The sequence below is a fragment of the Streptomyces sp. NBC_01508 genome, assembly GCF_045040315.1.
In the GTDB taxonomy this organism is placed as follows: Bacteria; Actinomycetota; Actinomycetes; order Streptomycetales; family Streptomycetaceae; genus Streptomyces.
Genome location: NZ_CP109419.1, coordinates 7,828,482 through 7,884,327, shown reverse-complemented (window position 1 = coordinate 7,884,327; position 55,846 = coordinate 7,828,482). Strand labels below are relative to the sequence as shown.

Genomic DNA, 55,846 nt, shown 5'->3' with positions numbered 1-55,846 from the left:
GGATGCCGGGGAACGGCTCGGCCGGGACGAGCTCCAAGCCTTGCAGCTCACGCGGTTGCGGGCGACGCTGCGGCACGCGTACGACAACGTGCCGTTCTACCGCGAGTCGTTCGACGCCGCCGGGCTGCGCCCGGACGACTGCCACTCGCTCGCCGATCTGGCCCGCTTCCCCCTCACCGCCAAGTCCGATCTGCGGGACAACTATCCCTTCGGGATGTTCGCCGTCGACCAGGCGGACGTGCGGCGTATCCACGCGTCCAGCGGCACCACGGGCCGCCCGACCGTCGTCGGCTACACGCAGGGGGATCTGGACACCTGGGCCGACGTCGTGGCCCGCTCGATCCGGGCGGCCGGCGGCCGGCCCGGCCACAAGGTCCATGTGGCCTACGGATACGGCCTGTTCACCGGAGGTCTGGGCGCGCACTACGGCGCCGAACGGCTGGGCTGCACCGTCATCCCGGCGTCCGGCGGCATGACCGCGCGGCAGATCCAGCTGATCACGGACTTCCGGCCCGAGATCATCATGGTGACGCCCTCGTACATGCTGACGCTGCTGGACGAGTTCGAGCGCCAGGGCATCGACCCCCGGACGACCGCCCTGAAGGTCGGCATCTTCGGGGCCGAACCGTGGACACGGGAGATGCGGCGGGAGATCGAGGAGCGGTTCGCGATCGACGCCGTCGACATCTACGGCCTCTCCGAGGTCATGGGCCCCGGTGTGGCGCAGGAGTGCGTCGAGACGAAGGACGGGCTGCACATCTGGGAGGACCACTTCTATCCCGAGATCGTCGACCCGTTCACCGGCGAGGTGCTGCCCGAGGGCGCGGAGGGCGAGCTGGTCTTCACCTCCCTCACCAAGGAGGCGATGCCGGTGATCCGCTACCGCACGCGCGACCTGACGCGGCTGCTGCCGGGCACGGCGCGGGTGTTCCGGCGGATGGAGAAGGTCACCGGGCGCAGCGACGACTTGGTGATCCTGCGCGGGGTGAACCTCTTCCCGACGCAGATCGAGGAGATCGTGCTGCGTACGGCGGGGGTCGCCCCGCACTTCCAGTTGCGGCTCACCCGCGAAGGCCGGATGGACGCGCTGACCGTACGGGCCGAGGCGCGGGAGGGGGCGACACCGGAGCAGCGCGTGGCGGCCGCGCGGGCGATCGAGACGGCCGTGAAGGACGGGATCGGGGTCTCGGTGGCGGTCGAGGTGGTGGATCCGGAGACGCTGGAGCGGTCCGTGGGCAAGATCAAGCGGATCGTGGACCTCAGGACGCCGTGACCGCACGTGTGTTGAATCGCCGGGCGCGCCACTCGCGGTCCGTCCTGCGATCGAGGACGGACCGACCACCGGGCGGCCCGGTCGACACCCCCCGGCCACGGCACGCGGGTGCCCGCGGCTCTCACCCCGCGAACCGGTCCCGCAGCTCGCGCTTGAGGATCTTGCCGCTCGCGTTGCGCGGCAGCGCCGACACGAACAGCACCTTCTTCGGCGCCTTGAAGTGCGCGAGCTTCTCCCGCGCGTGGTCCAGGAGTTCGGTCTCGGTGACCTCGCCGCGCGGCACGACGACGGCGGTGACCGCCTCGATCCACCGGTCGTCCGGCAGACCGATCACCGCCGTCTCGGCGACGCCCGGGTGCGTGTACAGCGCGTCCTCGACCTGGCGTGAGGCGACCAGCACACCACCGGAGTTGATGACGTCCTTGACCCGGTCGACCACCGTGTAGAAGCCGTCGGCGTCGCGTACGGCGAGATCGCCGGAGTGGAACCAGCCGTCACGGAAGGCGTCCGCCGTCTCCTCGGGCTTGCGCCAGTAGCCGGCGCAGAGCTGCGGGGAGCGGTAGACGACCTCACCCGCCGTCCCGTCGGGAACCTCCTGCCCGTCCTCGTCCACGACCCGCGCCTGGACGAAGCGCACCGGCCGCCCGCAGGAGTCCATCCGGCCCTCGTGCTCCTCGGGGCCGAGTACGGTGGCGAGCGGGCCGATCTCGCTCTGCCCGAAACAGTTGTAGAAGGCGAGCGACGGAAGCCGTTCACGCAGCCGCTCCAGCACGGGCACCGGCATGATCGAGGCGCCGTAGTACGCCTTGCGCAGTCCGCCCAGTTCGCGGGTCGCGAAGTCCGGATGGTTGGACAGGCCGATCCACACGGTGGGCGGTGCGAAGAGACTGTCCGCGCGTCCCGCCTCCACCAGGTCGAAGACGGCCGCCGGGTCGGGCCCGTCGAGAATGACGTTCTCCGCGCCCACGGCCAGGTACGGCAGCAGGAACACATGCGTCTGCGCCGAGTGGTACAGCGGCAGCGAGTGGATGGGCCGGTCGCTCTCCCGCAGGTCCAGCGCGTCGATGGCGCTGGCGTACTCGTGCACGAGCGCCCGGTGCGTCATCATCGCGCCCTTGGGGAGAGCGGTGGTGCCCGAGGTGTAGAGCAGTTGCGCCAGGTCGTCGGAGTCCCGGTCGGGGTCGTACGGCTCCGGGGTGGCCAGCGCGGCGAGCAGCGAGTCGTCGGTACCGCGCAGCGCGCGGACGGCCGTGCCCGGCGGGACCCGGTCGGCGAGCGCCGGGTCGGTGAGCACGAGGGCGCTCTCGGACTGCTCCAGGATGTACGCGAGGTCGTCGCCGGTGAGGTGCTGGTTGACCGGCACGTGGACGAGCCCGGCGCGGGCGCAGGCGAGGAAGGCGATCAGGTAGGCGTCCGAGTTGTGGCCGTAGGTCGCGACGCGGTCGCCGTCCTGGAGTCCGTGTCCGCGCAGGGCCGCGGCGGCCGTCGAGACGGCGGTGTCGAGTTCGGCGTAGGTCCAGCTCCGGTCCGCGTATCTGACCGCGATGCGGTCGGGGACCCGTCGGGCGCTGCGGCGCACGACGCCGTCGACGGTGCTGTGGAGCAGTTCCCTGACGGCGCGTTCCTCGGCGTTCATGGCGTGATACTCCGTGCCGTCGCGGGGCTGGTCAAGCCCCTGCGCCGGGTGAACGGGACGTACGCGTGGTGCGGTGACCTGTCGGCTTCACCGGGGCTAGGGTCTTTCGTTTGGATCAGCCCGGGGCGTCCGGTGCGGTGCGTCGCAAGGCGCAGGATCGTGCTCGCACTGGACGTACTCGGATGCCTTCGAAAACGCCGACAACGAAGCGAGGCGCCGTGCCAGGCGACCCGGACCCCCGAAGACCCGCCGGACAGGGCCTAAGGGCTGACCGCGAGGAAGACGAACGCCGCGAAGATCGCCATGTGGACGCCGCCCTGGAGCAGGGTCGCCCGCCCCGGCACGACCGTCAGCGCGCCCACGACGACGGTGAGCGCGAGCAGGACCATGTGGGTGGCGCTCAGCCCGAGGACCAGCGGGCCTTCGAGCCAGATGGTGGCGAGCGCGATCGCGGGGATCGTCAGTCCGATGCTGGCCATGGCCGAGCCGAGCGCGAGGTTGAGGCTGGTCTGCACCCGCTCGCGGCGCGCCGCCCGGACGGCGGCCAGGGTCTCCGGCGCGAGGACGAGCAGGGCGATGATGACGCCGACCACGGCGTGCGGCATCCCGGCCGACTCGACACCCGACTCGATGGTCGGCGACACCGCCTTCGCGTCTCCCACGACCGCGACCAGCGCGACGACGAGCATGACGGCGCTCAGTGTCGTCGCGCGCCGGGTGGGCAGCGGCGCGTGTTCGTCCACCTCCTTGATCTCGCCCTCCTGGGTGACGGGCAGGAAGTACTCGCGGTGACGCACCGTCTGCATGGCGACGAACAGCCCGTAGAGCGCGAGGGAGGCGATCGCGGCGAACGTGAGCTGATCCGTGGAGAACTCGGGTCCCGGCCTGCTCGTGGTGAAGGTCGGAAAGACCAGGCTGAGTGTGGCGAGCGTGGCGACCGTGGCCAGCGCGCCGCCGGAGCCCTCGGCGTTGAAGACGGTGACCCGGCTGCGGAGGGCACCGACGATCAGGGAGATGCCGATGATGCCGTTGCAGGTGATCATGACGGCGGCGAAGACGGTGTCCCTGGCGAGGGTGGCGCTCTTGGCACCGCCGTCGACCATCAGGGTGACGATGAGCGCCACTTCGATGACGGTGACGGCGACGGCGAGCACGAGCGAGCCGTACGGTTCGCCGACCCGGTGCGCGACGACCTCGGCGTGGTGGACGGCGGCGAGTACGGCGCCCGCGAGGAGCAGGGCCACCAGGCCGACCGCGTAGCCCGGCAGGTCGCGGCCCCAGCTGAGCACCAGCGCCACCAGGGCGAGCAGCGGCACGACCACGGTCCAGCGGGACAACAGCGAACGGATCCCGGTGCGCGTCGTCATACGCCTCACGCTGCCAGAGGTGCCCGGCGCCCGCCCGGTGAGCCGCGGCGTCATGGGCCGTACGGAGCCGGGGCAGTAGCCTCGGGCGCCGGACGGTTTCGGACGGGGCGTCAGAGGTCAGAGGGGTGTGCGGGATGCGCGGGGACGCGACGGGCGGCGGGATCAGCCGGCGGGGACGGGGCGGGGGCATGACGGCGCTGGGTGGTGCGCTCGCCCTGGCGCCGATCCCGTTCGCCGACGCCGCCACGGGGCCGGGTTCGGGGCCGGGGCCTTCGGGGTCCGCGGGCTCGGGGCGGCCGGCCCTGACGCTGCGGCGTGGCTCCCCCGCCCGCGCCGGGCTGCTGCCGGGTCCGCTGGAGCGGCTGGTCACCGACGCCGAGCGGTTCCTGGCGCCCTCGCCGGAGCACCCCTGGTACGCGGGCGCCGTCCTGCTCGCCGGGCGCGGCGGCACGGTCGCCCTGCACCGGCCCATCGGCAAGGCCGTGCGCTACTCGGCGTACGACGAGGCGACCGACACCGGTGTCGAGTTCCCCGCCGACCAGCAGATCCCGATGGCCGAGGACACCGTCTTCGACCTGGCGTCCGTCTCGAAGCTCTTCACGTCGATCCTCGCCGTGCGGCAGATCGAGCGCGGGGCGCTGGGCCTGGAGGAGCGCGTCGTGTCGTACCTCCCCGGCTTCGGCGGCGCGGGCAAGCGGGACATCACCGTCCGCCAGTTGCTCACGCACACCTCGGGCCTCGCCGCCTGGATCCCGCTCTACCGGGAGCCGACGCGGGAGGGGAAGCTCCGGATGCTGTGGGACGAGGCGCCGACCGCCCCGCCGGGCAGTGTCTACCGGTACTCCGACCTCAATCTGATCTCCCTTCAGCTCGTCCTGGAGAAGATCACCGGGCGCGCGCTGGACGTGCTGGTGCGCGAGGAGATCACCGTGCCGCTCGGCATGCACCGCACCCGCTTCAACCCGCCCGCGTCCTGGAAGCCGGGGATCGCGGCCACGGAGGACTGCCGGCAGCCGTGGTCGGGGCTCGACCGCGGTCTCGTGTGGGGTGAGGTGCACGACGAGAACGCGTTCGGCTTCGGCGGGGTCGCCGGGCACGCCGGGCTCTTCTCGTCCGCGTGGGACCTGGCGGTCCTGGGCCGTACGCTCCTCAACGGCGGCGCGTACGGCGGGGCGAGGATCCTGCGGCCGGCGTCGGTGGAGCTGATGTTCACCGATTTCACCACCGACTTCCCCGGTGACGGGCACGGCCTGGGCTTCGAGCTCTACCAGCACTGGTACATGGGGGCGATGGCCACACCGCGTACGGCGGGTCACACCGGCTTCACCGGGACCAGTCTCGTTCTCGATCCGACGACCGACTCGTTTCTCGTCGTGCTCGGCAACTCCGTTCATCCGGCGCGTGGTTGGCGGTCGGGCAGCGCGCCGCGGGTCGCCGCGGCGGACCATATGGCGCGCGCCGTGCCCGTCGCCCCCGGGAAGGGCCGGACCGCGTGGTTCTCGGGCATGACCGCCGGCGCCACGGCCACGCTCACACTGCCCGCGCTGCGCTGCGCCACCGGGCGGGGGCGGTTGCGCTGCTCGCTGTGGTGGGACACGGAGCCCGGGACTGACGAGCTGGTCCTGGAGGCGTCGATCGACGGCGGACCCGACGGCGTGGGGGGCGAGTGGCGGCCGGTTCCCTTCACGACGACGCCGTCCGGTCAGGAGACGAGCACACCGCGCCCGACAGGCGCCGTGTCGGGCTGGTCGGGGCGGGTCTGGCACCGGCTGCACGCCGACCTCGCGGGCTGGCGCGGGCGGCCGGTGCGGCTGCGCTGGCGCTACGCGACCGGCGGCCCGTACATCGGCCGAGGAGCGTATGTGGACGAGGTGCGGGTCGAGGACGGCGGCCGTACGGTGTTCGACGGCTCGCGGCGCGGGGACGCCGCCCGCGTCGAGCTGGACGGCTGGAGCGTGTCGGCGGACTGAGCCGCACGCCCCGTACCCGTCCCCGTACCCGTCCCCGTCCCACTCCCCGTCCCCGTCCCCGCCCCCCGCTCCCCGCTCCCCGCTCCCCCGCGACCGTCCGTCCCATCCCGGTGTGGGTCCCGTCGTACCCCGCGCCGTCGTACCCGAGTACGAGGGGCGGGCCGCCGCGCACTAGGGTTTTCCGGATGACCGCGACCACCACCTTCAGTGATGCCTTCCTCCGGACGACCGAGCGGCATGCCGCCTGGGGCGCGCAACAGCTCGAAGCGTTCACCGAGTTCATGCCGACCGGGCCGTGGACGGCCGATCTCGACCAGCGCCTCTACCGCCAGGCGGGTCGCGATCTGCGTGTCTCGGTACTGGGCAGCTTCGACACGACCGAGGGGTCGTGGCTGTGGGGCTGGGCGAACCCCGGTTTCGGGGGAACTCCCGTCGTCGGCGCGGCGGACGAGATACGGCGGCTGGGTGAGGCCCACGGCGTCCCCGAGTTCAGGGACGATCTTGTCGACCTGTCGGGGTTCGACGACCCCCGGTTCGCGGTGGAGACCCTCGCGTTCGGGGCGATGGGCGCGCTCGGCGCCGCCGGCTACCTCGGCGTCCAGGCGTCCCCCGAAGGGCGGCTGTACATGGTGCCGGACGATCCGCAGGTGCCGCGTGCCGTGCCCGACGCCCTCACGTTGCCGCGGGTGCTGCTGACGGGCACGGGCCTGCTCGGCGGGAGTTCGGCCCGCGCGGTGGTGGCCGGGTACTTCGGTCACCACGGCCTGACACACCGCAAGGAGGCGGACCGGATCAGCGCCGACCTGTCCGGCGGTGCCACGGTCGACGTGCTGTTCGACAGCGCCGACCGTGTCGCGTCCGTCGAGATGAAGAACGTCTCCCCGTAACCGTACGACGCCCCCTCAGCCGGCCACTCAGCCGGCCGCCGGAATCCGGCCCGACTCCAGCACCGCCATCGCCGCGTTGTGTCCGGGGACGCCGCTGACGCCGCCGCCGCGCACGGCGCCCGCGCCGCACAGCAGCACGTTCGCGTGGGCCGTCTCCACACCCCACCGGCCGGTGTCGGCCGTGGCGTACGGGAAGGCGAGATCGCGGTGGAAGATGTGGCCGCCGGGGAGCCGCAGTTCACGTTCGAGGTCGAGGGGCGTCTTCGCCTCGATGCAGGGCCGGCCCTCGGCGTCCACGGCGAGACAGTCGGCGATCGGTTCGGCCAGATGCGTGTCGAGCTGATCCAGGGTCGCCTTGAGCAGTTCGTCGCGTACGGCGTCGTTGTCCTCGGCGAACAGCCGCGCGGGCGTGTGCAGTCCGAAGAGGGTGAGGGTCTGGTAGCCCCGCGCCGCCGGCTCGGGGCCCAGGATCGACGGGTCGGTCAGCGAGTGGCAGTAGATCTCGGACGGCGGAGCCGACGGCAGCCTGCCGCCCGCCGCCTCCTCGTACGCCGTCCCCAACTGCCCGTAACCCTCGGCGATGTGGAACGTCCCGGCGAAGGCGTCGCGCGGGTCGACGCCGCTGTCGCGCAGCCGCGGCAGCCGGCGCAGCAGCATGTTGACCTTCAGCTGGGCGCCCTCGGCGGGGGCGGGCGGCGCCTCGTCGAGCAGGGCGGCGAGCGCCTGCGGGGAGGCGTTCACGAGGACGTGGCGCGCGATGACGCTCCCGGTGTCGCCCGCCTCCGTACGGAAGGTGATCCCGGCGCGGCTGCCGTCCGTCTCGACGCGGGTCGCCTCGTGCCCGGTGACGATCTCCGCGCCCGCCGCCCGTGCCGCGTCCGCGAGCGCGTCGGTGAGCGCGCCCATGCCACCGACCGGCACGTCCCAGTCGCCGGTGCCGCCGCCCACTACGTGGTAGAGGAAGCAGCGGTTCTGCAGGAGGGTCGGGTCGTGGGCGTCGGCGAAGGTGCCGATCAGCGCGTCCGTCAGAACGACGCCCCGTACGAGATCGTCGGCGAACCGCTCCTCGATCGCGACGCCGATCGGTTCCTCGAAGAGCATGCGCCAGGCGGCCTCGTCGTCGATGCGGGCGCGCAACTCGGCGCGCTCGGGCAGCGGTTCGGTGAGGGTCGGGAAGACGCGCTCGGCGACGCGGAGGGTCGAGGCGTAGAACGACCGCCAGGCCGCGTACTCGGCGCCGCCGCCGGTCAGCGCGGTGAACGACGCCCTCGTACGGTCGGCGCCGCCGCCCACGAACAGTCCGGTCGCCCTGCCGCCGCGCTCGGTCGGCGTGTACGAGGAGACGGTGCGCTTGCGTACGGCGAACCGCAGCCCCAGCTCGTCCACGATCTTCCGCGGGAGCAGCGACACCAGGTACGAGTAGCGCGAGAGCCGCGCGTCGACACCGGCGAAGGGGCGGGTGGAGACGGCGGCTCCGCCGGTGTGGCCGAGGCGTTCCAGCACCAGTACGGTGCGACCGGCCCTGGCGAGATAGGCGGCGGCGACCAGTCCGTTGTGGCCGCCTCCGACGATCACGGCGTCGTACGAGGCGTGGGCGGGAGAGGCGGGCGAAGCGGGAGAAGCGAGTGCGGGCATGGCTCTTGGTAACACGTCCGCCGCCCGCACGGGACCCCGCCCCCTGGCCCGTTCGCCGGTCAGGGCGCCGACGGACCGTCGCCGGTGCGCGCGAGCGCCGTGTTGTACTCCGTGTCGTCACCGGTGACCGCGCGGCTGGTCTCCCCCGACACGGCGGTCGGCGCGTCCCCCACGAGGGTGATCCGCTGCACGCGGCGCGGCAGGTCGCCGTAGTCGGCGACCGCGTAGTGCTGCGTGGCGCGGTTGTCCCAGAACGCCACGTCGCCGTCCCGCCAGTGCCAGCGGACCGTGTTCTCCAGGCGGGTGACATGGCGCTGGAGGATGCCGAGCAGATCGCGGGAGTCCTCGGCGTTCCAGCCGACGAAGCGGCGTACGAACCCGCCGAGGGTCAGCGAACGCTCACCCGTCTCCGGGTGGACGCGGACGACCGGGTGCTCGGTGACGTACTCGGTGGAGGTGAAGACCTCGCGCTGCGCGCGTGCGGCGTCGGAGTCGTCGCCCGGCCGGTAGGTGGCGTAGTCGTACGCGTTGGAGTGCACGGCCCACAACCGGTCGGCCAGCGCGCGCAGTTCGTCGGGCAGGGTCTGGTACGCGTGCGCGGTGTTGGCCCAGACGGTGTCCCCTCCGTAAGGAGGGATGGTGACGGCGCGCAGGACGGAGCCGAGCGGCGGGTGCTGGACGAAGGTCACGTCGGTGTGCCAGTGGTTGGCGCGGCCCGCCGTGCGGCTGTAGTCGAGGTCGAGGACGGCGGGGGTGTCCGCCAGGGACGGGATGGTCGGGTGGGCGGCTGTCGGGGTGCCGAAGCGGCGGGCGAAGGTCTCCTGCGAGGCTGCGTCGAGCCGCTGGTCGCGGAAGAAGACGACCTTGTGGGCGAGGAGGGCGGCACGGATCTCGGCGATCACGGCGTCGTCGAGGTCGGCGGAGAGGTCGACGCCCTCGATCCGGGCGCCGATGTGGCCGCCGATCCTCTGTACGGAGATGACGGTCTCGGGTGCGGTCATGGCTGGACTCCTTGTCCGGAGGTGAGCGCGGGAGGGGAGACGGCGCGGGAGGCCACGGGCCCGGGGTCAACGCGTGCGGGGCACGCGGACGTTGGGCACGGACGCTCAGTGCGGGTGTTTGAGTTCGGGTGATGCGCGCGGACGTTCAGCGCGTGCGGTCGGCGGGCCGACAGCGCAGTGCGGTGAAGTGGTGGGCGCGGAAGGCGTTGACGCGCTCCCGTCCGGCGGCGCGGCGCGTCGCCGCGATGTTCCGCGTACGGGTGGCGGTAACCCTCGCGGCGGGCGCCCCGACGTACCTCGTGCCGACCGCGCCGGCCGCGCCGACCGTGCGGCGCGAGACGCGGGCCGCACTGAGCACACCACCGGGGCCGCCGAGTCCTGCCTCAACGAGCAGGGGCGGCCGGACGCCTTCGGCCATGCAGGCGATCGTCGCAAGTGGGCGGTGGCGGGTCAACGGCGTGGGGTTACACGCGTATGGCAATCGTGCGAAGCGTGCGCGGGCGGCGACCGAAGGCCGGGGCCGTCCGTCCGGTGGCCGCCTCGTCCTACGGCCGCCCCGCCTCGCGCTGTTGACGCAGGGCCGCCACCCGGCGGTACAGCTCCACCGCCTCGCCGCCCCTGCCGAGTTGTTCGAGGCAGTGGGCCTCGTCGTTGCGGCTGGCGAGGGCGTCGGGATGGTCGGGGCCCATGGTGCGTTCGCGGGAGTCCGCCACCCTGCGGTAGACCGTCAGGGCGTCCGGCCATCGGCCCAGCCAGCCCAGGCCGACGGCGACCTCACGCCGGCTGACCAGGGTGTCCGGGTGGTCGGGGCCCAGGACCCGTTCCCGGATCGCGCACACGTCGCGGGACTCCACGAGGGCTTCCTCCCAGCGGGCGAGCCGGCCGAGGTTGACCCCCAGCCCGTGCCGGGCGCGCAGCGTCTCGGGGTCGGTGGGGCCCTGCACGCGGGTGCGGTCGTCGACGAGGCCGCGGTACAGCTCCAGGGCTTCCGCGCTGCGGCCGAGGCGGCCGAGGCTTATGCCGACCTCGTAGCGCGCCGCGAGGCTGTCGGGGTGGTCGCCACCGAGCGCGTGGGCGCGGCCGACGGCGACGTCCTGGTAGGTCTGGAGCGCTTCCGTCCAGCGGCCGAGCATGCCGAGCGCGTAGGCCACCTCGTAGCGCGTGACCAGCGTGTCGGGGTGGGCGGCGCCGAGGACCCTGGTGCGCGCCACGGCCACCTCGTGCGCCATCCGGTACGAGTCCTCGATCCGGCCGAGCCGGCTGAGGTTGAAGGCGAGGTTGTGTCGGCAGCGCAGGGTGTCGGGGTGGTCCGGGCCCGTGGTGCGTTCGCGGGAGGCGAGCACCGCCGCGTACACCTCGTGCGCCTCGAAGTGCCGGCCGAGCTGCCCCAGGACGTACGCCGTCTCCTGACGTGCCGCCAGGGTCTCCGGGTGGTCGGGGCCCAGCGCCCGTTCGCGGCCTTCCGTGACGCGGACGAACTCCCGCAGCGCGTCCGCCGTGCGGCCGGTCCGGCTGAGCGTGAAGCCGACCTCGTAGCGGCTGGCGAGGGTGTCGGGGTGGTCGGGCCCCAGCGCGTGTTCCCGCTCGGCCGCGACCGAGCGGTGCACCTCGCCCGCCTCGTCCCAGCGGCCGAGCCTGCCCAGGCTGAGGCCCGCGCTGTGCCTGCTGTTGAGCACGGAGATCTGTTCGGGCGAGGGCGTGGGGCGCTCGGGGCGCGCGTGCCCGCCCGCCGAGGTGGCCGCGGGCCCGGACGGCGTGGTCCATTCGCCGGTGAGTCCCGCCGTGTGGTCGGGCGGTGTGGTCCGCGGGACGGCGGAGCCGGTCGCCTTGTGGCCTATGGTCATGCCGTACGTCCAGGACGGCAGCCGGGAGCCCCGCCCTCCGTGCGACGTGGATCTGTCGGCCGCCGGCGGGTGGGCGAGCGTCTGCGGCAGCGCCGGCGGATGGCCCTCTCGGCCCTCGTGCCCGGAGATGGAGCGGGCGGCGATGATCCGGTGCCGCAGCGCGGTGGCGTCCGACGGCCGCTCCTCCGGCGTCTTGGCGAGCAGGTCGAGAACGATCCGGTCCAGGAATTCGGGCAGTTCGGACCGGTGACTGCGCAACGGCCGCGGCACGGTGTCCCGGTGCCCGACCAGGACGGCCCACGCGTCGTCCAGGTCGAAGGGCGGGACACCGGTGGCGATCTCGTAGAGCACACAGCCCAGCGAGTACAGATCGCTGCGGTGGTCTATGTGTCCGCCGCCGATCTGCTCGGGCGACATGTAGTGCGGCGTGCCCATGGCGATGCCGGTGCCGGTGAGCTTGGAGGTGAAGCCGATGTCGTGGCCGAGCCGGGCGATGCCGAAGTCGCAGATCTTCACCGCGCCGTCGGTCAGCCGCACGATGTTGGCGGGCTTCAAGTCCCGGTGCACGATGCCCTGTTCGTGCGTGTACGCGAGCGCGTCCGCGACCTGCTCGGCGATGTCGACGACATCCACCACCGGCAGCGGTCCCTGCCGGTTGTCCTCCAGGAGCTGGCTGAGGTTGCGCCCTTCGAGCAGTTCCATCACCAGATACAGCACACCGTCGTGTTCGCCGAAGTCGTGGACGACGGTGACGCCCCGGTGCTGGAGGGCGGCGGCGACCCGCGCCTCGCGGCGGAACCGTTCGCGCAGCACCCGGGTGAAGGACTGATCCTGCTGCGGGCCGAGCGGCTTGAGGCATTTGACGGCGACGTGCCGGCCGAGCGATTCGTCCTGGGCCCGCCACACCTCCCCCATGCCACCGCGCCCGATCAGATCGAGCAGCCGGTACCGGCCCTGGATCAGACTCGTTTCCGCCATCGCCCGCTGTCGCCCCCGTCGCCTCGCTGCGCCCTCCCCGGCCCGTCCAGTATGGCCGTCTGTCCACGGAGTTTGGCAGCCTGTCTCCTGAGTTCGCGTGGGCCGGGCCGGGTGTCGCGCCCGAGTCGGGCCATCGCGCCCCTGATGTGGCCCGGTGGGATGCGCCGACGCAGCCGGCCGGGGATGGCGCGCAGCAGTCTTCCGGTGCCGACGAGCCGACGGGTGACGCGCCGTGGGGCGGGGGCGTCCCTGCCGTACAACTCGTGGGCGTAGCCGGGCAGTGAGTCGTACGCGAGGGCGCCGACGTGCCGCCACAGCACCGCGCGGGCGGGGACGAGCAGGGGGTGTACGGGCGGGCGGCGCAGGAAGTCGTCCACTTCCCGCGCGTCGGGCCCGGCGGCCAGCTCGGGCCGTACCCGCTCGAAGTAGGCGGCGAGTTCGGCGCGGTCGGCGGGCACGCGCGCCGGGTCGAGGCCGACGAGGCGGGCGCCTTCGCGGTGTTCGTCGATGTAGCGGTCGGCCTGGGCGTCGGTGATCGGCAGGCCGGAGCGGCGCAGGACGTGCAGGTAGGAGTCGACCTCGGCGCAGTGCACCCAGAGCAGCAGGTCCGGTTCGTCGACGCCGTAACGGTCCCCGGTCGCCGGGTCGGTGACCTTGATGTGGGTGTGGATGCGGCGGACGCGGGCGCCGGCCTTCTCGGCGGCTTCGGTGGTGCCGTAGCTGATGGTGCCGACGAAGTTGGCCGTCCGCATCAGCCGTCCCCAGGCGTCCTTCTTGAAGTCGCTGTTCTGTACGACTCCGCGCACGGCGCGCGGGTGCAGGGCCTGGAGGTAGAGCGCGCGGACGCCGGCGACCCACATCATCGGGTCGGAGTGGAGCTGCCAGGTGACCGAGTCGGGGCCGAAGAGTCCGGGGTCGGCGCGGGCGGCGGCCCCGGTTCCGGCGTCCGCGTGGGCGTCGCTGTCCTGGTGGCTCACCGTTTCTCACCCCTCCGTCGTCGGCCGCACCGCCCAGATTAGCCGCGTGCGGCACACCGCCCGTCAAAGGGCGGGGCGCTTCCGAGGGGCGGCGGGGAGGGAGGCGTTGCAGGATGGCCGCATGCTGCTGGCCACGCTCGCCCATGTCTCGCGGGAGGTCGCCGCGACGTCGGCGCGGTCCCGGAAGATCGACCTGCTGGCCGAACTCTTCCGCGCGGCCGAGCCCGCCGACGTACCGGTCGTCATCCCGTGGCTGGCGGGCCGGCTGCCCCAGGGACGGATCGGTGTCGGCCGGCAGGCGCTGAAGGATCCCGCGCCGCCGGCGGACACGGCCACGCTGACCGTCCGCGAAGCGGACGATGTCGTCACCGCTCTCGCCGCCGTCACCGGCCCCGGCTCGCAGAGCGGACGCAGACGGCTGGTCCAGGACCTGCTGGGCGCGGCGACCGAGGAGGAGCAGCGGTTCCTGATCGCGCTGCTCTTCGGTGAGGTGCGTCAGGGCGCGCTGGACGCCGTCGCGGGGGAAGCGCTCGCCCGGGCGACCGAGGCCCCGCCCGCCGCCGTCCGGCGGGCCGTGATGCTGGCGGGGTCGCTCCAGAGCGTCGCCGAGCGGCTGCTGGCCGACGGCCCCGACGCGCTCGCCGAGTTCCGGCTGACCGTGGGCCGCCCCGTACTGCCGATGCTCGCGCGGACGGCGGGGAGCGTGGCCGAGGCGGTGGAACGGCTCGGGCCGTGCGCCGTGGAGGAGAAGCTGGACGGGATCCGCGTCCAGGTGCACCGGGAGGGTGCCGCCGTACGGGTCTGTACCCGCACCCTCGACGACATCACCGACCGGCTGCCGGAGGTGACGGCCGCCGCGCTGGCGCTGGACGGTGACCGATTCATCCTGGACGGCGAGGTCATCGCCCTGGACCCGGACGGCAGGCCTCGCGCCTTCCAGGAGGTGGCGGGGCGGGTCGGCTCCCGTACCGATGTCCGGGCGGCTGCCGCCGCCGTACCGCTGTCGCCGGTCTTCTTCGATGTGCTCGCCGCAGACGGCGACGGCCTGCTCGACCTGTCGTACGCCGAGCGCCGTACGACGCTGGACCGGCTGGTCCCGGAGCCGATGCGGGTCCGGCGGGTGGTGGTGTCCGCGCCGGACGGGGGCGGGGACGGGAGCGGGGACGGGAGCGGGGCTCTCGACGAGGTGGAGGCGTTCTGGCGGGCCACGCTCGACCGGGGCCACGAGGGTGTCGTGGTGAAGGCGCTCGACACCCCGTACAGCGCGGGCCGGCGCGGGGCCGGATGGGTGAAGGTCAAACCGGTCCATACGCTGGATCTGGTGGTCCTGGCCGCCGAATGGGGCCACGGCAGACGCACGGGCCGCCTGTCCAATCTCCATCTGGGCGCCCGGCGGCCAGACGGCTCGTTCGTGATGCTGGGCAAGACCTTCAAGGGCCTGACGGACGCGATGCTGGAGTGGCAGACGGCGCGGCTGCGGGAACTGGCCGTGGACGACGACGGGTTCACCGTACGGGTGCGTCCCGAGCTGGTGGTGGAGATCGCCTACGACGGGCTCCAGCGCTCGTCCCGCTACCCGGCGGGGGTGACGCTGCGGTTCGCGCGGGTGCTGCGCCACCGCGAGGACAAGCCGGCGTCGCAGACGGACACGCTGGAGACGGTTCTGGGTACGTAGCGCGTTGGCCGGGCCGGGAGAGGCGGCGAATCGACATCGCTGGGGCGCCGCGCGTCTGACCCGTCGGCGCGGTCGGCGGCCCGCGCGCCGCGTCACGCCGTGAGGCCGGCGCACCGTGCCGGGCGGCGCGGCGGCGCGGCGGCGCGGCGGCGCGGCGCCGCGGCGGCGACCGCGGCCGCGGCCGCGATCGCGGGGCTGACGTTCGGAGCACCGGGGGCGAGCGCCGCGTCAACCACCGCGGCGGGGAAGGGCGGTTGCGGCCGGTACGAGGGCGAGACCGTGCTTGTCACCGGCGCGACCTCGGGCATCGGCCGTCGCGTTGGCCGGCGAGCGGGGCCAAGGTCGGTTTCTGCGGTCGTCGGGAGAGCCTTGGTAGTGACGAGGATGGGCCGGTGGCCGGGGGTGGCGTCGTGCCAGGCCTTCATGTCCGCGAGACGGCCGGGCAGACCCTGGTCGCGCGCCTCGGGTGCGCAGCTCACCGGCGGAGGACGGAGGCTTACGCGACCGGGCACTGTTCGCAGTACGGCGAGAACGGACGCACCCGGTGGCCGATATCCACGCCGTCCCGCCGGACAGGCCCTAAGGCACCGGGCGCCGGGGCCGAGCCGCCTGGCGGCCCATCAGCTCGGCGAGTCCCCGCCGGGTGGCGGCCAGCACCACACGGTCCTGGGGGCGCAGCACGTAGTCGGGCTCCAGATCCCAGACCAGGCCGGCGGTCCGGTCCTCGTCGTGGTCACGCCGGGTGTCCGCGAGATCGGGCAGCCGGTCCCCCGGCGCCGCCGTGTCCCGCGCGATGACCCGCCAGGCGCCCGGCCTGAACACCTCGGCGACGGTGCGCCCTTCGAGCCTCGGGTGGCCGGCCACGTCGATGGCCGCGACCAGCAGCACCTTGCGCTCGACCGGGATCGCGCCGAGGATCTGACGCCCCATCATGGCGATGGCGAAGGCCGGGGCGGCGAGCGTGGAGACGCTCCGGCTCCGGGTGAGGGCACGGGGATGGGCGGCGCGCAGCGTCCGGTAGACGGCGGTGGCGAACTCGTCGTCGTACAGCCGCAGCGCGACCCGCAGGTCCGGCTTGACGGACCGCGCGTACAGGGCGGCTTCGAGGTTGGTGACGTCGATGCTGGTGAGCGCGAGCAGGGCGTGCGCCCGGTGCACCTTGGCCGCCTCCAGGACGCCCTCCTGCGTCACGTCGCCGACCACCGTCGGCACCCGCAGGCTGCGCGCGAGGGCGATGCCCCGGGCCTCGGGGTCCTCCTCCACGCACACGACGGGGATGTCGAGTTCGCGCAGCCGCAGCAGCACCCTGCTGCCGATCTTGCCGAGGCCGAGCAGCACGACGTGTCCGGACAGACCGCGGGGCGGCCTGCGCAGGGCCGACGCGTTGCGGAACGTGCCGAGCGCTTCGAGTACGGCGGCCAGCAGCACCGGAAGCAGCAGCAACCCGGTCACTCCGGACAGGAGTTGGATCAACTGGCGGTCCAGATCCTCACCGGTCGCGGGGTCTCCGATGGCGAACAGGTCGAGCAGGACGATGTACGTCGCGTGCAGCGGGTGGTCGTCGGTGGTGATCGCGGAGGCGACGGCCAGGGCCAGTACGGCGGCGGCGATCCCGGCGAACGACCAGCGCAACCGCCGCGAGAAGAGTGCGCCGAGCGGGGCGCCGCGCCCCGTGGTCCGGCGGCGTGACAGCGGCTCGCCGTCGTGGGAGACGGCCTCCAGGACCACGGTGCCCCGGCCGGTGGCCGCCGCCGTGCCGGCGTCGTCGGGCAGCAGCCGGGGGCCGTCGTCGCCGCTGCTGTCCGAACCCTCCTCGCCCGCCGGGTCGTTGGTGGTCGAGGACAGCAGGGCGAGGGTGCACAGGCCGGGGTCGGCGACCTCGCCGGGGCCCGGCGGGTTGCGCTCCACCGCCCGCAGCATCAGCCCGTCGGCCCGGACGATCTTGCTGGTGCCGGCGACGGCGGTGGCCGCCAGCGCGGGAGCGGCCGTGTCGGCGTCGGAGAGCACGGTGGTGGAGGCGTCGAGCGCGGCGATGTCCAGGCCGGGGACGGCGACGGCCGCCGCCTGGTCGAGCAGGTCTTCGAGATGTTGGCCGAGTTTGCGGTTGTAGAGCCGGATGACGAGGCGCAGTTGGGGGTTGAGGCGCCGTGCCGCGAGGGCCGTTCTGATGTTGACCTCGTCGTCGTCGTGGACGAGCGCGAGCGCCGCCGCCTCGGCCACGCCCGCTTCCTCCAGGACGTCGGTGTCGAGTTCCGCGGCCTCGATGAGCCGCGGGAGTTCGGGGTCGCCCGGCCGGCCGTCGGGACCGCCGGTCGCGGGGCCGTACGTCCGGGCCATGACCGCAGACATCCGGCCGATGAGGGCGGAGGCCCTGCCACGCCCGGTGAGCGGCGCGGGGTCCCGGCGTTCCGCGCGCACGGGCGGGACGACGAGGGTCACCTGTTCCGCGTATACCTCACGCAGTTCACCGGCCAGCCGGTGGCCGAGCGCGTCGTCGCCACACACGATCATGTGGCCGGGCTGCGGGCCGTGTTGTACCTGGGGCGGAAGTTGCGGCAGTGACGTCACAGGCCCAGTGTGCCGAACAGGACGTCAGGAGACGCACGTTCCGGCCGGGTCACGGCCCGGCGGAACCACGCGGCGGACCACGCGGCGGACCACCCGGCGGGACCACGCGGCACCGATCAGCGCCGGACCGCCCTCAGGACCACGAACTTCGGGTCGCTCGCCATGACGTCGCAGTTGCCGAACAGCCGCCGCAGCTTGGTGTGGTAGCCGAGATGCCGGTTGCCGACGACCCACAGCTCGCCACCGGGGCGCAGCGCCTCGCGCGATCCGGTGAACATCCGCCAGGCCGTCGCGTCGGTGGTCGCCTGATGGCTGTGGAACGGCGGATTGTTCAGTACGAGGTCGGCCGACCCGTCCTCCACGGTGGCCAGGCTGTCACCGACGACGAACTCCGCCGGACGGTCGGTGTCGACATTCTTGCGGAACGTCGCCTCGGCGGACGCGACGGCCGAGAAGGACTCGTCGACGAAGGTCAGCCGGGCCGCCGGACTGGCGACGGCGACGGCCGTGCCGACGACGCCGTTCCCGCAGCCGAGGTCGACGACATGCTCCGGACCGCGACGCCCGGGCAGATTGCGCAGGAAGAACCTCGTGCCGATGTCGAGGCGTTCCGCGCAGAAGATCCCGGCGTGGTTGACGACGGTCAGGCCCGATCCGGTGCCGGCGCCTTCGGGCACGGTGTACGAGATCGGCCAGGGACCGGCCGCCGCGCGGGAGCGGTCACCGGAGCGGGCGCGTTCGGCGTCGGGCGCGCAGAAGATCAGGCGTGCCTTCTTCACGGCGAGCGAGGTCCGGGTGGGACCGAGGATCTGCTCGAAGAGTTTCAGCGTGGAGGTGTGGATCTCGGTGACCTTGCCGGTGCCGACCACGACGGTCCCCGGATGCACGGCGGGCGCCAGCCGGTGCAGTTGGTCCTCCAGGAGGGAGAGGCTCTTGGGCACCCGGATCAGCAGGACGTCGATCCGCTCGGGCGGTGTGTCCCGCGCCGACAGCAGCCGTACGGCGTCGGTGTCGACGCCGTTGCGCAGCAGGTTGGCCCGGGTCGCCCGCTGGGTGAGGTACGAGTCGGTGATCTGTACGGGGCGGTACGGGGCGAGCGCGGTGGCGAGCGCGCCCCACCGGTCGCCGACGACGGCCACGCGACCGGTCAGATCCACACCGGCGAGGCCACTCCCGGCGTCGGCACTCCCGGCGTCGCCGCCGCCGGTGTGCGCGGCGGCCTCGCCCTCGGCGAGATGCCGCAGCAGATACTCGTCGGCCGCGTCCCAGGCCCGCAGCGTGTCGCGGGGCTGCTCGGGAAAGCGGGCAAGGTCGAGATCGCCCCAGGGCGTCGTCAAACGGTTCATCGTCCACTCAGGCTAACCGAGCGGGCGGGCCGTCCCCTCGGGCAGGTAACCCGCTGAACTGCCGTTCAGCCGTCCCCGTCCGTACGGTCCCGGTCCCCCGCCGCCTGTTCCCTGGCCATCTCACGGGCCCGCTGGAGCGCGGCCCTGGCCTGCCGCACGGTCAGTACGGCGGCGAACTCGGACCGTGCGACGGCGAGGACGACATCGGCGTCGGCCGGCGGTTCCGGATGGTTGCGCAGGGCGATGTCGGCGGCGGCCAGCGCGAGGATGTCGTCGTCGGGCGACCCGCCCGGCTGGGACATGGTCCGCATGACCTGGTGCCAGAGCCCGCTCATGCCCTCACGCTCCCTCGTCCGCGCGGCCGGCACCGTCTCCCGGTTCCGTGGGGTGGCCGATCGTGGCGAGCACGTGCTGGATGATCTCGTCCGCCACGACCTCACGGGGCAGCGCTCCGCCGCCGCGGGCCCAGTGCGCCATCAGCTCGTTGATGGCGCCGATCAGGGCGACCATCGCCAGGGTGTGGTCACGTGGCACGGCCTCGCCCCGTCCGACGGCGCGGTCCGTCTCGCCGATCAGGAAGTCCGTCCACAGGCTGCGCCAGACCACCCGGTGTTCCTCCACGGCGCGGTTCACGCCGATCACCTCGACGAAGGCGATCCGCGCGGACGCGACGTCGGCGGTCACCGCGCCGACGTACGCGCGGACCAGTGCGGTCACCCGGGTCCGGGTGTCGGCAGCGTCGATCACGGGATCGCCGAGGACCGCCAGTGTCGCCTCCATGCCGGCCCGCGCGACCTGGTTGTGCAGCGCGATCAGCAGGGCTTCGCGCCCCTCGAACTCCTGGTAGAACGCGCGGATCGACACATGCGCGGTGGCGCAGATCCGCTCGATCGACGTGGCCACGTAGCCGCGTGTCGTGAAGAGGTCGGTCGCCGTCGTCAGCAGCCGCTCGCGGCGCAGCGCCCTGCGTTGGTGTCCGGTGCCGAGTTCCGCCCCGTGGACACCACCCACCCCCTTGCCGCCGTCCGTACTGTCCGTATCGCCTGCGGGGTCACCTGTGGGTTCCATCCGCTCTCCCCGAATCACGCCGTGCCCGATTCACGCCACGCACCCATGGCGGAGTCACCGGTAAGAGTGCTTATCGAGCATGGCACGCGCCGGGCGCCCGCCGGTCGGGTTTCGGCGAATTCCCGGAGGTCGTACGGAATCCCGTAACACCCGCCACACCCACCTCACCGGCCACATCGCCCGCGCCGTACCACCGGTCCCCCGCGCTCGCCCGATAGCCCGAGTGGCGGCAGCATCCGGTTCTCGGCGTGCGCTGACAACTCATCACTTCTAGCGTCGGGATCACTGTGTGGTGCGTTCGGTATTTCCCGCCGTGACGCCTCCGCCCATCACGGACGATACGAACGATCACGAGTGGGAGATCCGATGCGCACGATAGGTACGGCCTCGGCGGCGGTCGCGGGCGCCGCGGCTCTCGTTCTCGGGGCGGGGTGGCCCGCGTTCGCGGGCGACGAGGCCGAATTCGACTACAGCGTCTCCCCCGAGGCGATCGAGCCCGGCGGCGAGGTGGAGATCCGGACCACCGGCTGCCAGGTGCCCACCGTGACGGTCTCGTCGGGCGTCTTCGAAACCGTCACCCTCAACGAGGGTGAGGCGAAGTCGGCCAGGGTCTTCGAGGACGTGAAGCCGGAGGCCGAGTACGAGATCACCTTCGACTGCGCCGGTGTCATCCGCTCGGTGCCGCTGATGATCAAGCCCGGTAAGCCCGGTAAGCCCGAGAAACCGGCCAAGCCCGGTAAGCCTCCGATGCCCTGGGAACCGCCCCGGCCGGAGCACCCGGAGCCCCCGGAGCAGCGGCCTCACGAGCCCCACGAGGACACCGCGCACAAGGGCGTGAAGGCCGGCATCGGCGGCAGCACCGACGGCGGGCCGAACACGGCGGGGCTGGCGGTCGGAGCCGCGGTCATCGCGGTCGCGGTCGGCGGCGGCGTCCGGCTCGTCCGCCGCCGGCCGGTGAACGGCCGGTGAACGGCTCCTGACCACATCCCCACCCGTGGGTACGGCCGCGCCTCGCCGCGCGGCCCTACCCACGGGCCCAACCCCGGCGCCGGACGGTGCGTGATGACGGAAACGGAAAGGCTCCGGGCCTCCCGGTGGTCGACGGTCGTACTGCTCCTGCTCGTCGGCGTCTTCGTGGTGCGGATCAGCGGCGAGGGGCAGCTCGTACTCCCGCCGCAGCCCGCGGGCGCGGGGTCGGCCGTGCGCGACGCCGGGCCGGACGACGCGGCGGCGGACGGCGTCCCGATGCCCCGGCCGGCCGGTGAGGCGGCGAGGGCCGCGCCCCCGCTGCCGGGCTCCACCGCGACCCGGATCCGTATCCCCTCGGTACGCGTCGACGCGCCACTGACACGGGTGGCGCTGGACACCCAGGGCTGGATCGACGCGCCCCCGGCCGACCGGCCCGAACTGGCGGGCCACTTCCGGGGTTCGGTGACACCCGGCGAACAGGGCACCTCGGTGATCGTGGGCCATGTAGACACCGCCGAAGGACCCGCCGTCTTCTACGACTTGGGCCGTCTCGCCAAGGACAGCCGCGTCGAGGTGACACGCGCCGACGGCACCACGGCCGTGTTCACCGTCTACGGCGTCGAGGCCTTCACCAAGCGCGACTTCCCTGCCACGGGCGTCTACCGCCCGACAGGGGCGCCGGAACTGCGGCTGATCACCTGCGGCGGGGCGTTCACCGAGAAGACCGGCTACCAGGGCAACATCGTCGCCTTCGCCCGGCTCACCGAGACCCGGAAGGCGGCCTGATCGCCGATCGCCCGCCGGCCGCGCCCGCAAACCCGGTTGCGGTACCGGCGGCACGCCGCTGAAGTGTGCGGATGGACACTGAAGCCGTACGCGCGCTGTTCGACCACCAGATGCGCAGGCAGGCCCCGGCCGACGGCCCGGGGGTCGTGGTCGAGCGGGTGGGTGCCGTGGTCCGCCAGACGAGCACCGTCGACGGACCGGCCGCGACGTCGGGCGGGGCGACGGCCGGGGCACCGGGCGGGGCATCGGACGGCGGCTGGAACGGTGTCCTGTGGTCGGATCTGGACGCCGAATCGGCGGATGCCGCGATCGCCGCGCAGATACGTCATTTCACCTCCCTGGGCCGTGAGTTCGAGTGGAAGGTCTACTCGCACGACGCACCCCACGACCTCGCGCCACGGCTGGCGGCGGCCGGGTTCACCCCCGAGCCCCCGGAGACGCTGATGGTCGCCGAGGCCGCCGGTCTGCCGACCGATGTCGCGCTGCCCGAGGGGGTGCGGCTGGTCGCGGTGACGGACGCGGCGGGGGTGGAGCTGATGGCCGAGGTCCACGCGCAGGCTTTCGGTACGGACGCTACCCACACCCGGGAGCGGCTGCTGGCCCAGCTCGCCGCCGCTCCGGGGAGTGTCGCGGCCGGTGTCGCCATGGCCGGTGACGTGCCCGTGAGCGCGGCCCGGATGGAACTGCCGACCGGCACGGAGTTCGCCGGTCTGTGGGGCGGCGGCACCGTCCCCGCCTGGCGCGGCCGGGGCCTCTACCGCGCGCTGGTCGCCTTCCGTACCCGTCTGGCCGCCGAGCGGGGCTACCGCTATCTCCAGGTCGACGCGTCGAGCCAAAGCCGCCCGATTCTGCGGCGGCTGGGCTTCGAGGAGCTGAGCACGACCACACCGTACGTCTACACGCCTCGGGCGTCGTCCCCCTTGGAGTGACTGGAGTGACTGGAGTGACGGGAGTGCTGGGAGCGCTCCGGTCCTCCGGAGTGCCCCGGGCCTCGGAATGCCGTCCCGGCCCACGACGTCACACGTCGCGGCGGCGCAGTGCCCCGGCGGCCACCAGGAGCAGCGCCGCCGTGCAGCCGGTGACCAGCCACAGCGACGGCCAGGGCCCCAGGCTGCCGACCGTCTCGGCCGTCGCGTCCGAGGTCTGGGTCAGTTTCTCCAGTGCGGCGGTCGGCGAGAGGCCGGCGATCCAGCGCCGCGCGTCCCCGAAGAGCGGGCCGAACAGGGACGGCAGCAGAAGCAGGCCGACGACCGTGGTGACGGCGCCCGCGGAGTGCCGCACGAGCGTGCCGACGGCCAGGCCCAGCAGTCCCGCGACGGCGAAGGAGCCCGCGATGCCGAAGAGGGCCGGCAGGGGGTCCCCGGCCGCGTAGCGGTCGGCGAGGAGCAGGTCGCCGGCCAGCAGGGCGAGCGTGCAGGAGACCAGCGCGACCACGTACATCAGACCGGCGACGAGTGTCGCCTTGGCGGCGACGACCGTACCCCGGCGCGGGTTGGCCGCGAGGGTGGTACGGATGGTGCCGCTGCCGTACTCGCCGGTCACGGTCATCGCGCCGACGACGGCGGCGAGCAACTGCGCGACGACGGCCAGGGTGAGACTGCCGCCGATGACCGTGTCGTCGTCCTGAAGGCTCCCGGTCGCCGCGACGAACACCGCTCCGGCGACGGGGACCACGGCGGTGGCGACCGTCGTCCACACCGTGGAACGCACGCTGCGGAACTTGATCCACTCGGCGGCGAGGGCCTGCCGGAATCCGGCCCGCGCGGTGGGGCTGTCGTTCGTCATCGACGTGCCTGCCTTCCGTTCGTGGACCCGCCGGCGCGGTACTCGGCCGAGTCGCCCGCCAGCGCCGTGTAGACCTCCTCCAACGTGGAGTGGGCCGGGGTGAGTTCGTGGACGGCGAGGGCGTGGTCGCGTGCCAGGTCGCCGATGGCCGTGGCATCGGCCCCGTCGACCCGCCAGCCGCCGCCGGGGTCCAGCCGCACACCCCATCCCCTGGCCTCCAGCAGTGCCCGCAGCTTCTCCGGTTCCGGGGAGCGTACGAGCGTGTGGGACCGGGAGTTGGTGCGGATGAAGTCGCGCATCGTGGTGTCGGCGATGAGCCTGCCGCGGCCGATCACGATCAGATGGTCCGCGGTCAGTTCCATCTCGCTCATCAGATGGCTGGAGAGGAAGACCGTACGGCCTTGCGCGGCAAGGGATTTCATCAGTCCACGAATCCAGCGGATGCCCTCGGTGTCGAGTCCGTTGACCGGTTCGTCCAGGATGAGCACCTCGGGGTCACCGATCAGCGCCGCCGCGATGCCGAGCCGCTGGCCCATCCCGAGCGAGAAGCCCTCGGTCCGGGTACGGGCGGTGTCGGCGGGCAGGCCGACGAGGTCGAGGACGTCGTCGACCCGGTGGCGCGCGATGCCGTTGCTCGCGGCGAGGGCGGCGAGATGCTGGTACGCGGACCGGCCGCCGTGCACGCCCCTGGCGTCCAGGAGCGAGCCGACGATACGCAGCGGAGCCGGGTGGTCCCGGTAGCGCCTGCCATTGACGGTGACGCGGCCGGCGGTGGGCCTGTCGAGCCCGAGGATCAGTCGCACGGTGGTCGACTTGCCCGCGCCGTTCGGGCCGAGAAAGCCGGTGACCCTGCCGGGCCGTACGGTGAACGACAGCTTGTCGACGGCGTTCCCGCCGCCGTACCGCTTGGTGAGTTCCGTCGCTTCGATCATGCCGTCGACGCTACGGAGCGGGGCGCCGGCCGGCATCCGTCACCCGGAGTCGGTGGCTGCTCCCGAGGGAGTAGCCGGGCGCCGCGCGGCACGGGCGCCGGCGCTCCCCCGCCCGCACCAGACCGGTTTCGTAGGCGAGGACCACGAGTTGCGCCCTGTCGCGTGCCCCGAGTTTGGTCATGGCCCGGCTGACGTGGGTCTTGGCCGTCAGCGGGCTCATGAGCAGTTCCGCCCCGATCTCGGCGTTGCCGAGGCCGGCGGCGACCAGCGCCACGACCTCACGCTCCCGGGCGGTGAGCGCGGCCAGCCGCTCCGCCCCGAGGGCCTCGGGCGCCTTGAGTCTGGCGAACTCCTCGACGACGGAGCGGGTGACGGCCGGCGCCAGCAGGCCCTGTCCGGCGGCGACGGTACGGATCGCCGCCCGCAGCTCGTCGGGCTCGATGTCCTTGAGCAGAAAGCCGGCCGCGCCGTGCCGCAGCGCCTCGAAGATGTACGAGTCGATCTGGTAGGTGGTGAGCATGACGACCCGGGTCCGGTCCAGGGCGCGGTCCGCGGCGATGCGGCGGGTGGCCTCGATGCCGTCGACGCCGGGCATCCGGATGTCCATGAGCACGACGTCCGGCCGGGTGGTACGTACGGCCTCCACCGCCCTGGCCCCGTCGGCCGCCTCGGCGACCACGACGAGGTCGTCGGTGAGATCGAGCAGCGCGCGAAAGCCCGCGCGTACGACGCTCTGGTCGTCCGCCAGCACCACCCGCACGGTCATGACGGCGCCTGTGACCGGTCGGGGCGCTGTCCGGCTGGCAGCCAGGCGCGTACGAGGAAACCGCCGCCCGGCACCGGGCCGTACTCGACGCCGCCGCCCGCCGCGGCCACCCGCTCCCGCATCCCGATCAGTCCGAAGCCGGCACCCGGTCCGGCGCCCTCGCCGCCTCCGGACCCGCCGCCGACCGCTCCCCCGCGCTCCGCGTCGTTCGCGATCTCGACGGTCAGCCGGTCGTCGCGGCGGACGACGGAGACCGCGGCACGCCGGGCTCCCGAGTGTCTGACCACATTGGTCAGGGCCTCCTGCACGATGCGGTGGACGGCGAGTTGGGACATCGGCGACAGCCCGTCGAGGTCCCCCTCCCGCCGCATCACCAGCTCGACGCCGCCGCCCTCGAACCGCTCGATCAGCTCGCCGAGTCGGTCGATCCCGGGCACCGGGGCCGTCGGCTCGTCGTCCCCCTCGCGAAGCACCGTGACCGTGGCCCGCAGCTCCCGGACGGCTTCCTTGCCCGAGTCACGCACCTGTCGCATCGCCCTCCTGGAGACCTCCGGCCGCACGTCGAGCGCGTCCAGGGCCACACCCGCCTGCACGGTCATCGCGGTCACCGTGTGGGCGACGATGTCGTGCAACTCCCGGGCGATACGTACCCGTTCCTCGTGGACCCGACGCGCCGCCTCCCGCTCGCGGTCCTCCTCCGCGCGGGCCGCCCTGGCCTCGTACACGCGCAGCAACTCCCGCCGCGTACGCACCGCTTCACCGAGCAGCAGGGGTACCAGCGGCCAGACCATCTCCAGCACCGGCAGCCCCTGCGGATTGGCCACGTCGTGCCCCACCCGCAGCGCGACGGCCCCCGAGGCGGCGGCGGCCACGGCCCCGGTCCACACCGTGCGCCGCCGGTCGCCGAGGACCGCCACCGTGTACAGCGCCACGATCACCGGCAGATTCAGCAGCTCCCCGATGTGCCCGTACAGGGCCCATCCCGCGCAGGCGGCTCCCGTGACCGTGACGACGAGCATGGGCCTTCGGCGCCGCACGACCAGCGCCAGGACCGAGACGGCGAGGAGCAGCCAGGTGAACCGGTCGGCCTGCCGGTAGTCGGGATCGTTCACAGCGGCGTCGGACGCGGTGAACAGGCCGACGGCCGCCGCCGCCAGCAGATCGGCGGTGAGCGGCGGCAGCGTCCTGGAACGGGCCCGCAGGTGTTCGAAGGTCATCACCCGGTTCACGCCGTTCACGCTAGGCGGCTCCGTCGTACTCCGCATACACCCGTGGGAGTAGCCGCCCGGTGAAGAACGGGAGAATATTCCCCGATCACGGCTCTGGAAATTTTCTCCGGCGGCCCGCGGGCGATTTTCCGGTGCGCCGACCGGGATCGCCAAGACGTCCCGTACTCGGCCGCATGCACCGTGCTACTGTAGACACCAGTTGCAGTTGTGGTTCCCGAAGACTTCAAGTGCTCTCGCTGACTTTATGTGTCGGTGAGCGCGCTTTTGTATTTCCGGTGCTTTTCCGGACGGGGTAATCATCTAAGGCGACGCGGGGTTCGCACAGTGCGAGCCCCCGGGCAGCATTGCCCTGAAGGAGATCAAAATGGCTAGTGGCACCGTCAAGTGGTTCAACGCGGAAAAGGGTTTCGGCTTCATCGAGCAGGACGGCGGCGGCGCTGACGTCTTCGCCCACTACTCGAACATCGCCGCCCAGGGCTTCCGTGAGCTGCAGGAGGGCCAGAAGGTGAACTTCGACGTCACGCAGGGCCAGAAGGGCCCGCAGGCGGAGAACATCGTTCCCGCCTGACGCTGAGGCGTAAGACGTAGCTGGGGCTGGCCCGCACCTCGCGTGCGGGCCGGTCCCGGCTATGTTGCTTTTTCTCCGGGGCCCGCCCGGTGCGCGTGACACATTGGAGTGTGGCGCGGGACCAGGTTTCTCCTCGCTGTCCTGACGGCCGGCCGACAGATCTTCACCGATGTCGGCCCCGCACCGGACTGCCGGGCCCCCACACGTAGGCGACCCCGGTCGCCCGTGCTCGGTCTGTTCCGAGAATTTCCACGTGCCGGTTCCGGCGTTTCACGCCCCGGCGCGGCTCTGTTTTCTGTTTTCCCCCGGCTCGTTCTTGCGATTCTTTGCGCGGTCATTCTGCCCAAGAGTTCCTCGATACGTGCCGCATCGAGAGAGGTTCAGCATGAACCGCACGCCTCGCACGAACGACCGTTACTCACGTACCCGCTCCGGCGGCCCCGGCGCCTCCGGCGGTGGCGGCAGCCGCTTCCGCCCGCAGTCGTCCGGCTCGGGCCGCTCGGGTTCCTCCGGCCGGTCGGGCGGTGGCTACGGCCGTCGCCCCTCCGCCGTGCACGGCGAGTTCGCCCTGCCGGTCACCATCACCCCCGCCCTGCCCGCCGTGGCGACCTTCGCCGAGCTGGACATGCCCTCGCCGGTCATGACGACGCTCACCGGCCTCGGCATGAGCGAGCCGTTCCCGATCCAGGCGGCGACGCTGCCGAACTCGCTCGCGGGACGCGACGTCCTCGGCCGGGGCCGTACCGGCTCCGGCAAGACCCTCGCGTTCGGCCTGGCGCTCCTCGTCCGCACCGCCGGACAGCGCGCCCAGCCGAAGCAGCCGCTGGCGCTCGTGCTCGTACCCACCCGTGAGCTGGCGCAGCAGGTCACCGACGCGCTGACCCCCTACGCCCGCTCGCTGAAGCTGCGGCTCACCACCGTCGTCGGCGGTATGTCGATCGGCCGCCAGGCCGGCGCGCTGCGCGGCGGCGCGGAGGTCGTCGTCGCGACCCCGGGCCGGCTCAAGGACCTCATCGAGCGGGGCGACTGCCGGCTGGACCGGGTCGCCATCACCGTCCTCGACGAGGCCGACCAGATGGCCGACATGGGCTTCATGCCGCAGGTGACCGAACTGCTCGACCAGGTACGGCCCGAGGGCCAGCGGATGCTGTTCTCGGCGACGCTGGACCGCAACGTCGACCTGCTGGTCCGCCGCTATCTGAACGACCCGGTGGTGCACTCCGTCGACGCCGCCGTCGGCACGGTCACCACCATGGAGCACCACGTCCTGCATGTGCAGAACGCCGACAAGTACGCGACCACCACGGAGATCGCGGCGCGCGACGGCCGGGTGCTGATGTTCCTGGACACCAAGCACGCCGTCGACCGGCTGACCGAGCACCTGCTGAACAGCGGTGTACGGGCCGCCGCGCTGCACGGTGGCAAGTCCCAGCCGCAGCGCACCCGCACGCTCGCCCGGTTCAAGACGGGGCATGTCACGGTGCTCGTGGCGACGAACGTCGCGGCGCGCGGCATTCACATCGACAATCTCGACCTCGTCGTGAACGTCGACCCGCCGAGCGACCACAAGGACTATCTGCACCGTGGCGGGCGTACCGCCCGCGCCGGGGAGTCCGGCAGCGTCGTCACGCTCGTCCTGCCCAACCAGCGTCGCGAGATGACGCGTCTGATGGCCGACGCGGGGATCGTGCCGCAGGTCGCGCAGGTCCGTTCCGGCGAGGCTGAGCTGAGCCGGATCACCGGGGCGCAGGCGCCCTCGGGGATTCCCGTGGTCATCTCCACGCCCGTCGCGGAGCGCGCCAAGGGCGGCGGTTCGGGCAGCCGTGGCCGCGGCCGTCCGGCTCAGGGCCGCAGGTCGTCGGGGACCGGTGGCGGGCAGGGCCGCTCGGGCGGCGCGCGTCAGTCGTCGTCGCGCAGCTGGTCCGCGTAGCCGGACAGGGCCGCCACGGCGGTCCGCATACGGAGAGGACCCCGTCACCGACTGGTGACGGGGTCCTCTGCGTGTGCGCTGTCCGCGCCGTTCGCTCAGTTCTGCGCGGGGGTGCCGAGCATCGCCGACGCCGTCTCCAGCGGGCTGGGCTCCACCACCGGGGCGGGGGCGGGGACGCTGCGGCACGTGAAGCCGAGACGGGTCAGCGCGCGGGTGACCTCGGAGGAGGAGAAGTCACGGCGGTCCTGGCGCGTGATGATTTCGCCCACCTGCTTCACCGGGTACGTACGGCGGCTGATGACCACGGACTCGCCCGTGATTGGTTCGGGCTTGATGCCCTTCATCGCCAGCTGCACCTCGCTCTTGACCAGTTCGAAGGGGAAGCGGGCGATGACGCAGCGCATAGTGCCTCGGCAGGGAGAAGGGGGAAGATTCGGAGTCTCCAGCATCCCACATGAAACCCCGGCCCGGAAGCGAAACCTCCTCCGCCAGCCCGGGCAAATGTTCGCGGAGCATAAGGACGGGCCGGAATCCGATTTCCGGAAATGGGCATGGAAAATGCCGGTCGGCGGTGAATCCGCCGGGGGAATCCGGCCGGGGATCCGGATCCGGTAGGTGATCAGGGCGGAAAACCGGGCAGGTCACATGGGTGGGGCACGAAGCCCACCCCGTACCGCGGGGGCCGTCGACGCCAGGAGTTCGCATGACCGCGTACGTCATCACCGTCCCGGGCACTTTCCTGCGCACGCTCGACGCGGACTCCCGCGCGGCGCTGCTGCGCGGGCTGCGGCCCGCGGACCCGCAGCACACGGCTCTGGGTGAGGCCGAGGACCTGGACATGCTGACGGTCAACGAGGGTGGCACCTTCAGTATCCGGCTGGAGATCGAGGCCGACAACAAGCGGAGCGCCGTGGCGGAGGCGAAGCGGGTGGCGGGTGCCGCGCTCGGCGAGGCGGGGTTCTCGGCGGACGAGGCGCCGCTGGGGTCGGCGTTCGTCACCGGCATCGACAGCTCGTACTGACGCCGGGGCCGCGAGGGGTCGCGGGGGTGGGTGCGGTCACTCAGGACGCGGACGAGCCGACTTCTTCGACCACGGCGCCGTCCAGGGCGGCTCGTACGAGGGCCGCGGCCAGGGTCGCGGGGCCCGCGTCGCCGGCCAGGCGGGCGAGCGTCGCCGTGTCGGGGCCGAGGCCCAGGCGTTCGGCGCCGCGCAGCGCCTTGGTGTCGAAGTAGGGCGCCACTTCCGGCCAGACGGCCTGTGCCTCGCGCAGGAAGATGTCCGCCCCGACGGGGCCGATCCCCGGCACGTCCTGGAGCAGATGGCGCAGCACCATCACGTCGCCGTCGGCCTCGGCGCGCATCCGTCGCAGGTCGCCGTGCCACCGCCGGATCAACAGCTCGGCGCCGTCGCCGAGCCGGGTCGCGGTGCTCTCGTCGTAGCGCCGGTAGCCGCCCCGGCCGAGTATGTCGACGCGCCGCTGCCAGGTCGCCCCGGCCATGCGGCGCGGGTCGCGCAGGCCCGCCTCGCCGAGGGCGCGCGCCGTGGCGACGGCGACGGCGGCGCGGATGGGGGCGCTCAACAGGAGGGTGAGGACGAGGAGTTGGTAGAGGGGCTGCGGCGTGTCACGCAGCCTGATGCCGGCGTCTGCGGCATAGGTGCGGCCGTGGGAGCGCAGCAGCGCGTCCACGACGGCTTGCCGGTTCATCGAAATCGCAGGGGGGTCGTGCGCCCGCCGCGCGGCGGGCCGGTGTTGGTACGGCCCACGGGGCGCGGGGTCCCGTAGGCGCGGCGCCGGGCGGAGCGGCGTACGGCTTCGGTACGGGCCCTGGCGATGTCGGCGCGGGTCTGGGCGGCGCGGATCGCCTCGGCGCGGACTTCCTCGGGGCTGAGGCCGTCGTCCGGGCCGAGGTCGCTCTCCGCTCCGGAGGCAGGCTGCCGGGTGTCCTCAATCGGGGCGTCCTGCGGCGGGGCGTCCGGCTCGCCCTCCGTCGGCCGGGGGGGCTGGAGATGTGGCAGCAGGAGTTCTTCCATGCGTCCGAGCGCCACCATGACGAACAGCATCAGCGCCGGAAACACGAGGGATATCAGTACGGTCGGCAGCAGCCCCATAAACCCAGTCCCTTTCTCTTCCCGGCCTGAGCAGCGCCGGATTGAGCGGTGCCGGCCAGAAGGGCGCCGGCCTGAGATGCGCATGGAACACGCAGGGCAGTCGTTCACGGGGCCGTGCTTGGCTCACGTATGCCGGGCGGGTACCACGTCTGTTGGAGTTCACACTGACGTGCCTGATTCGCACTCTCGACGAGCCTATGGCGTCCGCGCGGACCCCGCTCGTCGGCTCCCGTACGGCCGAACACAAGTTGACAGACGGTACGCAGACCTTGCCGCGCAAGGGCGGCGGGTCAGGCGGTGCCGAGCGGTTGTTCCGTCCAGATGACCTTGCCCTGGGCGCTGTAGCGGGTTCCCCAGCGCTCCGCGAACTGTGCGACGAGGAAGAGCCCGCGGCCCCCCTCGTCGGTGCCCGCCGCCTGCCGCAGGTGGGGCGAGGTGCTGCTGTGGTCGGAGACCTCGCAGATCAGGCTGCGGTCACGGATCAGCCGTACCCGGATGGGTCCGGAGGCGTAGCGGATCGCGTTGGTGACCAGTTCGCTGAGGATCAGCTCGGTGGTGAACGCCTCTTCGACCAGGCCCCACTGCGTCAGCTTGCGCGTGACGTCGGCCCGCAGTCTGCCCACCGCCGCGGGGTCGGCGGGGATCTCCCAGTCGGCGACGTGCGCGCCGTCCAGCACGCGGGTGCTCGCGACCAGCAGGGCGGTGTCGTCGCGCGGGTGTTCGGGCAGCAGTGTCCGCAGGACCGCGTCGCACGCCTGCTCCGGGGTCCGGTCGGCCTGGGCTGCGAGCGTACGGCGCAGCAGGTCCAGGCCCTCGTCGATGTCGCGGTGCCGGTCCTCGACGAGTCCGTCGGTGTACAGCGCCAGCCGGCTGTTCTCGGGCAGATGGACCTCAAGGGTCTCGAAGGGCAGTCCGCCGAGGCCCAGCGGTGGGCCGCCGGGCACGTCGGCGAAGACCGCCGTGCCGTCGTCGTGGATGAGGACGGGCTGGAGGTGACCAGCCCGCGCCATGGTGCAGTTCCCGGACACCGGGTCGTAGATCGCGTACAGGCAGGTGGCGCCGGTGACCGCGCCGTCGGCCCCGTCGGCGGCCTCGTCCTGGTCGATCCGGGCCACCAGTTCGTCCAGATGGAACAGCAGCTCGTCGGGCGGCAGGTCCAGGGTGGAGAAGTTGTGGACCGCGGTGCGCAGCCGGCCCATGGTGGCGGCGGCGTGCAGGCCGTGGCCGACGACGTCACCGACGACCAGTGCCACGCGGGCGCCGGGCAGCGGGATGATGTCGAACCAGTCGCCGCCGACGCCGCCGAGCCCGCCGAGTCCGGCCTGGGCGGGCAGATACCGGTAGGCGACGTCGATGGCGTTCTGGTCGGGGAGGCCGCGTGGGAGCAGGCTGCGCTGCAGGGTGACGGCCATGGTGTGCTCGCGGGTGTAGCGGCGGGCGTTGTCGACGCTGACCGCCGCCCTGGCGACCATCTCCTCGGCGACGGACAGATCCTCGCCCTCGAACGCGTCGGGCTGCGCGGAGCGCCAGAAGGTGGCGACGCCGAGGATGACGCCCCGCGCCCGCATCGGAACGGTGATCATCGAGTGCATGCCGTCTTCGCCGACCAGCTTCCTGGCGCGTTCGGGGGTCTGTCTGTGCCAGCCGGAGAACGCGCCGAGATCCTCGATGCGGATCGCCTCGCCGTTCACGATGGCGTCGCTCACGGGGGTGGACGGCCTGAAGTGGATCAGTTCGCCGAGCGGGTAGAGCGAGGTCTCCTCGTCCCGGCCGCTGAAGGCGGTACGGCGCATGTCCATCACCACGGTGGTCGGCTCCTCGCCCCGCAGGACGGCCTCGGCCACGTCGACGGTCGCGAAGTCGGCGAAGTGGGCGGCGGCGAACTCGGTCAGCTCCTCACAGGTGCGGACCACGTCCAGGGTCGTACCGATCTCCGTACCGGCGTCGTACAGCAGGCGCAGGCGTCCGCGGGCCACGTCGGCCTTTCCGGTGAGCGTCTGGAGCTCGGTGGTGTCACGCAGGGTGGTCACGCTGCCGGGCGGGCCGCCGTCCTGGTCGGTGGGCCGCTGGCTGATGGCGAGCAGCCGCTCGCCGACGGGGTGGACCTCGTCGGTCGCCGTGCGGCCGGACGCCAGCAGCTTCCCGGTGGCCGGGTTCAGGCCCAGGTCGGTGACCGGGCGGCCTTCGACGTCCGCCGGCAGGTCGAGGAGTCTGCGGGCCTCGTCGTTGGCGAGCAGCAGTCTGCCGTCGCCGCCGACGATGATCACCCCTTCGCGTACGGCGTGCAGAACCGCGTCGTGGTGCTCGTACATCCGGGTCATCTCGGCGGGTCCCAGCCCGTGCGTCTGGCGGCGCAGCCGGCTGCTCACCAGGGCCGTACCGCCCATGGTCAGGAGCAGCACGCCGCCCGCGGCGCCGAACAGGAGCGGGAACTGGTCCTCCACGACCGAGCTGACGCGTTTGATGGTGATGCCCGCGGACACCATCCCGACCACTTTGCCGCTCGCGTCGAAGATGGGTACGACCGCCTGCACGAGGGGGCCGATGGTGCCGGTGATCTTCTCGGTGATGACACGCCCTTCCAGGGCGGGCTTCAGATTGCCGATGAACTTCTTGCCGATCCGGTCGGGAATCGGGTGGGTGTAGCGGATTCCGTCGGTGTTGAGGACGACGATGAAGTCCACGCCGGAGCGCTCCCTGGCCAGCTCGGCCGGTCTGCGCAGGACTTCGGCGGGGTTGGGGTTCTTCAGCGCCGCCTGGATGCCCGGTGAGTTCGCGAAGGTCTCGGCCACGGCGACGGAGCGGTTGCGGGCCTCGCGTTCGCTGCCCGCGCGGCCCTGGAGTACGAGCGCGGCGGAGGCGGCGGCGACGAGCAGTACGACGATCGCCACCTGAAGGAGAAAGACCTGGCCTGCGACTGTTCTCATCTTCAGAACCGAGCGCGGGCGGCCGTCGCGTCCGGCCATGCCCTCTTTGTACACCCCTCTCAGGGGGTGGGCGAGCCGCGCGTACGTACGCGGTCTTGACCCCCGCACGTCGCCGCATGAACCATTCTGCGGGTCCGGGAGTGAAGGGGAGTGACGCGAGTGTCCACGGAGGTGTCCACTGATGTGTCCACGGAGATGTCCGCGCGCCCCCACGCGTCCGCGTCCGCACAGGTGTCCATGGATCCGGTCCGGCCGGTCCACAGATCATGGAGGTTCATCGGTGTCCCGTCGGTCCGTCCTCGCCACCGCGCTCGCCGCGGGTGCGCTGCTGCTGACCTGCCTCCCAAGTGCCGCCACAGAGCGGCCCGGCGACGACGGGCGGCCCGGTGACCACGAGCGGCTGACCATCGGCGCCCTGTCGACCCGGCCCGATGTGGTCACCGGCGGTGACGTCCTGGTGCGCGTCGGGGTCCCGCCGAGCGTCGACCCCGCCGACGTACGGATCACCCGCGACGGCACGGACGTCACGGCGGCGTTCACGGCGGCCGGCTCCGCGCCCGGGACCCTGACCGGCCTGGTGACGTCCCTGCGCGAGGGCCGCAACCGGCTCGTCGCGACCGTCCCCGGCCGGCCCGGCACGCGGGCGGCGCTCCAGGTACGCGACCATCCATCGACCGGTCCGGTCATCAGCGGGCCGCACGAGCGGCCCTTCGCGTGCGGTACGCGGTCGTTCAAGCTCGTCGACGGCTCCACCCCGGGGCCGCCGCTGGACGAGGACTGCTCGATCGCGACCCGGGTCGACCACGCGTACCGCTCCACGGACGGAGCCGTGAAGCCCCTGGCCGATCCGGCGAGCCGCCCCGCGGACCTCGCGACGACCACGACCAGCACCGGCGCGCGGGTGCCGTTCCTCATCCGTATCGAGACGGGCACGCTCAACCGGGGCGTGTACCAGATCTCCATGCTGGCCGACCCCGCCGCGCCGGAGCCGACCCGTGCGCGGCCCTCCGAGGGGTGGAACGGCCGGCTCATGTACACGTTCGGCGGCGGCTGCCGGGGCGGCTGGTACACCCAGGGCTCGGACACCGGGGGCGTACTGGACACCGAGATGCTGGGGCGCGGATACGCCGTCGCCTCGTCGTCCCTCAACGTCTTCGGCAACAACTGCAACGACCTGCTGGCGTCCGAGACCACGATGATGGTCAAGGAGCACTTCGTGGAGCGGTACGGCGTCCCGCGCTTCACCATCGGCTGGGGATGCTCCGGCGGGTCGTACCAGAGCTATCAGACCGCCGACAACTACCCCGGTCTGCTCGACGGCATCATCGTCGGGTGCAGCTTCCCCGACGTGACGTCGGCGACCAACACCACGCTGCTGGACTCCCGGCTGCTCGACCACTACTTCACCGCGACCGCGCCGGACGGGTTCAGCGCCGGGCAGCAGCGGGCGGTCGCCGGGTTCCGTGAGCGGGCGAGCATCCCGAATCTGAGCGACGGCGCGAAGCGCCTCGACCCGGACGCGGAGTTCCCGGCGGCCCTGCCCGAGGACCAGCGGTACGACGCGAGCGCCAACCCCGACGGGGCGCGCGGCACGGTCTTCGATCACACGGTGAACGTGTACGGCACCGACCGGCGCACCGGCGCCGCGCTGCGCCCGCTGGACAACGCCGGTGTGCAGTACGGCCTCGACGCGCTGAACGAGGGTGCGATCGACAAGAAGCAGTTCATCGACCTCAACTCCCGTGTCGGGGGCATCGACCGCGACGCCGAGTACACCGCGGGGCGGACGAAGGCCGACGTCAAGGCGACCGATGCGGCGTACGGTACGGGCCGCGTCCTGTGGGGCGGCGCCGGTCTGGCCACCACACCCGTCATCGACCACCGCTCGTACACCGACGATCTGCCCGGGGGCGACATCCACATGTCGGTGCACGGGTTCTCCACCCGCGCCCGGCTGATCGCGGCGAACGGCCACGCGGACAACCAGGTGATGCTCGCGGAGGACAACCGGCACGGTTTCAGTCTCAAGAGCCCCGCGCTGCGGTACGCCCTTACGGAGATGGACGCGTGGCTGACGTCGCTGACGTCGACTGCCGCGCGGACGCGGTGGACGGCGCGGGACGTCGTCGCGCAGAAACCGGCGGAGCTGACCGACGCGTGCTGGACCAAGGACGCGGAGCCCCGGAAGGTCGAGCAGCGACTGGGCTACGACAACCCCGGCGAATGCGGCGCGCTCTACCCGGCCTTCCCGACACCGAGGCTGGTCGCCGGAGCCCCGCTCGCGGACGATGTGATCGCGTGCCGGCGCAAGGCGGTGGATCCGGCCGACTACGCGGTGACGTTCAGCGGCGGTGAACTGCGGCAGTTGCGGGCGGCGTTCCCGGACGGAGTGTGCGACTGGAGCAGGGGCGGGCAGGGGCAGCGTCCGCTCACGGACACCTGGCAGTCGGTCGGGGACGGCGGGGGGCGGGCGCGGTGATCGAGGTCGCCGTACGGGCACAGGCGACGTCGGGTGAGGGACCCACGTGGGATCCGGCGACCGGCCGGCTGCTGTGGGTGGACATCCTCTCCGCGCGGATCCACACCTTCGACCCGGCCGACGGCCGCCGTACGGTCATGGCCACCGAGCAGCACGTCGGCGCCGCGCTCCCACGGGCCGGGGGCGGGCTGGTGGTCAACCTCCGGGACGGTATCGGTCTGTACGGCCCCGGCGGCGACTTCTCCTGGCTGGTGCGCGATCCTGTTCCCGGCCGCCGGGGCAACGACGCGGCCGTGGCGCCCGACGGCGCGCTGTGGGCGGGCAGCACGCGCTACGACGAGGGGCCGGGCGGCGGGGCGTTGATCCGGGTGACGGGTGCCGGTGGCGCCTCGGGGGCGTGCGCCGTCACCGGCACGCGGCCCGTCACCGTCGGCAACGGCACGGGCTGGAGCCCGGACGGGCGGACGATGTACCACGTCGACTCCCCCACCGGGCGCGTCGACCGGTTCCGTGCCGACTGCCACTCCCCCGGCGAACCGCTCGTCGACCAGGGCCCGTTGGCGACGATCGAGCCCGGTGCCGGGCAACCGGACGGGCTGACCGTCGACGCGGACGGCTGTGTGTGGGTGGTGCACGCGGCGACGGCGATCACCACCGCGGCGAGCGACCAGATCCCGTACACCAGCCACGAGCCGGCGATCGTCGTCGGGTAGGCATCGGGGACCGGGGAATCACGCACCGCCACCAACTCGGCCCACGCTCCCTGGGCAGGGCGTGCAGAAGCGAGGCTGTCCCGTGCTCGCGCTCGTTGAGAAGGGACGGCAGGACCAGCAGGAGCAGGGTGAGGCTGACGATCGTCGCCGCGGTGTGCCGGACCAGGGCGCCGAGGCCCATGCCGATGAGCGCGCAGACCGGCGCGAGCAGCGCCGACGCCACCATGACGCGCGTGGCGCCCGGATAGTCGAAGGGCAGTCCGACATGCCGGCGGGACAGGATCGCCTGGGTCACGGCGAACGAGGTCACGGCGGCGACGGCGCCGAAGACAGTGGTGACCGCCGTGACCACGACGGTCTTGGCGGCGAGCACCGAGCGGCGGGCCGGGACGGCGGCGAACGTCGTACGGATCTGGCCGGTGCCGTACTCCCCCACGACCGTCAGCGCGCCGATGCTCGCGGCGGCGATCAACTCACCCCGGCCGATGACGACGAGGTGGTCCGCGGTGTGCTCCATCTCGGTCATGAGATGACTGGAGACGAACACCGTGCGGCCCTCGGCGGCGAGCCGCCTGAACAGCCCGCGCGCCCACAACACCCCTTCCGGGTCAAGGCCGTTGATGGGCTCGTCGAACAGCAGCACCGGCGGATCGCCGAGCAGCGCGGCGGCGATGCCGAGCCGCTGCTTCATCGCGAGCGAGAACCCGCCGATACGGCGCCGGGCGGCGGCGGCCAGTCCCACCTCGTGCAGGACGTCGTCCACGCGTCGCTTCGGCAGTGCGTTGCCGCGGGCGAGTGCGCGCGGATGGGCGCGGGCGGTGCGCCCGCCGTGCACGTCGTGGGCGTCGAGCAGCGCGCCGACGTGCCGCAGCCCGCGCGGGCGGTCCCGGAACGGACGGCCGTCGATGGTGGCGGTGCCGGCGGTGGGCCGGTTCAGGCCGATGAGCATCCGCAGTGTGGTGCTCCGGCACCCTGCGCTGCCCGGATCCCGAGGCGTGGCCCACGTCCTCGGGCTGGATCCTGGCTCGGCGCGAGTGCGGGAAATCACCCAACTCCCCTTGTGTCCGCGTGCCGTTCGTTGTCCATCGGCCGACCTCTTCAAGCGTGGTGTACGGGGTGGGCGCTCGACGAGATCCTGCCGGTGACCGCCGCACCCCCGCAGGGCCGGGTGAGGACGCTGCGGTTCCCACCGGAGTGGGGCGCCACACGACGAGCCGGCGGCCGGGACGTCAGTTTCGCCGAACTGGCGCGCGTCGCGAAGCCGGCCGTGGGGCGGGAGGAGTAGAGGGGTGAGGAGTGGAGGGGTGAGGAGAATCCGCTCGGCGAGAAGTTGCGGTTCGGGTTGTGGAGCTCGTGCGTCACCGGCCGGATCGCACTCCCGCGGAGGACGGCGCCCCGGCACCCTGACTCCCTTGGTCAGCGGCCGAGCGCCGGGGGATCGTGCTCGGCCGCGCGGGCCGCCCGGTGGGCGGCCACGCGTTCGCGGGTGGCGCAGCGGCGGGAGCAGTAGCGGCGCGGCGGCCCGCTTCCCTGGGTGAGGTGGACGTTGCGGCAGCTCGATGACGCGCAGACGCCGCCGGGCGGGCGTTGGCGGTCCCAGACCAGGACGGTCAGCGCCAGGCAGGAGGACGCGAGGAACCACTCGCCCCACGGGGCGTCGTCGGCGCTGTCGAGGTGCGGGTGCCACGGGGTGGCGCCGCCGTGCGAGGTGAGCCGGAGGGGGCCGGAGCCGCGTGCGAGGAGGCCGTTGAGCGTGGCCGCGGCGAGGTCGACGTCGGCGGCGGCGAAGACCTCGCGGAGCGACGTGGCGGCGGCGCGCAGCTCGGCGAGATCGCTCGCGGTCAGTTCGATGCGGCCTTTCTCACCGTGTGCGCGCAGCAGGTCGGCGACGGCTTCCGGTGGAGCGGCCTCGTCGTCAAGGAGGTTGACGAGCGCGGCGGTTCGCCGGGCGATGGCCTGGACGGAGTGGCGGGTGGACCAGTCGTCGGTCGTTGCTGGGGACACCGGCTCAATGTAACGCATCTAGCGAATATTTGAGTTACCCGCGTAACGTGACGCGGATGAATCAACGTGCCGCGTTGAGGTGGTACGGCGCGGGAGCCGCGGCGGCCCGTACCGGCGACGAGATGTCGGGGACCGCCCTGCTGCTGGCGGGCCTCGCGGCCACCGGATCAGCCGCCACCGCGTCCTCGCTGCTGGCGGCCGTCACCGTGTCGGCGGCGATCGGCGGCCCCTTCCTGGGAGCGCTCCTCGACCGGGCGGCCCACCCTGGGCGGCTGCTGGCGGTCGCGCTGGCCGGCTACGCGTCGGGGCTTGCGATCATCCTGGTGACGCTCGGCCGGGTGCCGGTCCATGTCACGGTCCTGGTCGCGATGTCCGCAGGGCTCCTCGGACCCGCCCTGTCGGGTGGGTGGACCTCCCAACTGCCGCGCCTCGTCCCGTACGAGAGGCTGCCGCGCGCCAACGCGCTCGACGCGCTGACCTTCAACGGAGCGAGCCTCGCGGGGCCGGCGCTGGCCGGGGCGGTCGCGGGGCTGTGGGGTGCTCCGGCCGGTGTGATCGTGGCGATGGCGCTGATCTGCCTGGCGCTTCCCTCGGCGCTGGCGCTGCCGACACCGGTCGCTTCGGTCACTCCGGTCGCCTCAGACACTTCGGACGCGGGCGAACGCGCGAGCGGCTTCCCCACCGGCCTGACCAGCGGCCCGACCACCAGCCTCACCGATGACCTCGTCGCCGGGTTCCGCGCGATCGTACGGATCCGGCCGCTGACCCGTGCGACGACGACCTCGGTGGTCTCCTGCGTGGGCCAGGGCGTGCTGGTCGCGTGCGCCCCGCTGCTCGGAGCGCGTGTCTTCGGCTCGCCCGCCCACGGCGCGGCCCTGCTCTCCGGCGTCGCGGTCGCGGCGCTCGCCGCCAACGCCGTACTGTCCGGCCGCCCCCGGCTGCTGCGTCCCGACACGGTCGTCGTGTGCGCTCCACTCGCCATCGCCGTCGCGCTCGTCCTCGCGGCGACCGGCCGCCCGGTGCCGGTCGTGACAGCCGCGCTGCTCGTGGGCGTCGGCGAAGGGCCGCAGCTCAGGGCGCTGTTCGCGGTACGGCACCGGGAGGCCCCGGAGCGGCTGCGCGGCCAGATCTTCACCACGGGGGCGAGCCTCAAGATCACCGGGTTCGCCCTGGGGGCGGGGATCGCGGGTCCGCTCGCCACCTGGTCGCTGCCCGGCGCGCTGCTGGCAGCCGCCGGCATCCAGGGTCTCGCCGCGCTGTGCTCCGTCCTCAGTCGATGCGGGCGCAGATGTCGTCGCTCGCTCCGTAACGCATGGTCACGTCCTTGTAGCCGGTCGGGCTGATGTCCATGGTGTACGCGCCGTCGATCAGATACACACCGCGCGCCAGACTGCCGCCGTGCTCGGCGACACCGACCAGCACCGGGCCCAGCACGGACCAGAACTGTGAGCCGTCGGCGCGGTGGTCCACGGCGGCCGTACCGCTCGCGTCCGCGTCGTAGAAGGCGCCGGTGTCGGTGTTCGTGACACGCACCACCAGGTCCCCTCGGTAGAGGACGCGATTCGGGGAGCCGTCCTGATGGGTCGTCAGCACCCGCCGTACCACCTCGTCGACGACGGGCTCGGCATGGATGGGGACGTCGCAGCGCACACCGGCGGCGGCGTCCCACGGTGCGGAGGGTGCCGGTTCCCAGGCGCCCCACCCGGTGTCCGGTGCTGGGTGAGCGGGGTCGGACGCGGCCTGCGCGGGCTGCGTCCCGAGCCCGAACAGCGGTGTGGTGAGCGCCAGTAGCGCAACGGCGGTTCCTCGCACAGATTTCTCCCCGGTGAAGTGGTGGTCCACGGCCTGATGGTCCATGACCTGATGGTCAACGGCCTGATGGTCAACGGCCTGGGCATCAGCGTCCCGCCGGGCTCTGACCACATTCTCACCACCGGCGGGCAGGGTCTGGGCCGCCGTCCCGCGGCCCACTACCCTGGGCCCGGCCATGAGGTTCACACTGCTCGGGCCGTTCGAGGCCCACCACGAGGGCCGACGGCTCCTGACGCACAGCCGCCGCCAGGAGCGCTGTCTGCTGGCGATCCTGCTGCTCGACGCGGGGCACGTCGTGACGACCGGCCGGCTCATCGATCTGCTGTGGGACGGCGAGGGGCACGCGTCGGCGCGCGGCACCGTCCACACGTACATCGGCAGGCTGCGCGCCGCCCTGCGGACGCACCACGGTCCGCGTATCGAGACCCGGCACGACGGCTACGTCCTGGAGGCGGGCGGGTACAAGGTCGACGCCCAGGAGTTCGTCCCGCTCGCCCGGGCGGCGGCCGACGCCACGGACCCCGCCGAGCGGATCCGCCTCTGCGACCGGGCCCTCGCGCTGTGGCGGGGTCCGTTGCTCGCCGATGTGGCCGGCGAGCCGCTGCGCGAGCGGCTCGGCGGCCATCTGGACGCACTGCGGCTGTCCACCGTCGAACTGCGGGCCGAGAGCCACCTCGCGATGGGGCTGCACGAACGGGTCGTGGCGGACCTGACGGCCCTCGCCGACGAGCACCCCGAACGGGAGCGCATCGTCGCCGCCCAGATGACGGCCCTCTACCGGAGCGACCGCGCGGCCGAGGCCGTCCGGCTCTACCGCGTCACACGCCGCGCGCTGTCGACCCGGCTCGGCGTCGAGCCGGGACCGGACCTGAACGCCCTTCACCAGCGCGTCCTGCGCCGCGATCCGGCGCTCGACCGGCCGCCGGCTCCGCTGTACGCGGTACGGGTCGGTGAACACTGGCTGCCGTGGAACACCAGCGGCCATCCGGCGCTGGAGTTCTGCAACACGTACGCGGGCTGGGGCGGACCGGAACTCGCCGGTTCGGAATGGCTGCGTGACTACGCCACCCTCGCGGTGTGGGCCGGCCATCTCGACCTGGCGGAGGACCATGTCGTCACGCGGCTGCTCGCGCGGGCGCGGCGCGACCCCGGCGAGGCGGCGGCCGTACTGGCGCAGGCCCGTGACTTCCGTGCCCTGCTGTACGCCTGTCTGACGGATCCGGCCGACACCGGCGCCTTCAAGGCGGTGGCGGAGGTCGCGGAAGCGGCGGCGAAGTCGTCGGTGTTCACGCTGGGCGCGGACGGCCTGGGCCGCTGGCGCATCCCCCCTTCGGTCGGCCTGCGGCTCCCCCTCCACGCGGCGGCCCGCAGCGCCGCCGACCTGCTGGCGGATCCGCGCCGTCTCGTGGTGCGCGCCTGCCCCAACGAAGAGTGCGGCTGGCTGTTCCTGGACGCCGCCGGCCGGCGCAGATGGTGCAGCCTGGCGACGTGCGGCGCCTCGCGGCGACTGCGGGACGTCTGCACGGCGGGCTGACCCGTACCGCCGCCCCCGCCAGCTGCGCCGGGGCAGCCCCTAACGGGTGATCAGCCCTGGTCACACGCTCACTCGTCACTCCGTCGCGGGGAACCTTCTCCGAAAGCCGACGACCCGATCCGGGTCCCGACGCAGAGAGTTGAGGCGCGATGAGTGGTCTCCTGGACACGCTGCCCGCCGACGAGCGGCGCAGACTGGGCCACACCCGGTCGGGCGCCGTCCTGGCGTCGGCGCCCATGCTCGCCACCCTCACCGACCGACGGGTGTTCGGCGACGGCTGGATGTTCGAGCGCAAACTGGACGGCGTCCGGGTGCTCGCCGTGCGGGACGCCTCGGGCGTACGGCTGCTGTCGCGCACCGGACGGCGGCTCGACGCCACCTATCCGGAGATCGTTGACGCGCTGGCCGCGCAGGAACGCGCCGACTTCACGGTGGACGGCGAGGTCGTCGCGTACGCCCACGGCCGCACCGACTTCGCCCTGCTCCAGCGGCGCATGGGAATCAGCGACGCCCGCCGGGCCCGCGCCAGCGGGGTGGCCGTCACGTACTACCTGTTCGATCTGCTGCGGCTCGACGGTGCCGATCTCACCGCGATCTCGCTGCGCTCGCGCAAGTCGCTGCTGCGCAGGGCGCTGACCTACCGGGCGCCGCTGCGCTTCACGCCGCACCGCAACGCGGGCGGTCAGGAGCTGCTGGACCGGGCGTGCGCCGACGGGTGGGAGGGGCTGATCGCGAAGCGGGCCGCCGGCCGGTACGAGCCCCGGCGATCGACGGGCTGGCTGAAGCTCAAGTGCGAGCGGGGGCAGGAGTTCGTCATCGGCGGCTACACGGAGCCGTCCGGTTCCCGCGTCGGCTTCGGCGCGCTGCTCCTCGGTCACTACGAGGGCGGACGGCTCCGGTACGCGGGCAAGGTGGGGACGGGGTACGACCACGCGACGCTGGTGGACCTCCGCCGGCGCCTGGACGAGGCCGCGACATCCCGGTCACCGTTCGCCGACGTCGTCAGGGAGCGGGCCGCGCACTGGTCGGAGCCCCGGCTCGTCGCCCAGATCGCGTTCACCGAGTGGACTCGGGACGGGATGCTGCGGCACCCCCGTTTCCTGGGGCTGCGGGAGGACAAGGAGGCGACGGACGTGGTGCGGGAGGGACCCGCCTGAGGGGGCGGTCCGCCCGGACAGGCCGTACGCGCCATCCGTACAGTGCCCGTGAACGGGAGCGTGAACGGGAGCGTGAACGGGACCCTGAACAAGTCCGCGCACGAGACCGTGAGTACGACCGTGAGCACGACCACGACCACGACGAAGGGCGGCGACACCTCCATGACCATCCCCGAGCCCCGCATACCGCGCTTCCACCTCGCGATGCCCGTCGACGACCTCGCCGCCGCGCGCCGCTTCTACGGCGACGTACTCGGCCTGGCGGAGGGCCGCAGCGCGGACACCTGGGTGGACTGGAATCTGCACGGCCACCAGTTCGTGACGCATCTGGCGCCGCGCCGGAACGAGGGCGTACGCAACGCCGTCGACGGGCACGACGTGCCGGTGCCGCACTTCGGACTGCTGCTGACCACGCCGGAGTTCCACGAACTGGCCGACCGGCTCCGGGCGGCCGGCACGGAGTTCGTCATCGAGCCCTATGTCCGTTTCGAGGGGCGGCCGGGCGAGCAGTGGACGATGTTCCTGCTCGATCCGGCGGGCAACGCGCTGGAGTTCAAGGCGTTCGCGGACGACGCCCAGGTCTTCGCCGTCTGACGCGACGAGGTCCGCCCGGCCGGCGGGCGGACCTCGTCGATCGATCCCGTCCGGTCCCGTCACCGCGACAGGCGACGGGCGAGGTGACAGACGAGGTGCAGGCGCCGGGTGACGGGGGACCATGTACCGGGTGACAGGTGCCCTACCGCTCGTCGCGTGCGGGAAGCTTCCAGCCCGGCCGCGGGAAGTGGCAGGTGTATCCGTCGGGGTAGCGGATCAGATAGTCCTGGTGCTCGGGCTCCGCCTCCCAGAAGGCACCCGCCTCGGCCACCTCGGTGACGACCTTTCCCGGCCACAGGCCGGAGGCGTCGACGTCGGCGATGGTGTCTTCGGCGACCCGCTTCTGCTCGTCACCGAGGTAGTAGATGGCCGACCGGTAGCTGAGGCCCCTGTCGTTGCCCTGGCGGTTGAGCGTCGTGGGGTCGTGGATCTGGAAGAAGTACTCAAGGATCTGGCGGTAGCTGGTCTTCTCGGGGTCGAAGGCGATCTCGATGCCCTCGGCGTGCGTTCCGTGATCGCGGTACGTCGCCTTCGCGACATCTCCTCCGGTGTAGCCGACCCTGGTGGAGATCACCCCCGGCAGACCGCGAATCAGGTCCTGCATACCCCAGAAGCAGCCGCCCGCGAGGATCGCCTTCTCCGTGGCCGTATCTGTGCTCATGTATGACTCCCTCCTCTGTTACACACGGTACTGCGCCGGGAGACCGCTCGGCCGGTCAGCCGGTCGCCGAGCGGGCTGCGGCGGTGGAGCACCTGGCGGCCGTCGCGCGACCTGGTCACCAGTCCGGTCGCGTGCGGCACCCGCAGATGCTGGGAGACGGCGCTCGGGGTCACCCGGAACCGGCGGGCGATCTCGATCGTGGGCAGCGGCTCCCCGAGGAGGTCGAGCAGCCGGGCGCGGGTCGCGCCGAGGAGCGAGACGAGGGCCGGTGCGTCGGGGGTGGGCGCCGGGGTCCAGAGCGTGGCCACGCCCCGGCTGGGATGGACCAGCAGCGGCGGTTCCTCGGCGCTGACGGGCGGCGCGGGTTTGTGGGCGAAGGCGGACGGCACGAGCAGCAGTCCCCGGCCGGACGCCGCCGCGCCGTACCGGTCGGCCGGGTGGGTGTGCCGCAGGACATCGCGCACGCGGCGTCGTTCCTGGTGAGCCCCGGCGCGGGGTTCGTCCCGGGGCAGGTGCCGTACGTCGCGGGCGGGCCGGTCGACTGAGGTTGGGGTCGAACTGGACCGTCGTACGCTCCTGATCCTCGCCGTGACCTGCGGCGGGGCGCCCGCCCTGATCGGCGCGGCGACGATGGTCCGCACCCCGCACCCCGCTCGCCGGCCGTCCGGTGGACCGCCGGGGGGGGGCCGGACCTGGTGAATCTCATCTACCTGCTGAGGGGCCGGCTCGCGGCGGCGGTCCTCGTCCCCGACGCCCGCAGCAGGCTCAACACGGCGTACATGACATGTGCGTACCTCGGCCCGGCCGCGCGAGCCGTCGAAGGCGGCGTCTCAGCCCCTGTGCAGCCGCGCGTCCAGCTCGTGGGCGGACAGCTCCGCGCCGTAGACGTCGGTACCGGGCTGGTGCTTGCGTCCGCCCCCGCCGAGGTGGCCGGCGTTCACCGGGTCGAAGCCGATGTCCCGGATCAGACCGGCCACGACGGCCACCGCCTCCTCGTCGTCACCGGAGATGGGGATGGCCAGGCGGGCCGGATCGCCCTTGGGGCGACCCCGGTCACGCAGGGTCTCCCAGTAGATGGCGTTGAACGCCTTGACCAGGTTCGAGTCCGTCGCGGCCCGCACCTTCTCGCTGGAGGTGGTGGAGTCGTCGTCCAGGTCGGGCTGGTGGCCGTCACGTTCCGGGTAGTAGTTGCAGGTGTCGATCACGACCTTGTCGCGCAGTTCGGCGGTCGGCAGGTCGCCGAGGCGCCCGTAGGGGATCGACACGACGACCACCTGGCCGAACCAGCCGGCTTCCGCGGCGGTGACCGCCCGGATGGGGCCGTCGATCCCCGCGACCAGCTCCGCCAGTGTCCCGGGGTCGCGCGAGTTCGCGAGGGCGACCTCGTGGCCGATGCCGGCGAAGTGCCGGGCGAGCGTCGAGCCGATGTGGCCCGCTCCGATGATGCCGATACGCATGGTGCCTCTCCTGCCTGCGTGGTCGTGGGCCCGTTGCCCCCGCTCGTACGGGGCGTTCCCACGGGCCGCTCGTACGGGCCGCTCGTACGGGCCGCTCGTACGGGCCGCCTCCGTGGGTCCAGGTCCATGGGTAGCCGAATGACGGCGCCCCAAACTTGCCGGAACGCGGGCCCGGACCCACCCTGAGGCTGCGGGCCGCGCACGATGCCGGTGGCGGGCGCCCGTGTGCGGCCGCCGCGCGGGGCCTCGTCGACGCCTCCGTTCGGGGCGCCCGACCGGCGGACCGGAGGTCGGGCACCGGGACCGGTGACGTCCGGAGAGGATCACTCATGCACCACGACGAGATGATCGGCAAGATTCAGGCGCTCGCCCAACTGCCGGACCGCGGCTCCACCGAGCGGGCGACCTTGGCGGTGCTGCGGACGCTGGGCGAACGGCTGCCGGCCGGGCTCGCAGACCACGTGGCCGCGCAACTTCCGCCGGATCTGGCCGCCTGTCTGCGGCGGACGACGGAATCGGCCGCCGCCGCGGGGCGGGACGCGGGCTCCGGCGAACGGTTCGACCTGATCGCCTTCACGGGCCGGATCGCCGACCGGGCGGGCACCACCGACGACGCGGCGCTCCGCGAGGCGGCAGCCGTGCTGGAAGTGCTAGACGCCGCTCTCGCCCCCGAGCTGATGGACAAGATCGCCGCCGCGCTGCCCGTGGACATCGGCGCGCTGCTGCCGGTCGGCCGCGCCACCGGCGACCTGGACCGGCGCGCGTCCCGTGAGGGGAAGAGCTGAGAGGAAGGCTGTCGTGGCCAGTCATGAACGTGAACCCGTGCTGGTGGCCGACGCCGGCTCTTCGAGCCTGCACCTGACCGTCTTCGCCGACGACGGTACGGCGATCGCCTCGTACGACGACGCGTCGGCGCCCGGCGACAACATGTCCGGGCAGCTCCGGGACCTGCTCAGATACGCCCCCGCGCCCACGGCGGTCGGCCACCGGATCGTGCACGGCGGCCCGGAGCTGCGACGGCACACGCTGGTCGACGACCAGGTCCGCGACACCCTCCGGCTCACCGCCGACCTGGCGCCCGCACATGTCCCGCCGGCCCTCCACGTACTCGACGCGGCCCGTGAGCTGCTGCCCAACGTGCCGCACGTCGCCTGCTTCGACACCGTCTTCCACGCCGGTCTGCCCGCCGCGGCCCGGGAGTTCGCCGTACCCGAGACATGGCGCGGCGAGTACGGCGTGCGGCGCTACGGCTTCCACGGTCTGTCCTACGCGTGGGCACTGGGCCGCACCGCCGAACTGCTGAGGCGGCGGCCCACGAGTCTGCGGATCGTCATCGCCCATCTCGGCGGCGGCTGTTCGGCGTGCGCCGTGCGTGACGGCACGAGCGTCGACACCACCATGGGGTTCACACCGCTGGACGGCCTGGTGATGAGCCGGCGCAGCGGCGCCGTCGACCCGGGCGCCCTGATCTGGCTCCAGACCCGGCACGGCCTGACCGCGCCGGACATCGAAGACGCCCTCAACCACCATTCGGGCCTGCTGGCCCTGTCCGGCTCCTCCGGCGACACCCGTGACCTGGTGCGCGACCGCGCCACCGGTGACAAACAAGCCGCGCTGGCGCTGGACGTCTTCACCCATCACTGCCGCCGGGGCATCGCCGCGATGGCCGCGTCGCTGGACCGCCTCGACGCGCTCGTCTTCACCGGCGAGATCGGCGAGGACCAGCCGGAGGTACGCGAGGAGATCTGCGCCGGACTCGGCGTCCTCGGCGTCACCGGCGGGCTGCGGGTGCCTCCGCCGGACGACGGCGTGTCCGCCCGGCTGGTCAGTCCCCCGGAAGCGGCGGTGCCGGTCGTCGTCGTACCCACGGGCGAAACACGCCAGATCGACAGAGAGACCCGGATGCTCCTGCGCGGCGACTCGTACGCGAGCCCGTGAACACGTCGGCGCACGGCGGGAATTCACCGCGCTCACGTGCCATGAGCGTCAGCCGGGCCGTTCCTCACCCGTCCCGGTCCGGCGGATACGCACCACGCCCGCGTCCAGGTCCACATGGACGGGAGGTTCCTCGGCCGGCCTGACGTTCTTACAGACGCGTTCCTGCTCCAAGCCCCGCTTGGCGGCCTGCGCCCCGGGCGAGACCTCCTGGAGGAAGTCGGCCCCGATGGACGACAGGCCCTTGCGTCTGCGGTAGTAGACCCAGCCGCGCCGCTCCATCCACAGCAGGGCGCGGTCCACGAGGAACACGCCCGCACCCAACGCGGCGGCCGCGCAACCGACTTGCCACACCGTGCTCGCCATGCCGGGTGAACTCACCGGGCGGGCCCAGGGTTCCCGCTCGGCTCGACGGTGGCCTGGCTGGGGGACTCCGCCGGGATGCGGCTGGGGGTGGGGAGGGCGGTGGGGGTGGTGAGGTCGTCAGGTACGGGGCTGCCTTCGGGCACCGTGCTCCCGGAGGGATCGGGGCTGACGGAATCGGGCGTCGTGGGTGGGGTGGGCGCGAGGGACGGGCCGCTCGCCGGCGGCGGGGCGAGCGGGACCGTCGGGGCCAAGGGGGCCTCGGACGATGTCGCGAGATGGAACGGCAACGCGACGAGAGCGGCGGCGGCGCACGACAGTCCCACCCCGGCCGCGGCGCGGAGCAGCCTGCGGCGGGCGGCACTGCGGCGGATCGCCTCGTACCGGCGAGGGGGCGGGCCGAGGCAGTCGGAGGTGGGCCGAAGGATGACGGTGAGGGGGTCGTCGGGGTCGAACTCCGGCCTGCCGTCAGGGTCGTCAGGGCGTGTGGTCAAGACTTCTCCTCAGGTGGGCGCGGAGCAGTTCACGGGCCGCGTGGAGGTCGGACTTGATGGTTCCTTCCTTCCGCCCGGTCAGTACGGACACCTCCCGGATCGGCATGTCGGCGTAGTAGTGCAGCAAAATCGGGACGCGCAGCCGTTCCGGCAGCGACTGCACGAGCAGCCGCACCGAGGGGTCCGCCTGCTCGCTGTGCGGGCTGACGGCGGCCTCGGAGGTGACACGGCGCATCGCCTTGCGTTCACGCTCCAGTTTGCGCCAGTGGTCCCGCACGAGATTCGCCGCGGTGACGTAGAGGAAGCCGCGGGGCTCCTGCACGGATGTCCACCGGGCCCAGAGCCGGGTGAACGCCTCCGAGGCGATCTCATGGGCCGTCTCGTCGTCGTCGACGAGACGGCGGCACCAGCCGGCGAGGCGTGGGTAGAGGGCGGCGAACAGGTCGGACGCTGCCTTGTCGCGGGACCGTTTCAACGCTCTCCATGGTCGTGGCCGCACTTGTGGGGGGGGCTCGTAGGGAAGGAGTCCGGGCCGAGGGTGTGGGTTCCCCCGGCCCGGACTCCGCGGTGGCGGGTCAGGGACTCGCGTTGACCGACCTGGCGAAGACGATCACGTTGTCGAGGTAGCCGTCGGCGTCGCGGGGGCCGCCGCATGTGATGAGCCGCAACTCCGGGCGGTCCACGTCGCCGTATACGTCGTCCGCCGGGAAGTCCGCCTTGGCGACCTTCCGTACGGCGCTGACGGCGAACACCGCCGCCGTGCCGTTCTCCAGGCGCGCCGTGATCCTGTCGCCCCGGCGCAGCCGCGCGAGACGCCGGAAGACCCCGTCGCCGTAAGCACCGACCGTGACATGGCCGATGATCACCGACGGGCCGATCCGGCCCGGCGTCGGCGAGTGCCTGTACCAGCCCGCGCGGTCGTGTGCCGTGATCGGGGGCACCTCCATGGTGCCGTCCGGGGCCAGCCCCAACCGCATGACGGGGGTGTCGACGCCGATGGCGGGGATCCGCAGCCTGACGGGCGCCGAACTCCCGTCGCCCGTAGCCCCGTTGGCCGCCGTCGTGGCCGGTGGCGTGTCGGGCTTCGGGGCGGGCTTCGTGTCAGGCTTCGGGGCGGGCGGCGTACCGCCGGAGCGGTCCGCGGCCGGGGTCCGGTCGGGCGGCCCCTGACCGCCGCCGCAGCCCGCGACCAGCGCCGCCAGCGCCGCGGTGGCGAAGGCGCGCCTGGAGAGCGGGGTCACGCCTCGGTCGCCCGCCGGCGGCGTACGACGAAGAACGCCGCGCCGCCCACCGCGAGGGCCGCCGCGGCGCCCGTGCCGATCAGCGCGCCGTCCGTCCCGGACCGCGCGGACACCGGGGCCACTCCGGTGTCGGGCGCCCCCTCCGGTACGACGGCGACCTGGCCCGGGGTCGGCGCCTGGCTGGGCTCGGCGCTCGCGGACGGGGGGGTGGTGGCCGGCGCCGGGGCGACGCTGGGGGTGGCCGTGACGGTCGGGCTGGCACTGGGGGTGGCGCTCGGGGGCGCCGAGTCGGCGAACGCGGGCACCGTGCTCGCCAGCACGGCGGTGCTCGCGAGTGCCATGGCACTGAGGACAGTTCGGCGCATGAATCGCTCTCTTTCGTCGTCCGCCCGCCGGGGGACCTGGCGGGCGGGGTGTACGGATCGGGTGGAGAGACGAGGCAGCCACGGAACCGGTTGTAAAGGAATGGCAAAGCCACGGCGAAGGTCTTCGCCACGCCTGTCGGCGATCGCCCGCCGATCCGCGGGCGACGGGATCCGCGGGCGACGGGATCCGCGGCGGGGCCGGTCCTCGGCCGCCCGGCCCGCCGCCGGGGCGGGCCGGCCCGGCACGCGGCGACGCAGTCGCATCCCTGTTTCGCGGCCCGCCACGGAAAGACCCTCCAAGGTGGCCGAAATAGCCATTGGTGCCCATAAGAGGCCCGGATGATCTCAATTCTCCCGACGTGATCACGACGGCCTGTCGATGCTGACCGCGCAGGTCAACTCCCGTAAGATGGGCGCGCTTTGGCCTGAGCCAGGTCCGAATACCTCACGGCCGACGAGGCGGACGGTGTCGCCGCCATGACCTCCGCCCCCTGCACGCCGCCTCGCGCGCCACCGCCATCACGGCGCTGCGGGCAGCGTCGGACATCCCCGTGGAGACTGCCACGGTGACGATCACCGGGGGCACCCACACGGTCACGCACCGCGCTCGGACGCTCGGCGAAACACCCTTGTTACCTATGCGTAATGCACGGCGTGTCGGTGACATCGGCGACTATGGGCCGCCCTCAACAGCGTGGCAACGTGGGCGTTGTCGCCGACGAGGGAGGGTGCGTGAACAAGGGTTACGCCGTGTTCTGCGACGCGGACCGGCATTTCTACGACTCGCCGCACCACCAACTCTCCACGAGCACCGCCGCCCGCGGGACGGGCGAGTGGTACGAAGCCGCCCGGCGCCCGGTGCCCGACGGATGGCAGCGTCATCACAGCGGCGATTGGCTGGCTCTGAGTCCGGTCGAGCACGAACTTCCCGCCCAGGGCTGGAAGATTCACGTCTCAGCCTGTCTGGACAACGCCGAGTCGATTCTCGACCGGACGACGGACTACTGCCTTGAGCGCCGTATCGCTTTCAAATTCGTGCCGAGCAGATATCTGCTGCACACACGGAACGCCAAATACGCAGACCGCGCCGCCAGCGGGAAATTCATCACCATCTACCCGGTGAACGAAGAACAGTTCGGCCGTATCGCCGGTGAACTCGACACGCTGCTGGCCGGCGAGCCCGGCCCCTACATCCTGAGCGACCTGAGGTGGAACGCCGGCCCCGTCCACGTCCGCTACGGCAGCTTCACGCGCCGCGACTGCTACGCCGACGGCGTGCTGCGCCCGGCGATCGAGAACGCCGAGGGCAGGCTCGTACCCGATCCGCGCGGACCGGTCTTCCGTACGCCCGACTGGGTCACCCCGCCCGATGTCCTGCGCCCCCATCTCGAAGCGCGCGCCGCGACGACCGTCGAGGCGTCGCCGTACGTCGTGGAACAGGCACTGCACTTCTCCAACGGCGGTGGTGTGTACGTCGGCCGCGACAGCAGGACCGGCGAGAAGGTGGTGCTCAAGGAGGCCAGACCGCACGCCGGACTGGCGGCGGACGGCGCCGACGCGGTGACCAGGCTCGCCCGGGAGCGCGCCGCCCTGGAGCGGTTGTCGGGTCTCGCCTGCACCCCGGAGGTCCGCGACACGTTCGAACTCGGCGGCCACCACTTCCTGGTGCTGGAGTTCGTGGAGGGCAGACCCCTCAACACCTTCTTCGCCCGCAGACATCCGCTGATCCACGCGGCCCCCGGTGCCGAACGGCTCGCCGAGTACACGGAGTGGGCGCTGCGCGTGTACGGGCTGGTGGAACGGGCCGTCGAGGCGGTGCACGAGCGCGGGATCGTCTTCAACGATCTGCACCTGTTCAACATCATGGTCCCCGAGGACGAGTCCTCCGTCGTGCTGCTGGACTTCGAGGCCGCGGCGCCCGCCGCCGACAACGGGCGCCAGATCGTGGCCAATCCGGCCTTCGTCGCCCCGCCGGGCCGACGCGGCCTCGATGTGGACCGCTACGCCCTCGCCTGTCTGCGGCTGGCCCTCTTCATACCGCTGACCAGCCTTTTCGCCATCGACCGGGGCAAGGCGGCACACCTGGCGGACGTGGTGGCGCGGGAGTTCCCCGTCGACCGCGCCTTCCTGGACGAGGCGGTGGCGGAGATCATGCGCGAGCCGGGCCGGGACGCGAGCACGACCATCGGTACGTCCGTGGCGTCCGTCGTGACGGTACCCCGGATTCCAGCCGCTGCCCCGCCCCGCCCCTACCTGCCCGCCGAGCCCGCCGACTGGCCGGGCAGCCGCGACTCCATGGTGCGGGCGATCCTCGCCTCCGCCACCCCCGAACGCGACGACCGCTACTTCCCCGGCGACATCGCCCAGTTCGCCACCACCGGTGGCGGCCTCTCCTTCGGGTACGGCACGGCAGGCGTCCTCTACGCCCTCGCCGAGAGCGGCGCCGCGCCGTGCCCGCGCGCCGAGGAATGGCTCCTGGAGCGGACCAAGACGCCCGGGTCCGGCACCCCGCTGGGCTTCTACGACGGTCTGGCGGGCCTGAGTTGGACCATGCAGCGTCTTGGCCATCCCCACCGCGCCCTTGAGCTGGCCGAATTGACACTCCATCAGTCCTGGGACGACCTGCCGGGCGATCTGCACGGCGGCGCCGCCGGCCTGGGCCTGGCACTCGACGCACTCGGCGAGGCGACGGGTGAGACCGGACTGGCCGACGCGGCCATGCGCTGCGCACGGCTCGCCGCCCGGGCCATGGAGACCACCGCCGGCACGGCGGCCGCCGAGGGCCCGCGCCGGGCCGGGCTGCTGTACGGCGGCGCCGGCATGGCCCTGCTCTTCATCCGCCTGTACGAACGCACCGGCGACACCGGGTTGCTCGACCTCGCGGCCAAGGCGCTCAACAGTGACCTGGACCGCTGCGTACGCAGCGTGGGCGGCACGCTCCAGGTGGACGAGGGCTGGCGCACCATGCCCTACCTGGGCGCGGGCAGCGTCGGCATCGGGATGGTCCTGGACGACTACCTCACGCACCGCGCCGACGAGCGCTTCGAGCGGGCGCGCGGCGAGATCGTGCAGGCGGCCCAGGCCACGTTCTACGCGCAGCCCGGACTCTTCCGCGGCGCGGCCGGCATGGTGCTCCACCTCAGTCGTACCTCGGTGACGGGCGGACCCGGCACCGAACCGGCGGACATCGCACGGCAGATGGGCACCCTCGCCTGGCACGCGCTGCCCTACCGCGGCCATCTCGCCTTCCCCGGTGAGCAGATGATGCGGCTCTCCATGGATCTCTCGACCGGCACCGCCGGTTGTCTGCTGGCGGTCGCCGCCGCCCACGCGGGCGAACCCGCGCGACTGCCGTTCCTCCCGCCGCTGCGTAAGCGGCCCATGAACCGGCTCCGCCAGGAGCCGTGACCAGCACACCGTCCCCATAAAAGAGAGGCACCGTCATGAACCTTCTTGACCTGCAGTCGATGGAGACCCCCACGGAAGAGGCCACGGGCGACGTCGCCACCGGCAGCCGGGCGAGCCTGCTGCTCTGCGGCAACAGCAGCCTGAGCATCACCACCTGTCTCTGACACCGCCAGATCGTGTCTGACGAATAGCGCCGTCCGCCCGTACGCCAGGCGGGGTTTGTCGGACACGGCCTGGTCACCGGCCGGCCGGTGACCTGGTGTCATGAGCGCCGGACGGGCTTCCCAGCCTGTCCGGCGCTCGCGGACGTCCGTCACGTACCCGCACGCCCGGCCCACCCGGCACGTACACCGGCAGCGGCACCGGCCGCCGCCAAGAACTCCGAGGGGACCCGTTCGTGAAGACGCCGCCCGTCCCGGAGGATCGTCACGCGACAGCCCGCGGCCTCCTGTTGGGCGCCGCGCGCCACAGCGCGGGCCGTACCACGGCCGTCTTCCTGTGCTCCGCCGCCTCCGCCGCCGCGTCCCTCGCACTGCCGGCCGTCCTCGGCCGCACGCTCGACCTGCTGCTCAGAAAGAGCCCGGCGGCCGATCCCTGGCTGCTCGCCTGCGCCGCCGTGATCGTCGCCGAGGTGCTGCTGGACGCGCTGGTGGCGCTGCTCGGCGGTACGACGAGCGCCCGCTCCGCCGCCTGGCTCCGGCACCGGGGCCTGGAGCGGCTGCTCTCCGCGTGGCCGGGCCACGCCTCCCGTTTCCCGCCCGGTGACGTGGCCGTGCGGCTGACCGCGAACGCCACCGAGGCGAGCACCGCGCCCGTGTCCGCCGCGACGCTCGGCGCCTCGCTGCTCGCGCCCGTGGGGGCGGTCGGCGCGCTGTTCCTGATCGACCCGTGGACCGCTCTGACCTTCCTCGCGGGGCTTCCGCTGCTGATGCTGGTCCTGCGCGCCTTCGCCCGCGGCTCCTCGGACAGCGTCGCGAGCTACCAGCGCGTCCAGGCCGAGATCGCGACACGCCTGGTGGAGGCGCTGGCCGGGGCGCGTACGATCGCCGCCGCCGGCACGGAGGCACGCGACCGCGACCGTGTGCTCGCCCCGCTGCCCGAACTGGCCGCGCAGGGCAGCAGGATGTGGCGGATCCACGGCGCGGCCGTCGCCCGCAGCGGTGTCCTCCTGCCACTGCTCACGACCGCGGTCCTGGCGGTCGGCGGCGTGCGTCTCGCGTCCGGGGACATGAGTGTCGGCGAACTGCTGGCCGCCGCCCGATACGCGGCGCTCGCCGCCGGTGTCGGTACGGCCGCGGGCCTGCTCGGCTCCCTGATCCGCAGCCGCTCGGCGGCCCGCCGGACGGCCGAACTGATGGCCCTGCCCGCCATGACGTACGGAGCCAGGACCCTGCCGCCCGAG

General features: G+C 72.8%; 51 protein-coding genes and 2 pseudogenes (2 of these 53 only partly in view). 22 read left to right on the top strand and 31 right to left on the bottom strand.

Annotated features, from left to right (window positions below):
- Positions 1 to 1,273, top strand: partial view of a phenylacetate--CoA ligase PaaK gene (gene paaK / locus OG700_RS36260; protein ID WP_405621127.1) — the 3' portion only. Its footprint begins 14 nt before the window's first position; 1,273 of the gene's 1,287 nt are visible here — the last part of the coding sequence; its start codon lies beyond the left edge, outside the window; its stop codon occupies positions 1,271 to 1,273.
- Positions 1,274 to 1,394: 121 nt separating this feature from the next.
- On the opposite strand, the gene OG700_RS36255 is transcribed toward paaK, so the two are convergent.
- Both OG700_RS36255 and OG700_RS36250 read right to left on the bottom strand, forming a co-directional pair.
- Positions 1,395 to 2,909: an acyl-CoA synthetase gene (locus OG700_RS36255; RefSeq protein ID WP_405621125.1), complete on the bottom strand. Its 1,515-nt coding sequence runs from the start codon at positions 2,907 to 2,909 to the stop codon at positions 1,395 to 1,397.
- 260 nt (positions 2,910 to 3,169) lie between these two features.
- On the bottom strand, positions 3,170 to 4,276 hold the full coding sequence (locus OG700_RS36250) for a calcium:proton antiporter (RefSeq protein ID WP_405621123.1): 1,107 nt from the start codon (positions 4,274 to 4,276) through the stop codon (positions 3,170 to 3,172).
- A 134-nt stretch (positions 4,277 to 4,410) separates the two neighbouring features.
- Here OG700_RS36250 and OG700_RS36245 point away from each other — a divergent pair, with 134 nt between their 5' ends.
- Positions 4,411 to 6,246 (top strand): serine hydrolase, encoded by a 1,836-nt coding sequence (locus OG700_RS36245; RefSeq protein WP_405621121.1) that lies wholly within the window; start codon positions 4,411 to 4,413, stop codon positions 6,244 to 6,246.
- Positions 6,247 to 6,431: 185 nt separating this feature from the next.
- Complete coding sequence (locus tag OG700_RS36240) at positions 6,432 to 7,133, top strand: DUF6882 domain-containing protein (protein ID WP_405621119.1); 702 nt, start codon at positions 6,432 to 6,434, stop codon at positions 7,131 to 7,133.
- 27 nt (positions 7,134 to 7,160) lie between these two features.
- Here OG700_RS36240 and OG700_RS36235 read toward each other — a convergent pair whose 3' ends face one another.
- The 5 genes from OG700_RS36235 to OG700_RS36215 all read right to left on the bottom strand — a co-directional run bounded on the left by OG700_RS36235 (position 7,161) and on the right by OG700_RS36215 (position 13,568).
- A complete protein-coding gene (locus OG700_RS36235; RefSeq protein WP_405621117.1) occupies positions 7,161 to 8,768 on the bottom strand; it encodes a phytoene desaturase family protein in 1,608 nt (535 codons plus the stop codon).
- 59 nt (positions 8,769 to 8,827) lie between these two features.
- Positions 8,828 to 9,769 (bottom strand): TauD/TfdA dioxygenase family protein, encoded by a 942-nt coding sequence (locus tag OG700_RS36230; RefSeq protein WP_405621115.1) that lies wholly within the window; start codon positions 9,767 to 9,769, stop codon positions 8,828 to 8,830.
- Between the two features lie 145 nt (positions 9,770 to 9,914).
- Positions 9,915 to 10,187 carry a hypothetical protein gene (locus tag OG700_RS36225; protein ID WP_405621113.1) on the bottom strand — a complete coding sequence of 91 codons (273 nt, stop codon included), beginning with the start codon at positions 10,185 to 10,187 and terminating at the stop codon, positions 9,915 to 9,917.
- 127 nt (positions 10,188 to 10,314) lie between these two features.
- Complete coding sequence (locus tag OG700_RS36220) at positions 10,315 to 12,591, bottom strand: tetratricopeptide repeat protein (protein ID WP_405621111.1); 2,277 nt, start codon at positions 12,589 to 12,591, stop codon at positions 10,315 to 10,317.
- Positions 12,573 to 13,568, bottom strand: a complete 996-nt coding sequence (locus tag OG700_RS36215) for an oxygenase MpaB family protein (RefSeq protein ID WP_405621109.1) — start codon at positions 13,566 to 13,568, stop codon at positions 12,573 to 12,575. The genes OG700_RS36220 and OG700_RS36215 overlap by 19 nt, the downstream gene beginning before the upstream one ends.
- Before the next feature lie 121 nt (positions 13,569 to 13,689).
- On the opposite strand from OG700_RS36215, the gene OG700_RS36210 reads away from it, so the two are divergent.
- On the top strand, positions 13,690 to 15,243 hold the full coding sequence (locus OG700_RS36210) for an ATP-dependent DNA ligase (RefSeq protein WP_405621107.1): 1,554 nt from the start codon (positions 13,690 to 13,692) through the stop codon (positions 15,241 to 15,243).
- A gap of 92 nt (positions 15,244 to 15,335) precedes the next feature.
- Here OG700_RS36210 and OG700_RS36205 read toward each other — a convergent pair whose 3' ends face one another.
- The 5 genes from OG700_RS36205 to OG700_RS36185 all read right to left on the bottom strand — a co-directional run bounded on the left by OG700_RS36205 (position 15,336) and on the right by OG700_RS36185 (position 20,225).
- A complete protein-coding gene (locus tag OG700_RS36205) occupies positions 15,336 to 15,533 on the bottom strand; it encodes a hypothetical protein (protein ID WP_405621105.1) in 198 nt (65 codons plus the stop codon).
- A gap of 289 nt (positions 15,534 to 15,822) precedes the next feature.
- Positions 15,823 to 17,754, bottom strand: coding sequence for a potassium channel family protein (locus tag OG700_RS36200; RefSeq protein WP_405621103.1), 1,932 nt, complete (start codon positions 17,752 to 17,754; stop codon positions 15,823 to 15,825).
- A 173-nt stretch (positions 17,755 to 17,927) separates the two neighbouring features.
- Positions 17,928 to 19,157: a methyltransferase gene (locus OG700_RS36195; protein WP_405621101.1), complete on the bottom strand. Its 1,230-nt coding sequence runs from the start codon at positions 19,155 to 19,157 to the stop codon at positions 17,928 to 17,930.
- Between the two features lie 65 nt (positions 19,158 to 19,222).
- Positions 19,223 to 19,492: a hypothetical protein gene (locus OG700_RS36190; protein ID WP_405621099.1), complete on the bottom strand. Its 270-nt coding sequence runs from the start codon at positions 19,490 to 19,492 to the stop codon at positions 19,223 to 19,225.
- A gap of 4 nt (positions 19,493 to 19,496) precedes the next feature.
- A complete protein-coding gene (locus OG700_RS36185; protein WP_405621097.1) occupies positions 19,497 to 20,225 on the bottom strand; it encodes a TetR/AcrR family transcriptional regulator in 729 nt (242 codons plus the stop codon).
- 366 nt (positions 20,226 to 20,591) lie between these two features.
- Between OG700_RS36185 and OG700_RS36180 the strand changes: the two genes are divergently transcribed.
- From OG700_RS36180 to OG700_RS36170, 3 genes are all read left to right on the top strand, one after another.
- Entirely contained in the window at positions 20,592 to 21,194 is a 603-nt protein-coding gene (locus OG700_RS36180; protein WP_405621095.1) for a hypothetical protein, read from the top strand.
- 93 nt (positions 21,195 to 21,287) lie between these two features.
- Entirely contained in the window at positions 21,288 to 21,980 is a 693-nt protein-coding gene (locus tag OG700_RS36175; RefSeq protein ID WP_405621093.1) for a class F sortase, read from the top strand.
- Between the two features lie 71 nt (positions 21,981 to 22,051).
- Positions 22,052 to 22,909, top strand: coding sequence for a GNAT family N-acetyltransferase (locus OG700_RS36170; protein WP_405621091.1), 858 nt, complete (start codon positions 22,052 to 22,054; stop codon positions 22,907 to 22,909).
- An 88-nt stretch (positions 22,910 to 22,997) separates the two neighbouring features.
- Here the strand turns inward: OG700_RS36170 and OG700_RS36165 are convergent, their stop codons facing one another.
- From OG700_RS36165 to OG700_RS36150, 4 genes and pseudogenes are all read right to left on the bottom strand, one after another.
- A complete protein-coding gene (locus OG700_RS36165; protein ID WP_405621089.1) occupies positions 22,998 to 23,765 on the bottom strand; it encodes an ABC transporter permease subunit in 768 nt (255 codons plus the stop codon).
- Positions 23,762 to 24,697 carry an ABC transporter ATP-binding protein gene (locus OG700_RS36160; protein WP_405621087.1) on the bottom strand — a complete coding sequence of 312 codons (936 nt, stop codon included), beginning with the start codon at positions 24,695 to 24,697 and terminating at the stop codon, positions 23,762 to 23,764. Before OG700_RS36160 ends, OG700_RS36165 begins: the two co-directional genes overlap by 4 nt.
- Positions 24,698 to 24,803: 106 nt before the next feature.
- Positions 24,804 to 25,463, bottom strand: a pseudogene (locus OG700_RS36155) (response regulator); the annotation flags it as partial.
- A complete protein-coding gene (locus tag OG700_RS36150) occupies positions 25,460 to 26,701 on the bottom strand; it encodes a sensor histidine kinase (protein WP_405621085.1) in 1,242 nt (413 codons plus the stop codon). The gene OG700_RS36150 and the pseudogene OG700_RS36155, both read right to left, overlap by 4 nt.
- A 355-nt stretch (positions 26,702 to 27,056) precedes the next feature.
- On the opposite strand from OG700_RS36150, the gene OG700_RS36145 reads away from it, so the two are divergent.
- Entirely contained in the window at positions 27,057 to 27,260 is a 204-nt protein-coding gene (locus OG700_RS36145) for a cold-shock protein (RefSeq protein ID WP_014061102.1), read from the top strand.
- A gap of 385 nt (positions 27,261 to 27,645) precedes the next feature.
- Positions 27,646 to 29,190: a DEAD/DEAH box helicase gene (locus tag OG700_RS36140; RefSeq protein WP_405621082.1), complete on the top strand. Its 1,545-nt coding sequence runs from the start codon at positions 27,646 to 27,648 to the stop codon at positions 29,188 to 29,190.
- Between the two features lie 95 nt (positions 29,191 to 29,285).
- On the opposite strand, the gene OG700_RS36135 is transcribed toward OG700_RS36140, so the two are convergent.
- Positions 29,286 to 29,594, bottom strand: a complete 309-nt coding sequence (locus OG700_RS36135; RefSeq protein ID WP_405621080.1) for an SCO5918 family protein — start codon at positions 29,592 to 29,594, stop codon at positions 29,286 to 29,288.
- A 299-nt stretch (positions 29,595 to 29,893) separates the two neighbouring features.
- Between OG700_RS36135 and OG700_RS36130 the strand changes: the two genes are divergently transcribed.
- Positions 29,894 to 30,211: a hypothetical protein gene (locus OG700_RS36130; RefSeq protein WP_405621078.1), complete on the top strand. Its 318-nt coding sequence runs from the start codon at positions 29,894 to 29,896 to the stop codon at positions 30,209 to 30,211.
- Positions 30,212 to 30,251: 40 nt separating this feature from the next.
- Here the strand turns inward: OG700_RS36130 and OG700_RS36125 are convergent, their stop codons facing one another.
- From OG700_RS36125 to OG700_RS36115, 3 genes are all read right to left on the bottom strand, one after another.
- Complete coding sequence (locus OG700_RS36125) at positions 30,252 to 30,896, bottom strand: endonuclease (RefSeq protein WP_405621076.1); 645 nt, start codon at positions 30,894 to 30,896, stop codon at positions 30,252 to 30,254.
- On the bottom strand, positions 30,893 to 31,300 hold the full coding sequence (locus OG700_RS36120) for a hypothetical protein (RefSeq protein WP_405621074.1): 408 nt from the start codon (positions 31,298 to 31,300) through the stop codon (positions 30,893 to 30,895). Before OG700_RS36120 ends, OG700_RS36125 begins: the two co-directional genes overlap by 4 nt.
- A 290-nt stretch (positions 31,301 to 31,590) precedes the next feature.
- A complete protein-coding gene (locus tag OG700_RS36115; RefSeq protein WP_405621072.1) occupies positions 31,591 to 34,266 on the bottom strand; it encodes a SpoIIE family protein phosphatase in 2,676 nt (891 codons plus the stop codon).
- Positions 34,267 to 34,507: 241 nt separating this feature from the next.
- Here OG700_RS36115 and OG700_RS36110 point away from each other — a divergent pair, with 241 nt between their 5' ends.
- Both OG700_RS36110 and OG700_RS36105 read left to right on the top strand, forming a co-directional pair.
- Positions 34,508 to 36,706 carry a DUF6351 family protein gene (locus tag OG700_RS36110; RefSeq protein ID WP_405621070.1) on the top strand — a complete coding sequence of 733 codons (2,199 nt, stop codon included), beginning with the start codon at positions 34,508 to 34,510 and terminating at the stop codon, positions 36,704 to 36,706.
- Positions 36,703 to 37,419 carry an SMP-30/gluconolactonase/LRE family protein gene (locus OG700_RS36105; protein ID WP_405621068.1) on the top strand — a complete coding sequence of 239 codons (717 nt, stop codon included), beginning with the start codon at positions 36,703 to 36,705 and terminating at the stop codon, positions 37,417 to 37,419. Before OG700_RS36110 ends, OG700_RS36105 begins: the two co-directional genes overlap by 4 nt.
- Before the next feature lie 453 nt (positions 37,420 to 37,872).
- Here the strand turns inward: OG700_RS36105 and OG700_RS36100 are convergent.
- Positions 37,873 to 38,464, bottom strand: a pseudogene (locus tag OG700_RS36100) (ATP-binding cassette domain-containing protein); the annotation flags it as partial.
- Between the two features lie 96 nt (positions 38,465 to 38,560).
- On the opposite strand from OG700_RS36100, the gene OG700_RS36095 reads away from it, so the two are divergent.
- Positions 38,561 to 38,704 (top strand): hypothetical protein, encoded by a 144-nt coding sequence (locus OG700_RS36095; RefSeq protein ID WP_405621066.1) that lies wholly within the window; start codon positions 38,561 to 38,563, stop codon positions 38,702 to 38,704.
- A 131-nt stretch (positions 38,705 to 38,835) separates the two neighbouring features.
- Here the strand turns inward: OG700_RS36095 and OG700_RS36090 are convergent, their stop codons facing one another.
- Positions 38,836 to 39,441, bottom strand: a complete 606-nt coding sequence (locus OG700_RS36090; protein WP_405621064.1) for a CGNR zinc finger domain-containing protein — start codon at positions 39,439 to 39,441, stop codon at positions 38,836 to 38,838.
- 38 nt (positions 39,442 to 39,479) lie between these two features.
- Between OG700_RS36090 and OG700_RS36085 the strand changes: the two genes are divergently transcribed.
- Complete coding sequence (locus tag OG700_RS36085; protein WP_405621062.1) at positions 39,480 to 40,766, top strand: MFS transporter; 1,287 nt, start codon at positions 39,480 to 39,482, stop codon at positions 40,764 to 40,766.
- On the opposite strand, the gene OG700_RS36080 is transcribed toward OG700_RS36085, so the two are convergent.
- Positions 40,693 to 41,280 carry a hypothetical protein gene (locus OG700_RS36080; RefSeq protein ID WP_405621060.1) on the bottom strand — a complete coding sequence of 196 codons (588 nt, stop codon included), beginning with the start codon at positions 41,278 to 41,280 and terminating at the stop codon, positions 40,693 to 40,695. The genes OG700_RS36085 and OG700_RS36080 overlap by 74 nt on opposite strands.
- 130 nt (positions 41,281 to 41,410) lie before the next feature.
- Here OG700_RS36080 and OG700_RS36075 point away from each other — a divergent pair, with 130 nt between their 5' ends.
- The 3 genes from OG700_RS36075 to OG700_RS36065 all read left to right on the top strand — a co-directional run bounded on the left by OG700_RS36075 (position 41,411) and on the right by OG700_RS36065 (position 44,520).
- Entirely contained in the window at positions 41,411 to 42,769 is a 1,359-nt protein-coding gene (locus OG700_RS36075) for a BTAD domain-containing putative transcriptional regulator (protein ID WP_405621058.1), read from the top strand.
- A 149-nt stretch (positions 42,770 to 42,918) separates the two neighbouring features.
- A complete protein-coding gene (gene ligD, locus OG700_RS36070) occupies positions 42,919 to 43,926 on the top strand; it encodes a non-homologous end-joining DNA ligase (RefSeq protein WP_405621056.1) in 1,008 nt (335 codons plus the stop codon).
- 162 nt (positions 43,927 to 44,088) lie between these two features.
- The gene (locus tag OG700_RS36065; protein WP_405622228.1) at positions 44,089 to 44,520 is read left to right on the top strand and encodes a VOC family protein; all 432 of its coding nucleotides are present in this window, start codon (positions 44,089 to 44,091) and stop codon (positions 44,518 to 44,520) included.
- Between the two features lie 142 nt (positions 44,521 to 44,662).
- Here OG700_RS36065 and msrA read toward each other — a convergent pair whose 3' ends face one another.
- The 3 genes from msrA to OG700_RS36050 all read right to left on the bottom strand — a co-directional run bounded on the left by msrA (position 44,663) and on the right by OG700_RS36050 (position 46,638).
- A complete protein-coding gene (gene msrA / locus OG700_RS36060) occupies positions 44,663 to 45,181 on the bottom strand; it encodes a peptide-methionine (S)-S-oxide reductase MsrA (protein ID WP_405621054.1) in 519 nt (172 codons plus the stop codon).
- The gene (locus OG700_RS36055) at positions 45,178 to 45,645 is read right to left on the bottom strand and encodes an ArsR/SmtB family transcription factor (RefSeq protein WP_405621052.1); all 468 of its coding nucleotides are present in this window, start codon (positions 45,643 to 45,645) and stop codon (positions 45,178 to 45,180) included. Before OG700_RS36055 ends, msrA begins: the two co-directional genes overlap by 4 nt.
- Positions 45,646 to 46,011: 366 nt before the next feature.
- Positions 46,012 to 46,638: an NADPH-dependent F420 reductase gene (locus OG700_RS36050; protein WP_405621050.1), complete on the bottom strand. Its 627-nt coding sequence runs from the start codon at positions 46,636 to 46,638 to the stop codon at positions 46,012 to 46,014.
- A 329-nt stretch (positions 46,639 to 46,967) separates the two neighbouring features.
- On the opposite strand from OG700_RS36050, the gene OG700_RS36045 reads away from it, so the two are divergent.
- Complete coding sequence (locus OG700_RS36045) at positions 46,968 to 47,423, top strand: DUF2267 domain-containing protein (protein ID WP_405621048.1); 456 nt, start codon at positions 46,968 to 46,970, stop codon at positions 47,421 to 47,423.
- A 13-nt stretch (positions 47,424 to 47,436) separates the two neighbouring features.
- Positions 47,437 to 48,576 carry an acetate/propionate family kinase gene (locus tag OG700_RS36040; protein WP_405621046.1) on the top strand — a complete coding sequence of 380 codons (1,140 nt, stop codon included), beginning with the start codon at positions 47,437 to 47,439 and terminating at the stop codon, positions 48,574 to 48,576.
- Between the two features lie 48 nt (positions 48,577 to 48,624).
- Here OG700_RS36040 and OG700_RS36035 read toward each other — a convergent pair whose 3' ends face one another.
- The 5 genes from OG700_RS36035 to OG700_RS36015 form a co-directional block, all read right to left on the bottom strand.
- A complete protein-coding gene (locus tag OG700_RS36035; RefSeq protein ID WP_405621044.1) occupies positions 48,625 to 48,939 on the bottom strand; it encodes a hypothetical protein in 315 nt (104 codons plus the stop codon).
- 11 nt (positions 48,940 to 48,950) lie between these two features.
- A complete protein-coding gene (locus tag OG700_RS36030; RefSeq protein ID WP_405621042.1) occupies positions 48,951 to 49,430 on the bottom strand; it encodes a hypothetical protein in 480 nt (159 codons plus the stop codon).
- Positions 49,414 to 49,905 (bottom strand): RNA polymerase sigma factor, encoded by a 492-nt coding sequence (locus OG700_RS36025; protein ID WP_405621040.1) that lies wholly within the window; start codon positions 49,903 to 49,905, stop codon positions 49,414 to 49,416. Before OG700_RS36025 ends, OG700_RS36030 begins: the two co-directional genes overlap by 17 nt.
- Positions 49,906 to 50,005: 100 nt before the next feature.
- Positions 50,006 to 50,671, bottom strand: coding sequence for a class F sortase (locus OG700_RS36020; protein ID WP_405621038.1), 666 nt, complete (start codon positions 50,669 to 50,671; stop codon positions 50,006 to 50,008).
- Entirely contained in the window at positions 50,668 to 51,036 is a 369-nt protein-coding gene (locus OG700_RS36015) for a sortase-dependent protein (protein ID WP_405621036.1), read from the bottom strand. The genes OG700_RS36020 and OG700_RS36015 overlap by 4 nt, the downstream gene beginning before the upstream one ends.
- 732 nt (positions 51,037 to 51,768) lie before the next feature.
- Here OG700_RS36015 and lanKC point away from each other — a divergent pair.
- From lanKC to OG700_RS36000, 3 genes are all read left to right on the top strand, one after another.
- The gene (lanKC, locus tag OG700_RS36010) at positions 51,769 to 54,444 is read left to right on the top strand and encodes a class III lanthionine synthetase LanKC (protein WP_405622226.1); all 2,676 of its coding nucleotides are present in this window, start codon (positions 51,769 to 51,771) and stop codon (positions 54,442 to 54,444) included.
- Positions 54,445 to 54,479: 35 nt separating this feature from the next.
- On the top strand, positions 54,480 to 54,608 hold the full coding sequence (locus tag OG700_RS36005) for a SapB/AmfS family lanthipeptide (protein WP_405621034.1): 129 nt from the start codon (positions 54,480 to 54,482) through the stop codon (positions 54,606 to 54,608).
- Positions 54,609 to 54,841: 233 nt separating this feature from the next.
- A protein-coding gene (locus OG700_RS36000) for an ABC transporter ATP-binding protein (RefSeq protein ID WP_405621032.1) crosses the window boundary here: on the top strand, positions 54,842 to 55,846 show its 5' portion. The gene runs 834 nt beyond the window's last position; only the first 1,005 of its 1,839 coding nucleotides appear in the window; the start codon lies at positions 54,842 to 54,844; its stop codon lies off the right edge, out of view.

What these genes read in the sequence shown, in the direction of transcription:
- msrA (WP_405621054.1), bottom strand. Translation starts at nt 45,181, where the DNA reads ATGAGCACAGATACGGCCACGGAGAAGGCGATCCTCGCGGGCGGCTGC.
- OG700_RS36235 (WP_405621117.1), bottom strand. Translation starts at nt 8,768, where the DNA reads ATGCCCGCACTCGCTTCTCCCGCTTCGCCCGCCTCTCCCGCCCACGCC.
- OG700_RS36210 (WP_405621107.1), top strand. Translation starts at nt 13,690, where the DNA reads ATGCTGCTGGCCACGCTCGCCCATGTCTCGCGGGAGGTCGCCGCGACG.
- OG700_RS36195 (WP_405621101.1), bottom strand. Translation starts at nt 19,157, where the DNA reads ATGAACCGTTTGACGACGCCCTGGGGCGATCTCGACCTTGCCCGCTTT.
- OG700_RS36240 (WP_405621119.1), top strand. Translation starts at nt 6,432, where the DNA reads ATGACCGCGACCACCACCTTCAGTGATGCCTTCCTCCGGACGACCGAG.
- OG700_RS36145 (WP_014061102.1), top strand. Translation starts at nt 27,057, where the DNA reads ATGGCTAGTGGCACCGTCAAGTGGTTCAACGCGGAAAAGGGTTTCGGC.
- OG700_RS36135 (WP_405621080.1), bottom strand. Translation starts at nt 29,594, where the DNA reads ATGCGCTGCGTCATCGCCCGCTTCCCCTTCGAACTGGTCAAGAGCGAG.
- OG700_RS36035 (WP_405621044.1), bottom strand. Translation starts at nt 48,939, where the DNA reads ATGGCGAGCACGGTGTGGCAAGTCGGTTGCGCGGCCGCCGCGTTGGGT.
- OG700_RS36250 (WP_405621123.1), bottom strand. Translation starts at nt 4,276, where the DNA reads ATGACGACGCGCACCGGGATCCGTTCGCTGTTGTCCCGCTGGACCGTG.
- OG700_RS36130 (WP_405621078.1), top strand. Translation starts at nt 29,894, where the DNA reads ATGACCGCGTACGTCATCACCGTCCCGGGCACTTTCCTGCGCACGCTC.
- OG700_RS36160 (WP_405621087.1), bottom strand. Translation starts at nt 24,697, where the DNA reads ATGATCGAAGCGACGGAACTCACCAAGCGGTACGGCGGCGGGAACGCC.
- OG700_RS36050 (WP_405621050.1), bottom strand. Translation starts at nt 46,638, where the DNA reads ATGCGTATCGGCATCATCGGAGCGGGCCACATCGGCTCGACGCTCGCC.
- OG700_RS36190 (WP_405621099.1), bottom strand. Translation starts at nt 19,492, where the DNA reads ATGAGCGGGCTCTGGCACCAGGTCATGCGGACCATGTCCCAGCCGGGC.
- OG700_RS36245 (WP_405621121.1), top strand. Translation starts at nt 4,411, where the DNA reads ATGCGCGGGGACGCGACGGGCGGCGGGATCAGCCGGCGGGGACGGGGC.
- OG700_RS36015 (WP_405621036.1), bottom strand. Translation starts at nt 51,036, where the DNA reads ATGCGCCGAACTGTCCTCAGTGCCATGGCACTCGCGAGCACCGCCGTG.
- OG700_RS36165 (WP_405621089.1), bottom strand. Translation starts at nt 23,765, where the DNA reads ATGACGAACGACAGCCCCACCGCGCGGGCCGGATTCCGGCAGGCCCTC.
- OG700_RS36225 (WP_405621113.1), bottom strand. Translation starts at nt 10,187, where the DNA reads ATGGCCGAAGGCGTCCGGCCGCCCCTGCTCGTTGAGGCAGGACTCGGC.
- OG700_RS36065 (WP_405622228.1), top strand. Translation starts at nt 44,089, where the DNA reads ATGACCATCCCCGAGCCCCGCATACCGCGCTTCCACCTCGCGATGCCC.
- OG700_RS36220 (WP_405621111.1), bottom strand. Translation starts at nt 12,591, where the DNA reads ATGGCGGAAACGAGTCTGATCCAGGGCCGGTACCGGCTGCTCGATCTG.
- OG700_RS36255 (WP_405621125.1), bottom strand. Translation starts at nt 2,909, where the DNA reads ATGAACGCCGAGGAACGCGCCGTCAGGGAACTGCTCCACAGCACCGTC.
- ligD (WP_405621056.1), top strand. Translation starts at nt 42,919, where the DNA reads ATGAGTGGTCTCCTGGACACGCTGCCCGCCGACGAGCGGCGCAGACTG.
- OG700_RS36230 (WP_405621115.1), bottom strand. Translation starts at nt 9,769, where the DNA reads ATGACCGCACCCGAGACCGTCATCTCCGTACAGAGGATCGGCGGCCAC.
- OG700_RS36180 (WP_405621095.1), top strand. Translation starts at nt 20,592, where the DNA reads ATGCGCACGATAGGTACGGCCTCGGCGGCGGTCGCGGGCGCCGCGGCT.
- OG700_RS36140 (WP_405621082.1), top strand. Translation starts at nt 27,646, where the DNA reads ATGAACCGCACGCCTCGCACGAACGACCGTTACTCACGTACCCGCTCC.
- OG700_RS36120 (WP_405621074.1), bottom strand. Translation starts at nt 31,300, where the DNA reads ATGGGGCTGCTGCCGACCGTACTGATATCCCTCGTGTTTCCGGCGCTG.
- OG700_RS36075 (WP_405621058.1), top strand. Translation starts at nt 41,411, where the DNA reads ATGAGGTTCACACTGCTCGGGCCGTTCGAGGCCCACCACGAGGGCCGA.
- OG700_RS36115 (WP_405621072.1), bottom strand. Translation starts at nt 34,266, where the DNA reads ATGGCCGGACGCGACGGCCGCCCGCGCTCGGTTCTGAAGATGAGAACA.
- OG700_RS36175 (WP_405621093.1), top strand. Translation starts at nt 21,288, where the DNA reads ATGACGGAAACGGAAAGGCTCCGGGCCTCCCGGTGGTCGACGGTCGTA.
- OG700_RS36080 (WP_405621060.1), bottom strand. Translation starts at nt 41,280, where the DNA reads ATGGACCATCAGGCCGTGGACCACCACTTCACCGGGGAGAAATCTGTG.
- OG700_RS36185 (WP_405621097.1), bottom strand. Translation starts at nt 20,225, where the DNA reads ATGGAACCCACAGGTGACCCCGCAGGCGATACGGACAGTACGGACGGC.
- OG700_RS36045 (WP_405621048.1), top strand. Translation starts at nt 46,968, where the DNA reads ATGCACCACGACGAGATGATCGGCAAGATTCAGGCGCTCGCCCAACTG.
- OG700_RS36200 (WP_405621103.1), bottom strand. Translation starts at nt 17,754, where the DNA reads ATGATCGTGTGTGGCGACGACGCGCTCGGCCACCGGCTGGCCGGTGAA.
- OG700_RS36085 (WP_405621062.1), top strand. Translation starts at nt 39,480, where the DNA reads ATGAATCAACGTGCCGCGTTGAGGTGGTACGGCGCGGGAGCCGCGGCG.
- OG700_RS36125 (WP_405621076.1), bottom strand. Translation starts at nt 30,896, where the DNA reads ATGAACCGGCAAGCCGTCGTGGACGCGCTGCTGCGCTCCCACGGCCGC.
- OG700_RS36170 (WP_405621091.1), top strand. Translation starts at nt 22,052, where the DNA reads ATGGACACTGAAGCCGTACGCGCGCTGTTCGACCACCAGATGCGCAGG.
- OG700_RS36090 (WP_405621064.1), bottom strand. Translation starts at nt 39,441, where the DNA reads ATGCGTTACATTGAGCCGGTGTCCCCAGCAACGACCGACGACTGGTCC.
- OG700_RS36005 (WP_405621034.1), top strand. Translation starts at nt 54,480, where the DNA reads ATGAACCTTCTTGACCTGCAGTCGATGGAGACCCCCACGGAAGAGGCC.